The 54,074-nt window shown below is 54.2% G+C and carries 44 protein-coding genes and 2 tRNA genes; 21 read left to right on the top strand and 25 right to left on the bottom strand.

The annotated features are described in order from the left end of the window. The 7 genes from CLV44_RS15625 to rpsU all read right to left on the bottom strand — a co-directional run. On the bottom strand, positions 1-182 hold a 182-nt coding region (locus CLV44_RS15625; RefSeq protein WP_146140022.1), incomplete at its 3' end, for a transposase. Positions 183-280: 98 nt separating this feature from the next. Beyond that, positions 281-1,387 (bottom strand): site-specific integrase, encoded by a 1,107-nt coding sequence (locus tag CLV44_RS15620; protein ID WP_106593054.1) that lies wholly within the window; start codon positions 1,385-1,387, stop codon positions 281-283. A gap of 159 nt (positions 1,388-1,546) precedes the next feature. Next, positions 1,547-1,623, bottom strand: a tRNA-Ile gene (locus CLV44_RS15615). A gap of 60 nt (positions 1,624-1,683) precedes the next feature. Continuing rightward, the gene (rpoD, locus tag CLV44_RS15610) at positions 1,684-3,519 is read right to left on the bottom strand and encodes an RNA polymerase sigma factor RpoD (protein WP_106593053.1); all 1,836 of its coding nucleotides are present in this window, start codon (positions 3,517-3,519) and stop codon (positions 1,684-1,686) included. Positions 3,520-3,688: 169 nt separating this feature from the next. Continuing rightward, the gene (gene dnaG, locus CLV44_RS15605; RefSeq protein WP_106593052.1) at positions 3,689-5,530 is read right to left on the bottom strand and encodes a DNA primase; all 1,842 of its coding nucleotides are present in this window, start codon (positions 5,528-5,530) and stop codon (positions 3,689-3,691) included. 38 nt (positions 5,531-5,568) lie between these two features. Continuing rightward, positions 5,569-6,012, bottom strand: coding sequence for a GatB/YqeY domain-containing protein (locus tag CLV44_RS15600; protein WP_106593051.1), 444 nt, complete (start codon positions 6,010-6,012; stop codon positions 5,569-5,571). Positions 6,013-6,053: 41 nt separating this feature from the next. Continuing rightward, positions 6,054-6,269 carry a 30S ribosomal protein S21 gene (gene rpsU, locus CLV44_RS15595; RefSeq protein ID WP_106593050.1) on the bottom strand — a complete coding sequence of 72 codons (216 nt, stop codon included), beginning with the start codon at positions 6,267-6,269 and terminating at the stop codon, positions 6,054-6,056. Positions 6,270-6,451: 182 nt separating this feature from the next. Between rpsU and tsaD the strand changes: the two genes are divergently transcribed. Further along, the gene (gene tsaD / locus CLV44_RS15590) at positions 6,452-7,480 is read left to right on the top strand and encodes a tRNA (adenosine(37)-N6)-threonylcarbamoyltransferase complex transferase subunit TsaD (protein ID WP_106593049.1); all 1,029 of its coding nucleotides are present in this window, start codon (positions 6,452-6,454) and stop codon (positions 7,478-7,480) included. Here the strand turns inward: tsaD and plsY are convergent. Next, positions 7,477-8,049 carry a glycerol-3-phosphate 1-O-acyltransferase PlsY gene (gene plsY, locus CLV44_RS15585; RefSeq protein WP_106593048.1) on the bottom strand — a complete coding sequence of 191 codons (573 nt, stop codon included), beginning with the start codon at positions 8,047-8,049 and terminating at the stop codon, positions 7,477-7,479. The genes tsaD and plsY overlap by 4 nt on opposite strands. Positions 8,050-8,191: 142 nt before the next feature. Here plsY and folB point away from each other — a divergent pair, with 142 nt between their 5' ends. Continuing rightward, positions 8,192-8,548, top strand: coding sequence for a dihydroneopterin aldolase (folB, locus tag CLV44_RS15580; RefSeq protein WP_106593047.1), 357 nt, complete (start codon positions 8,192-8,194; stop codon positions 8,546-8,548). Continuing rightward, entirely contained in the window at positions 8,548-9,072 is a 525-nt protein-coding gene (gene folK, locus CLV44_RS15575; RefSeq protein WP_106593046.1) for a 2-amino-4-hydroxy-6-hydroxymethyldihydropteridine diphosphokinase, read from the top strand. Before folB ends, folK begins: the two co-directional genes overlap by 1 nt. Here folK and CLV44_RS15570 read toward each other — a convergent pair. The 5 genes from CLV44_RS15570 to CLV44_RS15550 form a co-directional block, all read right to left on the bottom strand. Next, the gene (locus CLV44_RS15570) at positions 9,058-9,795 is read right to left on the bottom strand and encodes a pteridine reductase (RefSeq protein ID WP_106593045.1); all 738 of its coding nucleotides are present in this window, start codon (positions 9,793-9,795) and stop codon (positions 9,058-9,060) included. The genes folK and CLV44_RS15570 overlap by 15 nt on opposite strands. Then, positions 9,792-10,931 carry a tRNA nucleotidyltransferase/poly(A) polymerase-related protein gene (locus CLV44_RS15565; RefSeq protein ID WP_106593057.1) on the bottom strand — a complete coding sequence of 380 codons (1,140 nt, stop codon included), beginning with the start codon at positions 10,929-10,931 and terminating at the stop codon, positions 9,792-9,794. Before CLV44_RS15565 ends, CLV44_RS15570 begins: the two co-directional genes overlap by 4 nt. Continuing rightward, positions 10,931-11,248: a thiosulfate sulfurtransferase GlpE gene (gene glpE, locus CLV44_RS15560; protein WP_106593044.1), complete on the bottom strand. Its 318-nt coding sequence runs from the start codon at positions 11,246-11,248 to the stop codon at positions 10,931-10,933. The genes CLV44_RS15565 and glpE overlap by 1 nt, the downstream gene beginning before the upstream one ends. A 3-nt stretch (positions 11,249-11,251) precedes the next feature. Further along, positions 11,252-12,073: a symmetrical bis(5'-nucleosyl)-tetraphosphatase gene (locus CLV44_RS15555; protein ID WP_106593043.1), complete on the bottom strand. Its 822-nt coding sequence runs from the start codon at positions 12,071-12,073 to the stop codon at positions 11,252-11,254. Between the two features lie 153 nt (positions 12,074-12,226). Further along, entirely contained in the window at positions 12,227-12,862 is a 636-nt protein-coding gene (locus CLV44_RS15550; protein WP_106593042.1) for a TorF family putative porin, read from the bottom strand. A 387-nt stretch (positions 12,863-13,249) separates the two neighbouring features. Between CLV44_RS15550 and CLV44_RS15545 the strand changes: the two genes are divergently transcribed. Further along, a complete protein-coding gene (locus CLV44_RS15545) occupies positions 13,250-15,301 on the top strand; it encodes a putative bifunctional diguanylate cyclase/phosphodiesterase (protein ID WP_106593041.1) in 2,052 nt (683 codons plus the stop codon). A gap of 89 nt (positions 15,302-15,390) precedes the next feature. Here the strand turns inward: CLV44_RS15545 and CLV44_RS15540 are convergent. The 5 genes from CLV44_RS15540 to CLV44_RS15520 form a co-directional block, all read right to left on the bottom strand. Then, positions 15,391-15,467: transfer RNA gene (locus CLV44_RS15540), tRNA-Met, on the bottom strand. Between the two features lie 151 nt (positions 15,468-15,618). After that, positions 15,619-16,932 (bottom strand): spinster family MFS transporter, encoded by a 1,314-nt coding sequence (locus CLV44_RS15535; RefSeq protein WP_106593040.1) that lies wholly within the window; start codon positions 16,930-16,932, stop codon positions 15,619-15,621. A gap of 175 nt (positions 16,933-17,107) precedes the next feature. Beyond that, complete coding sequence (locus tag CLV44_RS15530) at positions 17,108-18,625, bottom strand: DUF1302 domain-containing protein (RefSeq protein WP_106593039.1); 1,518 nt, start codon at positions 18,623-18,625, stop codon at positions 17,108-17,110. A 19-nt stretch (positions 18,626-18,644) separates the two neighbouring features. Continuing rightward, complete coding sequence (locus CLV44_RS15525) at positions 18,645-20,036, bottom strand: DUF1329 domain-containing protein (protein ID WP_106593038.1); 1,392 nt, start codon at positions 20,034-20,036, stop codon at positions 18,645-18,647. A gap of 311 nt (positions 20,037-20,347) precedes the next feature. Further along, positions 20,348-21,685, bottom strand: a complete 1,338-nt coding sequence (locus tag CLV44_RS15520; protein WP_106593037.1) for a spinster family MFS transporter — start codon at positions 21,683-21,685, stop codon at positions 20,348-20,350. A gap of 169 nt (positions 21,686-21,854) precedes the next feature. On the opposite strand from CLV44_RS15520, the gene CLV44_RS15515 reads away from it, so the two are divergent. The 6 genes from CLV44_RS15515 to CLV44_RS17575 all read left to right on the top strand — a co-directional run bounded on the left by CLV44_RS15515 (position 21,855) and on the right by CLV44_RS17575 (position 28,854). Beyond that, positions 21,855-22,946, top strand: coding sequence for an MBL fold metallo-hydrolase (locus tag CLV44_RS15515; RefSeq protein ID WP_106593036.1), 1,092 nt, complete (start codon positions 21,855-21,857; stop codon positions 22,944-22,946). A 15-nt stretch (positions 22,947-22,961) separates the two neighbouring features. Next, positions 22,962-24,653, top strand: coding sequence for a class I adenylate-forming enzyme family protein (locus CLV44_RS15510; RefSeq protein WP_106593035.1), 1,692 nt, complete (start codon positions 22,962-22,964; stop codon positions 24,651-24,653). 57 nt (positions 24,654-24,710) lie between these two features. Beyond that, a complete protein-coding gene (locus CLV44_RS15505) occupies positions 24,711-26,318 on the top strand; it encodes a FadD3 family acyl-CoA ligase (RefSeq protein ID WP_106593034.1) in 1,608 nt (535 codons plus the stop codon). A 111-nt stretch (positions 26,319-26,429) separates the two neighbouring features. Continuing rightward, entirely contained in the window at positions 26,430-26,876 is a 447-nt protein-coding gene (locus CLV44_RS15500) for a nuclear transport factor 2 family protein (protein ID WP_245912713.1), read from the top strand. A 452-nt stretch (positions 26,877-27,328) separates the two neighbouring features. Continuing rightward, entirely contained in the window at positions 27,329-28,480 is a 1,152-nt protein-coding gene (locus tag CLV44_RS15495) for a helix-turn-helix transcriptional regulator (protein ID WP_106593032.1), read from the top strand. A gap of 224 nt (positions 28,481-28,704) precedes the next feature. Next, on the top strand, positions 28,705-28,854 hold the full coding sequence (locus CLV44_RS17575; RefSeq protein ID WP_245912712.1) for a hypothetical protein: 150 nt from the start codon (positions 28,705-28,707) through the stop codon (positions 28,852-28,854). Positions 28,855-28,869: 15 nt separating this feature from the next. On the opposite strand, the gene CLV44_RS15485 is transcribed toward CLV44_RS17575, so the two are convergent. Further along, a complete protein-coding gene (locus tag CLV44_RS15485) occupies positions 28,870-29,856 on the bottom strand; it encodes a phosphotriesterase family protein (protein ID WP_106593031.1) in 987 nt (328 codons plus the stop codon). Between the two features lie 389 nt (positions 29,857-30,245). Between CLV44_RS15485 and CLV44_RS15480 the strand changes: the two genes are divergently transcribed. The 9 genes from CLV44_RS15480 (at position 30,246) to CLV44_RS15440 (ending at position 40,150) form a co-directional block, all read left to right on the top strand. Then, positions 30,246-31,028, top strand: a complete 783-nt coding sequence (locus CLV44_RS15480; protein WP_106593030.1) for an SDR family oxidoreductase — start codon at positions 30,246-30,248, stop codon at positions 31,026-31,028. 55 nt (positions 31,029-31,083) lie between these two features. Then, positions 31,084-32,076: a bifunctional MaoC family dehydratase N-terminal/OB-fold nucleic acid binding domain-containing protein gene (locus CLV44_RS15475; RefSeq protein ID WP_106593029.1), complete on the top strand. Its 993-nt coding sequence runs from the start codon at positions 31,084-31,086 to the stop codon at positions 32,074-32,076. A 9-nt stretch (positions 32,077-32,085) separates the two neighbouring features. Next, positions 32,086-33,219 carry an acyl-CoA dehydrogenase family protein gene (locus CLV44_RS15470; protein ID WP_106593028.1) on the top strand — a complete coding sequence of 378 codons (1,134 nt, stop codon included), beginning with the start codon at positions 32,086-32,088 and terminating at the stop codon, positions 33,217-33,219. Further along, entirely contained in the window at positions 33,200-33,610 is a 411-nt protein-coding gene (locus tag CLV44_RS15465) for a MaoC family dehydratase (protein WP_211298163.1), read from the top strand. The genes CLV44_RS15470 and CLV44_RS15465 overlap by 20 nt, the downstream gene beginning before the upstream one ends. A gap of 16 nt (positions 33,611-33,626) precedes the next feature. Then, positions 33,627-34,802, top strand: a complete 1,176-nt coding sequence (locus CLV44_RS15460; protein ID WP_106593026.1) for a lipid-transfer protein — start codon at positions 33,627-33,629, stop codon at positions 34,800-34,802. Positions 34,803-34,812: 10 nt separating this feature from the next. Next, positions 34,813-35,979 carry an acyl-CoA dehydrogenase family protein gene (locus CLV44_RS15455; RefSeq protein ID WP_106593025.1) on the top strand — a complete coding sequence of 389 codons (1,167 nt, stop codon included), beginning with the start codon at positions 34,813-34,815 and terminating at the stop codon, positions 35,977-35,979. A gap of 21 nt (positions 35,980-36,000) precedes the next feature. Then, on the top strand, positions 36,001-37,215 hold the full coding sequence (locus CLV44_RS15450) for an acyl-CoA dehydrogenase family protein (RefSeq protein ID WP_245912711.1): 1,215 nt from the start codon (positions 36,001-36,003) through the stop codon (positions 37,213-37,215). Further along, positions 37,212-38,345, top strand: coding sequence for an acyl-CoA dehydrogenase family protein (locus CLV44_RS15445; protein ID WP_106593024.1), 1,134 nt, complete (start codon positions 37,212-37,214; stop codon positions 38,343-38,345). The genes CLV44_RS15450 and CLV44_RS15445 overlap by 4 nt, the downstream gene beginning before the upstream one ends. A gap of 173 nt (positions 38,346-38,518) precedes the next feature. After that, a complete protein-coding gene (locus tag CLV44_RS15440) occupies positions 38,519-40,150 on the top strand; it encodes a methyl-accepting chemotaxis protein (protein ID WP_106593023.1) in 1,632 nt (543 codons plus the stop codon). Here the strand turns inward: CLV44_RS15440 and CLV44_RS15435 are convergent, their stop codons facing one another. From CLV44_RS15435 to CLV44_RS15410, 6 genes are all read right to left on the bottom strand, one after another. Then, complete coding sequence (locus tag CLV44_RS15435) at positions 40,151-41,485, bottom strand: restriction endonuclease subunit S (protein WP_106593022.1); 1,335 nt, start codon at positions 41,483-41,485, stop codon at positions 40,151-40,153. Then, on the bottom strand, positions 41,482-43,134 hold the full coding sequence (locus tag CLV44_RS15430; RefSeq protein WP_106593021.1) for a class I SAM-dependent DNA methyltransferase: 1,653 nt from the start codon (positions 43,132-43,134) through the stop codon (positions 41,482-41,484). The genes CLV44_RS15435 and CLV44_RS15430 overlap by 4 nt, the downstream gene beginning before the upstream one ends. Positions 43,135-43,158: 24 nt before the next feature. After that, positions 43,159-44,373 (bottom strand): protein adenylyltransferase Fic, encoded by a 1,215-nt coding sequence (gene fic / locus CLV44_RS15425; RefSeq protein ID WP_425436461.1) that lies wholly within the window; start codon positions 44,371-44,373, stop codon positions 43,159-43,161. Between the two features lie 15 nt (positions 44,374-44,388). After that, positions 44,389-47,922: a type I restriction-modification system endonuclease gene (gene hsdR / locus CLV44_RS15420; protein WP_106593019.1), complete on the bottom strand. Its 3,534-nt coding sequence runs from the start codon at positions 47,920-47,922 to the stop codon at positions 44,389-44,391. A 207-nt stretch (positions 47,923-48,129) separates the two neighbouring features. Beyond that, positions 48,130-50,265: an oxidoreductase gene (locus CLV44_RS15415; RefSeq protein ID WP_245912710.1), complete on the bottom strand. Its 2,136-nt coding sequence runs from the start codon at positions 50,263-50,265 to the stop codon at positions 48,130-48,132. 40 nt (positions 50,266-50,305) lie between these two features. After that, a complete protein-coding gene (locus tag CLV44_RS15410; protein WP_106593018.1) occupies positions 50,306-51,136 on the bottom strand; it encodes an alpha/beta fold hydrolase in 831 nt (276 codons plus the stop codon). A gap of 322 nt (positions 51,137-51,458) precedes the next feature. Between CLV44_RS15410 and CLV44_RS15405 the strand changes: the two genes are divergently transcribed. Both CLV44_RS15405 and CLV44_RS15400 read left to right on the top strand, forming a co-directional pair. Next, positions 51,459-53,282: a long-chain-acyl-CoA synthetase gene (locus CLV44_RS15405; protein ID WP_106593017.1), complete on the top strand. Its 1,824-nt coding sequence runs from the start codon at positions 51,459-51,461 to the stop codon at positions 53,280-53,282. Positions 53,283-53,292: 10 nt separating this feature from the next. After that, positions 53,293-54,074: thiolase family protein (locus CLV44_RS15400; RefSeq protein ID WP_146140021.1), on the top strand; the 782-nt coding region annotated here is incomplete at its 3' end.

Raw genomic sequence — 54,074 nt, 5'->3', positions numbered from 1 at the left:
GCCTTGGATGTGGGTGTTACACCGCCACGTTCGGCACGTAGCTGATTAACCCACCGCCTCAATGCGGACTCGCCCACATCAACGGCACGACTGGCTTCAGCCATACTGTAACCCTGATCGACCACCAGACTGGCGGCTTCCACTTTGAACTCGGTTGAAAACGAACGACGCTGTCTTGCCATTAAACACCTCTTCTTCGGCGGTGACTTTACCACCTTAAGTTGGTGTCCGGGATCATTAGGCCACTACATGTTCTGTTTCAGTAGAAATTTCATATTGTTCACAGTGATGTTTTTCGAGGGGCTTGTGAACGCTTCTGTTCAATGGCATCCAGCTGGTCTACTAAGTCTTCAGCTCGCAAATGTGTATAGCGCCGCAGCATTTGCATAGACTTGTGACCACTGATCGCGGCAACCTGTTGATCACTTAGCCCGCCTTCAACAAAGCGGCTGACGGCTTCATGGCGTAGGTCATGAAAGCGTAGGTCAGCGAGTCCGACACTTTTCTTGATGTGCATCCAGACCTTGTTGAAGCTGTAGGGCTTGCGCATACCATCCCGGCCGGGTTCGCCAAAAAAGACAAGATTTGTGTCTGGTGGGCGAACAGGGTTGTCGATGGCCTGCTGAAACTGTTCCACGGCTGCCAATGTAAGAGGGACCGTTCGAGGCATGGTGTTCTTCGTTTCCAGCAGCGTAACGATGCGCTTTTTCAGATTGACTTGGCCCAGTGTCAGGGATGTGATCTCTGAGGAGCGCATACCGGTCTCTATGGCGATTCGGACGATCCAGCCAAGCATCGGGTTGGAGTGAGCGTCAACGGCGCTGAGGAGGCGCTGCTCTTCCTCTGAGGAAATGCGACGGTTACGGCCTGCGCCTGGGGCAGGGCGGCGTACATTCGTCACCGGATTGTAGGTGAGGCCAATACCCCATTCCTTGATAGCGGTGGTGAAGAGGTGGCCCAGCAACGCCATTTCCAAACGTACTGTGCTCGCAGAGCGGGGTCGAGGGTTGCCGTCTTTGTCCAGGCGGTCTTCACCGGCCAAGCGCTTATCGCGGTACTCAGCGACCAATTCTGCACTAATTGTGGCAAGCGAGTATTTGCCGAAAAATGCTTTTAGCGGCGTGGCACGAGTGCGCTCGGCTTGTTGGGTTTTGGGGCGTTTAGTGGGTGTGACTTCGCTCAGATATCGATCCAGTGCAGCGCTGAAGGTCATCTTTTCAGCAGGTGCCCGCTGGATGTAGATGCCGCGCACCATTTCATCTTCTGTACGGCGTGCCCAGTCTTCGGCGTCACGTTTGGTTCTGAAGGTTTTGACAGTGGTGGGAAAGCCTTTCTTCCGAATCATGGCTTTCCAGGTTTTGGACTCTGTTCTGACAATCGTTGCCATACTGTTTCCTCACACTTTCCCTGTACCTGGCTGTACTGCTTGCGCTTTGCCAGTGTACCGAAATTGTACCGAATGAGAATCCAGAGGTGACGCGGAACAAAATCCCTTTGGGTATATCAGCATAACTTGCTGAATTTAGTAGGGTTTTGCGGGGTGTATTGGTGGGCCCACCAGGACTTGAACCTGGGACCAATGGATTATGAGTCCACTGCTCTGACCAACTGAGCTATAGGCCCGAAAAGCAGCGCCAATGATAGCATGTCCTATCATTGGCGCAATACGATGAAACTAAACGATTATTCGTCGATGAAGGTACGCAGGTGGTCGGAGCGGCTCGGGTGGCGCAGCTTGCGCAGTGCCTTGGCTTCGATCTGACGGATACGCTCACGGGTTACGTCGAACTGTTTGCCGACTTCTTCCAGTGTGTGATCGGTATTCATGTCGATACCGAAGCGCATGCGCAATACCTTGGCTTCACGTGCGGTCAAACCGGAGAGGATCTCCTTGGTAGCTTCGCGCAGGCCTTCACCGGTTGCCGTGTCCACCGGAGAGCACAGCGTCGTGTCTTCGATGAAATCGCCCAGGCTGGAGTCTTCGTCATCACCGATCGGCGTTTCCATGGAGATCGGCTCTTTGGCGATCTTCAGTACCTTGCGGATCTTGTCTTCCGGCATCTCCATGCGTTCAGCCAACTCTTCCGGTGTCGCTTCGCGACCCATCTCCTGCAGCATCTGGCGGGAGATACGGTTGAGTTTGTTGATCGTTTCGATCATGTGTACCGGAATACGAATGGTACGCGCCTGGTCGGCGATGGAGCGGGTGATCGCCTGACGAATCCACCAGGTGGCATAGGTGGAGAATTTGTAACCGCGACGGTATTCGAACTTATCCACCGCCTTCATCAGGCCGATGTTGCCTTCCTGGATCAGGTCGAGGAACTGCAGGCCACGGTTGGTGTATTTCTTGGCGATGGAGATAACCAGACGCAGGTTGGCCTCGACCATCTCTTTCTTGGCGCGACGGGCGCGTGCTTCGCCAATGGACAGGCTGCGGTTAATGTCCTTGATCTCGGCCAGTGTCATGCCGGTGTTGTCTTCAATCTGCTTCAGGCGGCGCTGTGCACGCTGCAGATCCGGCATGCTGCGGCCAATGGCGGCGGCGAAGGGCTTGTTGCTGCTCGCCAGAGCGTCCAGCCATTCCTGGCTGATCTCGTTGCCCGGGAAGCTCTTGATGAAGAGTGCGCGGGGCATTTTGGCACGCTGGGTGCAGATGCGCATCATGGTGCGCTCCTGCTTGCGAATGTTGTCGATGCAGGTGCGAACGCGCTCTACCAGCAGGTCATAGAAACGGGGAGACAGTTTGATCGGTGCAAATGCACCTGCCAGTGCCATGACCGCTTCAGAGATTTCGTCGGTGCTGGCGTTGCGATCGCGTGCTGCATTCAGGCTGTCCAGGCGTTCCTGGATCAGACCGAAGCGAAGGCGGGCTTCTTCCGGATCGGGGCCGCGTTCTTTCTCTTCGGTTTCTGTAGAGTCGTCGTCCTTCTCTTCGTCCTTTTCGTCGTCGTCTTCCTCTTCGGGTTCGACGGGTGCTTCAACCTTGTTTTCAACAATCGGCGCGTCAGCATCGATATAACCGCTGAAGATGTCGCTCAGGCGGCCTTCTTCCTGCAGCACGGTGTTGTAGGCTTCAAGGACGATCTCGACGCTACCGGGGAAGCGTGAAAGAGCCATCATGACTTCGCGGATGCCTTCTTCGATCCGTTTGGCGATGTCGATTTCGCCTTCACGGGTCAGCAGCTCCACGGTACCCATTTCACGCATGTACATGCGCACGGGGTCGGTGGTGCGGCCGGCATCGGACTCCACGGCAGCCAGAGCGGCTACGGCTTCTTCGTCGGCTTCTTCGGCAGAGTCGCCGCCGCTCAGCAGAAGGTCTTCGGCATCCGGTGCTACTTCAGCAACACGAATCCCCATGTCGTTGATCATGCGAATGATGTCTTCGACCTGATCCGGGTCGGCGATATCCTCCGGCAGGTGATCGTTAACCTCGGCGTAGGTAAGATAGCCCTGCTCTTTACCCCGGGCGATCAGTTCCTTGAGACGAGACTGCTGTTGGGATTTGTCTGACATAGAGCCCCTGCGACGAATGAATGCTGATGTGACTGATGGCGGAAAATGAGCGCAATATTATACCGGATCAGGGCGATTTCGGCTACAACCAGTATTTTTGCGCTGCCGGCATGCTTTGCTAAGAGGATAGACCAGAAATCAGGGGGTTGCCTGAAAACGGGTTTGCATCTTAGTGTTGCCGGTTTAGCAGTAGTTGTTGCAAATCGCGCTTCTCTTCATCTGTAAGTGGGGTCTGTCGCGACTTTTTCAAGAGCTGGTCCAGCAATGCGTCCTGTCGGCGGCCCAGTAGGTGGTTCAGCGTATCTTGCAGTAAAGAGCCAGCATCGACATCGCCGAGGACGGGGTCCAGGTGGGATATTTCATTGAGCAGCATCAGGTCGGAGCGGCGTTCGTCCAGGCTTTGCCAGTCGACCAGAAGTGTACCCAGCGAGCTGCCCGGCTCGTTCTGCAGGTAGTTCAGCAGATTGATCAGAACCTCGATATTGGGTTCCATCAAAACCTGGAAGCTGTTCGCTGCCGGGGCACTCTGTGCCAGTTCAGGATGGTGCAGTAAGATCGAAATTGCCTGGTTGACCAGGTTGTTTGGGCCGCGCTTGGGCTTGGCTGTAGGCGCTCTTGGGGCGTATTCGGCCGGACGTGCCGGTTCGTAGTAGTCGGACGTGGACGCGGGTGGGGCAGAGGGGGGCGCGCTGTCATGAGTGGCCTGATGCAAATCGATAACGCTGCCCAGCTGTTCCAGATTCAGGCCGGTAATCTCACAGATGCGGTCCAGCATCATCTGCTTGAGCAGGGTCGGTTGCATCGACTGGATCAGCGGCAGGGCGGTGTTGCTGAAGCGGGCGCGACCGTCCATGCTGCTCAGATCAGCGTCTTCCGACAGTTGGCGGAAGAAAAACTCGCTCAGCGGCAGTGCCTGGGTAACGCGCTCGGTAAAGGCGCTTTCGCCCTCGTGGCGGACCAGCGTATCCGGGTCCTCGCCATCGGGTAGAAACAGGAAGCGCGCTTCCTGACCGTCCTTGATGACCGGCAAGGTGGTGTGCATGGCGCGGCGGGCGGCATTGCGACCGGCTTCGTCGCCGTCGAAGCAGAAAATAACTTCGGGTACCAGCTTGAACAGGCGCTCCAGATGCTGGGCAGTGGTGGCGGTACCAAGTGTGGCAACCGACCAGTGAATGCCGTGCTGGGCCAGGCTGACCACATCCATGTAACCCTCGACGATCAGCAGTCGGTCGAGGTGGTTACTGTGCTGGCGTGCTTCATACAGGCCGTAGAGTTCTCGGCCCTTGTGAAAGGTCGGTGTTTCCGGCGAGTTCAGGTATTTGGGCTTGTCGTCACCCAGTACACGACCGCCAAAGCCGAGCACGCGGCCACGGACATCGCGGATCGGAAACATGATGCGATCCCGGAAGCGGTCATAGTGGCTTTGCTTGTCTTCGTTGTGGATAACCATGCCGGCCTGTTCCAGCAGAGCCGTTGCAGTTTCGGTCGCACCAAAGTGCTGCAGCAGGTTGTCCCAGCCGGGCGGGGCGTAGCCTATGCCGAAGGCGGCCGCTATCTGGCCACTCAGTCCGCGCTGCTTGAGGTAGCCTACGGCGCGTTGGCGCTCGGGTGACTGGCGCAGCTGTTGGCGAAAAAAGGTACTGGCCTGTTCCAGGGCATCGAATTGACGCTTGAGCTGTTGTTCGCGTTGGGGGTCGGTGTTGCGGTTCTCTTCACGCGGCACATCCACACCGGCCTGTTTGGCCAGTTCTTCAACGGCTTCGGGAAAACTGAGGCGGTCGTATTCCATCAGGAAGCCAAGGGCGTTGCCGCCGGCACCACAGCCAAAGCAGTAATAGAACTGTTTGTCGGGGCTGACCGAGAACGAGGGGCTTTTTTCCTTGTGGAACGGGCAGAGGCCTGAGTAATTCTTGCCTGCGCGCTTGAGTTTGACGCGGCCGTCGACGACATCAACGATGTTGATGCGGGCCAGAAGGTCGTCAATGAAATGTTGGGGTATTCGACCTGCCATGTTCGCTCCGCTGCGGACAGGTCAGCGTATGCGGACCTTTAGAGTTTCTGCTTCACCCGACCGGAGATGCTGCCCATGTCGGCGCGTCCCTGAACTCGGGGTTTGACGAGTGCCATCACTTTGCCCATATCCTGCATCGAGCTTGCGCCGGATGCGGCGATGGCGTCATCAATAATCTGAGTGATCTCAGTGTCACTGAGTGGCTGCGGCAGGAAAGTTTTAATCACCTCCAGCTCCTGCTGCTCCTTCTCTGCCAGCTCCGGGCGCTCAGCCGCCAGATACTGGGTAATGGAGTCTTTTCGTTGTTTCTGCATCTTGTCCATTACGACCAGAATGCGTTCATCGTCGAGTTTGATCCGCTCGTCGACTTCGACACGCTGGATCTCAGCCTGAATCATGCGGATAGTGCCAAGGCGAACCTTGTCCTTTGCGCGCATTGCGTCTTTCATCTGTTCTGTCAGTGTGCTTTTCAGATCAGACATAAAGAAGCTCCGTAGGCTGGGTCAGATGTTCAGAAAATTAATCAGTACAGACGTACACGACGTGAAGTTTCACGCTGCAGTTTCTTGGCGTGACGCTTTACGGCAGCAGCGGCTTTACGCTTGCGAACAGCAGTGGGCTTTTCGTAGCATTCACGACGACGTACTTCAGCCAGGACACCGGCTTTTTCGCAAGAACGCTTGAAGCGACGCAGGGCTACATCAAACGGCTCGTTATCTTTAACTTTTACCTGGGGCATTCAGACTCTCCTGAAATGGATTTGGGTTGTGACTTCTCCAACTGCTCGACGGAGCCGTTGCAAAGAAGGCGGCATATTTTATTAAGCATAGACGTTGCTGTAAAGCAAAGACCCGTGAATTTTGCCACAGAGTGAAGGATAATGACCATTAAGACTAAACCCGCGTGATCAAAGAGGCCGCTATGCGAGTGCTGGGAATAGAAACATCCTGTGACGAGACCGGTGTCGCGTTGTACGACAGTGAGCACGGATTGCTGTCGGATGCATTGTACAGCCAGGTCAAAATGCATGCCGAGTACGGTGGTGTGGTACCGGAATTGGCCTCACGCGATCATGTGCGCAAGTTGCTGCCGCTGATCCGTGAAGTGATGGCCAAGGCCGGACTGGCACTGGATGCCGTCGACGGTGTGGCTTATACGGCCGGCCCCGGTTTGATCGGTGCATTGATGGTGGGTGCGTCAACGGGGCGTGCGCTGGCGCTGGGGTTGGGCGTGCCGGCGATTGGTGTGCACCATATGGAAGGGCATCTGTTGGCACCGATGCTGGAAAATAATCCCCCGGCATTTCCGTTTGTGGCGTTGCTGGTATCCGGTGGTCATACCCAGCTGGTGCGGGTCGAGGGCATCGGCCAGTATGAGCTGTTGGGCGAATCACTGGATGACGCGGCAGGCGAAGCGTTCGACAAGGCGGCGAAAATGCTGGGTCTGGATTATCCCGGTGGTCCACTGATTGCCAAACTGGCGCTGCAGGGCGAGCGTGGGCGCTACCGCTTTCCACGGCCAATGACGGACCGTCCCGGGCTGGACTTCAGTTTCTCGGGTCTCAAGACATTTACTCTCAATACCGCCAATGCTGCCCGTGATGCTGATGGTGTCATCGATCCGCAGACCATGGCCGATATAGCCTGTGCCTTTGAGGATGCAGTGGTGGAGACGCTGGCGATCAAATGTCGTCGGGCGTTGCAGCAAACCGGTTTGAAGCAGCTGGTCATTGCCGGCGGTGTCAGTGCGAACCAGCGACTGCGTGAACGTCTGGATGAGGTGGTGAAAAAGGAGCGTGCAGGCTTGTTCTACGCACGTCATGAGTTCTGTACCGACAACGGTGCGATGATCGCCTATGCGGGCTGTCAGCGGCTGCTGGCCGGTCAGAACTCCGACTTGACCATTCTGGCCCGCCCGCGTTGGCCATTGGATACGCTGGATGCAATCTAAAAGCGTTGTTCGCGCCCGGCGATCAGCTTACGGATATTGCTGCAGTGTCTGAGAATCAGCAGCAATGAAGTGATTGAAAATGGCCAGAGCAGGCCGGGTGCAAGCAGGTAGCAGAACAGGGGAGTGATGGCGGCGGTGGCGATGGAGGCCAGCGACGAGATGCGTCCGAACAGGAATATCAGTCCCCAGAACAACAGCTGACACAGAGCCAGGGGCCAGGCCAACAGCAGCGAACAGCCCAGCGTAGTGGCAACGCCCTTGCCACCACGGTGCAGACTGAGCAGTGGGAATAGATGGCCGCAGACAGCTGCCAGCATGACCCAGCCCTGCAACAAGGCTGGGGCAGCGGCGTTCAGCGCCAGCAGGATGGCGGCACCGCCCTTGCTCAGGTCTGCGAGCAGGGTCAGGGCAGCGGCCTGGTGGCCTCCGAGACGCAGTACATTGGTAGCGCCGGGGTTGCCGGACCCGTTGTGTCGTGGGTCGTCTAGCCCCATGGCGCGACAGATCAGCACGGCACTGGGAATGGAGCCAAGCAGGTAGGCACACAGCAGTAACAGGTAATCGGGCATGAACACGTCCGTTACAATGCCTGCCGCGACGTTACCCTGTCGGTGGCTGGCGTGATAAATTGACCGGCACTTCAACAAGCATATACAAGCGCGCAGAGGGTCACAATCGGCCCACTTGCACAGAGTACAGACAGGAGACAGGATGGATATCGTCTACATACGTGAATTGCAGGTCGAAACCGTGATCGGCATTTACGACTGGGAGCGCAAAGTACGCCAGACCGTGAGCCTGGATCTGGAGATGGGGACCGATATCCGCGCCGCTGCGGCGACGGAAGATATCGAGAATACGCTCAATTACAAGACGGTGGCCAAGCGTTTGATCGCGTTCATCAGTGAAAGCGAATTCCTGCTGGTGGAGACCATGGCAGAAGAGATCGCCCAGATCGTGCAGAGCGAATTCCCGGTGCCCTGGTTACGCCTGCGTTTGAGCAAGCCGGGAGCGGTGAGAGGCGCGCGTGACGTCGGTGTGATCATTGAGCGCGGGACCCGTGACTGATGGTACGGGTCTATCTTAGTCTGGGCAGTAATTGTGAGCGTGAGCGTTACATTCGGGCCGCGCTCGATGCCCTGACCGCACGTTTCGGCAATCTGCTGATCTCCTCGGTATACGAGAGTGAGGCCGTGGGCTTCAGCGGTGACAACTTCTACAATCTGGTGGTTGGCATCGACACGGCGCTGGAAGTGGCAGAGTTGTCGGCGGTCCTCAAGCAGATCGAGGATGATAACGGGCGCGACCGCTCGGGTCCCCGGTTCAGCGGCCGAACGCTGGATATCGATATTCTGACCTATGCCGAGCTGGACCACCCGGTAGACGGTGTGCAGTTGCCGCGGGATGAAATCGTGCATAACGCCTTCGTGCTCCGGCCGCTGGCCGAGATTGCAGCAGATAGCTGTCACCCGCTGTCAGGGGAGACGTATGCGGACCTGTGGCAGGGATATGACCGGCCGCAGCAGCTGTGGCCGATCGACTTTGAGTGGCAGGGGCAGCGGATTTCGCGGGCTGACTCAGCTATAAAGTGAACGCCCGCCATCTACGGCCAGTATCTGGCCGGTGACGTAACCGGCGCGGGCCAGAAACAGAACCGCGTCGGCGATATCCTCGGGCCGTCCGGTGCGAGCCAGTAATGTTTTGTCGAGCACGGCCTTGCGGGCGTCATCGCTCAATGCCGCTTCGGCTTCCGGCCACAGGATCGGCCCCGGCGCAATACCATTGACCCGTATCCGGGGTGCCAGTTCGCGAGCCAATGTCCGCGTCATCATCTGCAAGCCGGCCTTGGCGATCGAATAGACCGGGAATCCGGCCAATCCCCTTTCGGCATGTACATCGACCAGGTTAACCACAGCTCCCTGTGATGCCTGCAGTAATGGCTGCAGTGCCTGGGTCAGAAAAAAAGGCGCGCGCAGGTTGCTGTTGATCAGCGTATCCCAGTCCTGCTGGGTGGCTGCGCCGATTGGTGTCGGGTAAAAGCTGGATGCGTTGTTGACCAGCAGGTGTAAGCCGCCTGATGCCGTGACGGTTGCCGCCATCTGTTCGACAGCCTCCATCTGCTCCAGATCCGCCTGCAGGCAGGTGCAGCTGTTGGCACGGCGGGTGTTCAGTTCAGCGCACAGTTGCTCGGCCTCGGCCACTGATTCGCGGTAATGCAGAATGATGTCATAACCGGCCGCATGCAGGTGCTGGCTGATGCAGGCGCCAATGCGCCGTGCGGCACCGGTAACGAGTGCGCGCGGGTGTTGGTTCATGCCGATAATCCCTCGGTGTAGTCAGCGCATAGCTGTTGTTGCCGCTGCGCCAGTGCCTCTCCCAGCGCCTTGCCGGTATAGCCTTCGGCCATCAGGGCGCGGTTGTCGATTGCCTTGATGGCATCCAGCAGCTGCTGCAACCCGCGTAGGCGCGTGTCCGGCAATGCCGGGTGCAGCGCATGGGTCACCGCGATCAGGTCATCCAGCTGTTCCGGGCGGCGCAGCAGATCCAGGGTCTTGATCAGATGCAGGCGTTCGGCGGCATCAAGCTGATCGAAACGACTCAGTGCGTCGGCGTGCAGGCGGACTTTAAGAGCCAGGTCGCGGAAGCGGTTGGGAATGCGCAGCTGGCCGCACAAGGCGGTGATGGCGGCATGCCCGCTGGCGCTGTCCTGTTGTGCGGTCAGGCTCCAGGTAAACAGGGCAAACACCTGCTCCGGCGGGTGGGGCGTATTGCCCGGCAGCTGATCGATTCGCTGTTGCAGTCGGGTGCAGTCCAATGCCTCGCTCTGGGGGATCAGCTTGGGCAGTGCTCCGACCTGTTGCAGCAGGCTGAAAAAGCGTGCAGGTGAGCATGTGCACAGGGCTCGCTGGCATTCCTGCCAGACTCGCTCAGCGGTCAGGTGGTCCAGCTCATCGCTGGCGCTGAGTGCCTGCATGAGTTGCAGGGTCTCGTCGGCAACCTGAAAACCGAGGTGGGCGAAGCGGGCGTAGAAGCGTGCCACGCGCAGCACCCGCAGCGGGTCTTCAACAAACGCAGGCGAAACGTGGCGCAGCAGGCGCTGCTCCAGGTCCTGCTGGCCGCCGCAGGGATCGTGCAGCTGGCCGTCTTCGCTTTGCGCGATGGCATTGATCGTCAGGTCGCGGCGCAGCAGGTCGTCCTCAAGGCTGACCTCCGGGCTGGCGTGGAAGGTAAAGCCGGTATAGCCCTTGCCGCTCTTGCGCTCGGTGCGGGCGAGTGCATATTCCTCGCCCGTATCGGGATGCAGGAATACCGGGAAGTCCTGTCCGACGGGCTTGAAGCCTTGCTTCGCCATGGCCTCGGGAGTGGCGCCCACCACCACCCAATCTCGGTCCTTGACCTCCAGCCCCAACAGCCGGTCACGGACGGCACCGCCAACCAGATAAATCTGCATCAGCGTGCGCAGCGGTCCGGGCACTGGGCACGCCAGGCCTCGAAACCGCCATCCAGGCTATAGACCTGTTCAAACCCCTGATGTACCAGATAGGCGGCAGCCGACTGGCTGCTGATGCCGTGGTAGCAACAGACGATCAGGGGCGCATCAAAGTCGGCCTGGGCCAGATAGTCCGGCATATTCTGATTGTTCAAATTGAAAGCCTGGTTGATATGCAGCTCGCCAAAGCTGCCTTCGTCGCGGATATCGACGACGTGTGCGCCCTGGTCGATCAGTTCGCAGGCTTGGTCGATGTTGATGCAGCGATAATCGGTCAAAGTCTATTCTCCTTGGGTCAGGTTGCCGAGGCAGGGCTGGCTGAACCAGTTGCCATCTTCGAGTCTAACGGCAGTCAGGGTATTTCCCCAAACACAGCCGCTGTCGAGAGCGGTAATGCCGGGCAGTTGACGGAAGCCCAATGCGGCCCAATGGCCGAACAGCTGGTGGCGTTTGAGAAGTTTACTGCGCGGCTGTTCGAACCAGGGTTGGAAACCCTTGGGTGCGGATTCAACGCCCCCGTTGGCCTTGAACTCCAGGCTGCCATCGCGCTTGATGAAGCGCATGCGGGTAAAGTAGTTGGTGATGGTGCGCAGGCGGTCGGTGCCGGTCAGATGGTCATGCCAACGGTCAGGGTGATTGCCGTACATGTGCGCGAAAAAAGAGCCAGCCTGTTCGCCCTGTAGCGCCTGTTCCACCTCATTAGCGTATTGGCGAGCCTGTTTCAGCGACCAGATGTGCGGAATGCCGGCATGGGTCATGACATGGCCCAGATCTTTGTCGTCGTGCAGCAGCGGGCGTGACTGTAGCCACTCCATCAACGCGTTGCGGTCAGGTGCATCGAGGATGGGTGCCAGTGTTGCACCTGGCTTGCGGGTGGCACCATGATGAAGTGCCAGCAGGTGCAGATCGTGGTTGCCAAGCACGGTGATCGCGGCATCGCCCAGCTCTTTTACAAAGCGCAGGGTATCCAGTGAGCGGGGGCCGCGGTTGACCAGATCACCGGTGAGCCAAAGCTGATCCCCGTGACCAAAGCCAATCTGTTCCAGCAGCTGCACCAGCTCATCGTAACAGCCTTGTAGATCACCGATCGCATAGGTCGCCATGAAAGTATCCGTGTCAAAAGGAGGCGATGATAGCCCAGCGGAGCATGGCTGTGAACTTTACTGCGCAGGCAAAAAAAGGGCCCTGCCGGGCCCGAATCAAAGGTGTATGTTGAGAAAGTGACCTGCTCCCCATGCGCGGGGATGTGTTTCGGATCAGAGATTGAAGGTTTTGCTCAGGGTAAAGACGAACGCCTTATCTTTTTTGCCATCACCGCTCAGGTCATCCAGCTGGTTGATATAGGCCAGACTGAGGTCGACACCCTGATAGTTGATACCGTAACCTGCTTCGACGTAGTCGCCGTCATAGTCCTTGCCGAATGAGCCATAGGTCAGGTAGGCACCTTCGTATTCACCGGTCAGACTGAAGAAGCTGTAATCGGCTTCATCGCCACTTTCCGCGTCTTCGGTACCGAGTACGTATTCGGCACTGATCGGGCCGTAACCGCCACTGAAGATGAGCTCATGGAAGTCAGTGGCACCGTCGGCGGTATAGAAGTAGCCGGCATAGCCAATACCGTAGCTGAAGCCTTCGTATTCGGAACCGTAGCCGCCGTAAAGATCGTATTCCTGTTCGGAGTCGTCGAGCTGGGCACCCCAGGTGCCGATGTAGAAGCCGTTTTCAAAATCGTAGTCGGCACCTGCCATCAGGCTGGCATTGTCGGCGGTCTGGTCGACGCCGCGGAAGTAGTAATCGCTCATTGCGCCGATATTGACCGAGAGTTCAGCACTGGCAGCAGCAGAGGCGGTCATCAGACCAGCGGCGATGAGGTGTTTGGTTAATGTGTTCATTATCGTGATCCCCTTCAGTCTTTAGGCAAAGCAAGCCGCATGGGTATGCGAATTGTTATCCTGCTAAAGCGAGGGTCGTGCCATGATTTATAAACTCTTTTATATACAGAGGGTTAAGATATTTTTGCGGTGTGTTATGTAGAGCGTGTGCACTATTCGAAGGCACTTGGCTCCAGATGAGGGCGATGTTCGTGTTTTCATCTTGTCATCACACACAGTTTTTTGCATATCCACGTAATTTGTTGTCTTACGTTAAAGACCTATTTTTTTGGTGGTTAAACAGAGTATTGGTCAATATGATGTTAATACTTTACTGGAACCCGGGCATGGACGCGGACGGCGGCAGCCCTCAAATGTGCTGAGAAGTGATGGCACTGTGGACGAAAAATGGAACGACAGAAGCAGTATCTGGATCTGGCCGGTGACTTTGTTGCCAGCATCGGTAAAGATTATCGTTTTGAGTTCATTAACCGCGCGGGGCGTGAGCTGTTGGGTGTTGGTCTTGAGCATGATTTACAGGCACACCCTTTGTATGTTCATCAATTCTACGATGCGACCACCTGGCAGGCACTGGCAGATGACATTTTTCCGGAGGTATTGGCGTCGGGTGACTGGAGTGGCCAGCTGAAACTGCAGAATACAAGCGGCCAGAGCATTCCTGTTCGGCTTAGATTGCTGCCGCATCTTGATGATCAGGGTGAGGTTCGGGGTCTGACAGCCATTGGCCAGGACCAGCGCTTGCGGCACGCACTGCAGGCGCAGGAAGCGATGGCAGATCGTATCCTCGACAGCACTATTGAAGGCATTATGTTAACGGATGCTGAGGCGCGTATTCAGCGTGTTAATACGGCGTTTACCCAGATTACCGGTTACACGGCGGATGAAATATTGGGCAGTACGCCTAAATTCTTGCGTTCGAGTCATCACGATCAACCTTTCTATGACGTGATGAACATGGCCTTGCGTCAGGCGGGGCGTTGGCAGGGTGAGGTATGGAATCGCCGTAAGTCCGGTGAGCTGTATCTGCAGTGGATGTCGGTCAGTGCATTGCGTAATGACAGTGGCGAGACCAGTCATTACATGTCCATTTTTCATGATCTGACCGAAATGCGGGCCAAGGAGGCCGAGATTCAACAGTTGGCGTTCAGTGACCCGCTGACGGGGCTGGGGAATCGCTACAAGTTGAGTCAGACATTGCTTCATCAGCTCAAGCCGGTGCGCGAGGGCGGATCGGGCAGCGCATTAGCGTTGCTCTGTATTGATCTTGGACAGTTGTCTCCGATCAATGATCGCTTCGGCATGAAAGGGGGCGACCAGCTGATTCAGCAGCAGGCGCGTCAACTGCAGCGGGAGTTGGCAGAATATCTGCACTTTTATCGCTTGGCAGGCGATGAGTTGGTGGCGTTGATGACTGATGCTACTGATCCAGCCAAAGCGGCTCGTTATGCCGATAAATGTATCCGGCTGTTGCAGGTGCCAGTGCAGCTTAATGGCGAATTGATCCACCTCAGTCCCTCGGTCGGCATCGCCTTGAGTCCCAAGGATGCTGAAGATGGCGACACACTGTTGGCCAATGCTCAAACCGCGATGATTGCAGCCAAGCAGGCCGGGCGTGATGGGTATCATTTTTATAATCAGGCGCTCAGCAGTGATCTGCGCCAGCGGCTGATGTTGGAACAGCAGTTGCGGCTGGCGGTTCAGCCGGATGCGGAGCTCGGGTTGGAGCTGTATCTGCAGCCCAAGGTGAGCCTGAGCAGCCGACACCTGCTGGGAGCTGAAGTCCTGTTGCGCTGGCATCACCCCGACAAGGGCATGATCTCACCGGCGGAGTTCATTCCGTTAGCGGAAGAGAGCCGGTTGATTATTGCGCTGGACCGGTGGGTGTTCGACCGGACGTGTCGGATGCTGAATGAATGGCTGCAGCAAGGCCGTGTATTGCCGTCTATCAGTATCAACCTGTCTGCGCGTCAGTTGCAGGAACCGGACCTGGTTGATTGGTGTGTGGCTACCGTGCAGCGTTATGGCCTACAGCCTTCCATGCTGGAGCTGGAAATTACGGAAACAGCATTTATTAACCTTGCCGATACCGTTATGGGTCAGCTTGGGCAGCTTAAGCTGGCAGGCTTTCCACTGGCGCTGGATGATTTCGGTACCGGTTATTCCAGCCTGACCTATCTGCGCCGATTACCCTTGGATATCGTCAAGATTGATCGCAGCTTTGTGGCGGACATTTGCGATGACCCGCGTGCGACAACTTTGCTGCGAGGTGTCATGCAGTTGTTGGATGATCTTGGTTTTGCGGTAGTGGCGGAAGGTATCGAAACATTAGAGCAGGCGGAACTACTGCAGCATATTGGCTGTTCATGTGGTCAGGGTTTTCTGTATCACAGACCCATGCCTGTTATGGATTTTGTCGTGCTGCTGGACGGCCCCATGTGAGGGCCGATCCATGCTGATTCAGCGTGCCGTATTCCAGACACCAGACGCGAAAAAGCCGGCACCTTTCGGTAACCGGCTTTCTCTAAATTTGGTAGCGGGGGCTGGATTTGAACCAACGACCTTCGGGTTATGAGCCCGACGAGCTACCAGACTGCTCCACCCCGCATCAACTTGGTGCACATATTAATGATTTATAATGTGTGAGTCAAGCACATATTGTTTGGATATTGAAAATACACGATATATGTCTGGCAGGCAGGTTCAACACCCAGATATCAGGCATTAAAAAGCCGGCACCCTTCGGTAACCGATGTTCGTTAAATCGGTCCCTTTGCAACGGCCTGCCGCTGTAGACGAGCAACATTATTGAGCAAAACCATGGCGATGGCGGTGCTTACACAGCCCAGTAGCAGGGAGTACCGTAGTGATTCATCGAGCAAGGTGGGTATAAATAGATCACTCAGTGCGCCAACGGCAAGGGGGCCGACACCAGCACCAAGCAGGGTCACCAGAACAGTCTGGCATGCCATGGCCACGGCACGACTATCCGGCGAGACCAGGCGAGTGATCATGCTGAAGCAGGGACCGACCCACCAGACGGCAAAAAAACCGTTCAGGGCACACCAGATCATGGCAGTAGGGATTCGCTGTCCAAACAGGATCCAGGAGTTTTCGGTTGGCCAGAGCAGGTAAGTCGCCATTGTGGCAATGCCAATGAGGTGCCCCCACTGTGGTATCAGTAATTGCCAGCGTGGGTGGGCACTGATCAGGCGGTCAGTAAACCAGCCACTGAACAGCATTCCGAGTGCTGCAGAACCACCGCCGACAACACCGGCCAGAATGCCAGCCTGCTGAAGCTCCAGGTGATGCGAGCGTACAAGAAAAGTGGCGTTCCACATTGCAAAGGCATTGGTGCCCAGCGTACTGACGGCAGCAGCCAGGATCAAATAACGATAGGGTTTAATGGCCCACAGCGATTGTAAAGTTGCCAGCAAGGACAGCGGCGCACGGGGTTCCGCAGGGGGATGATCCCAAGTCCCGCGAGCAGGCTCACGCATCAGGAACATCATAATGGCTATGATGCTTGCCGGAATACCCACAGCAATAAAGCCGGTACGCCAGCCATAGTGTTCCACCAGCCAGGCACCTACACTCATGGCAATGATGGCTGCGAGTGTGGGAGCGGTGCTATAGCAGCTTATGGCAAAGGCACGCCGGTTCACTGGATACAGGTCGGCAATCATTGAAATGGAGCATGGGGTGACGGCGGATTCGCCGATAGCCACCAACATGCGGGCCATAACCAGAACGATGAAGCCAGTGGTAAAGCCGCATAGAACAGTTGTCGCACTCCATAGCAAGACACAGGCGGCTAATATTCTTGTGCGTGGAAGTCGGTCAGCCATACGTCCTGCGCCCAAGCCAAAGAGCGCAAATACTGCTGCGAAAGCCAACCCGGATACCAGCCCCATGGCGGTGTCGCTGGCATTAAATTCATATTTTATGGGCTCGATCATCACTGCCATGATTTGACGGCCGATGAAGGTATTCGTATATAACAGCGTTAGCAGGAGTAGCAGGCCGTGGCGTCGCCAGGGGGGTGCAACATTGGTTAGGCTGGATGTCACCACGTTAGATCTCCTTGATCATTATAAAAGCGGCGAAGTCGTTAACAGGTTCCCTTTCCTTGTCCGGCCCACAGGCCTGTGCGTTCAGGTAACCAGCGACTGATCTAAAAAAACCGGCCTCAAAGAGGCCGGAAAATGAAGCAGGGAAATGCTATCGATCGCTGTACGCCGTCCGGGGTTAGAAGGCGTACTTCACAGACAGGGACAGGTTGTCGCGGTCAGAGAGTGTGCGCTGCTTATAGGCCTCATCGACATCCGGGTCACCCATGTAGGTCAGGTAGTTTACGCCTACCTGCACACCGGTGCGGTGGGTGAAGTTGGCACCTACGCTGAAACGATGATCACCCTCGCCGCCAACACCACCGGTAATGGTGCGCCCACTGATCTGATGCGAATATGCCAGTGGGATGCTCAGATCCCAGTTTTCGGTAGCGCCGGGATAGCTGAGCGTGAAGCTGCTTGAAAAGGCCAGGCCGTGACCGGTCCACATCAAATCGTCAGTGACCTGATCCATTGAACCAAATATGTTTATTCCGCGTGATTCCACATCCAGAATATCAACATAGGATAGCTCTGCTACAAGAGTGACAGTATCGGCAAGGCTGGAGCGACCAAAGTTAACAATTGTATTCAGGTTGGTTTGCAGGATATCCGAGCGTGTTGGCATCCCGTTGGCCAAGAGGGAAGGGGCTCCTTTTTTGTAGGTCATTTCACCTGCGATGGATGCCATTCCTGCTGTGGTTGTAAAGGTTGCACCGTAAAGCTCAACGTCATCGAAATAACGGATATTGTAGCTACCTGTTGCGCCATTGGCGCCAAAGCCTGTTATTGAGAATTCAGGCAACGGGATGCGATCGTGGTACTTGAGGTAGTAGAGGCCCCATTCGGTCTCAAGGCTGGTTCTGAAGCGCGTACCTATACCCCACTGACCGGTTTTGCCTGGCTCAATATCATCGCCTCGTGCATATGAGCAGTTGGAGCCTGGTGCCAATGCAAGGCAGGTAGCGCCTTCACCGGTTGCTTCACCGGTTGCAAGGAAACTGCCCGGTTCAGGTACCTGAACTTCATGCCAGTTGTACTGGGCATGGGCCAGAATTGACCAGTTAGGGTTTACTTCCAGCTGCATGGAAACCTGATCTTCCGGCAGCAGGATATCCTTTACCTCTACGCCGGGAATGCCGGCCTTGGTGCCATCAGACGGGCCCTGTGCCAATGACATGCTGGGGAGGAACAGCGCTTCACCCCATGCGACGACATGCTTACCGGCACGCAGGTCCAGATAGCTGCCATTGCCAAGCTCCAGGCTGGTATAGCCGTAGAGGTCCAGCAGGCGAGTGTATCCACCATGGTACTTCTCGGCATCATCAGTGAACTTGTCGTCCTGGTACACGTCGTCATAGAAGGTGCTGGCGGACATTACCAGGCCGCTATTGCCCTTGTGTAGACGGCCTTCCATCAACAGCGACAGGCGGTTGTTAATCATATCGCCCTGATCAAAGTTGCGGTCGCCGCTGCTTTTGGCAGCCAGAACTTCATCCTGATCTTCAAGGCGGACGCCGGCACCGTAGCTGACAGTGCCTTTCCAGTCCAGGGTTAGGCCGTCGCCCATGTCGATGCTTTGACCGGCCTGAGCCTGAGTGGTGATGCCAGCGGTCAATACTGCGAAGGCTAATAAGTTGGGTTTGAATACAGTCATGACATTATTCCTGACGAGATTAGTGGGCGCGGCGACGCAGGGCAGCAGGCGTATACATTTCAGGTTTCAAACCACCGGCGTTCAAAATCGGTCCCTTTTCCAGATCCTGGAACAGGTTGTAGGCCACATAACCACCGGTATTCAGATCGTGATAGAAGCTTGTTCCCGCATGCCATGCTTTCATATCGAAGGCATAGTAGTAGTTCAGCAGGGCGTGCATCATCAGCTCGCCACGGGTGTCGTAGTAATCACTCATTACGCTGTGCCAGGTATCCTCGTCGAGGAACATCACGCGCTTGCCGTATTTGTGTCGATGCGTTTCTTTCAGCGTACCTTCCAACACCCATACGCGGCGCAGTTCATAGCGCATCAGATCAGGGTTGGGATGGTTTGCCGTCAGAAGTTCATCATAAGAGACAGCTTCTTCGTGCAGGCTGTAGGCATTGGCAGGGATATAAATTTCGCGCTTACCCTGTACTTCCCAGTTATAACGCTCAGGGGATCCATTCATTAACCGGTCTTGGTCAATCGTGATTTTACCGGATGTCCCGGCTGCAGGCGTATCGAAACCAAATTCAGGCAGCTGGCGAACGCGACGCGTGCCAGGGTTATATGCCCAGGCCAAGCGCTGGCCCTTGGTAAAATTCATGGGCTCAACCGAAAGGCTACGTTTGCCTTTATCTCGTGTTGGTAGCAGCGTGCCGGTGAAGCTGTACGCCATAATATCGCCAACCGGTTTCCCGATCTGATCAGGTAATGTAATCACGTTAAGTGTATTGTTTTGTGTTTGGCCCCAGGTAATGTTTCCGCTTGAGTTAACATCAGCCAGATCACGGACTTCCATGACTTCGGTAAAGGCGCGATAGGGATAGTTATGGTTGGCCAGAACTTGCATGGCCTTGTATTCCCCATTTGGAATAGGGAATGGTATTGGTCCCATATACCCCTTGAAGCCCATGCCGCCATCAATCGATTCAGCTTCTAGTGCATTCTTTTTGGCCAGTTCACATATCTCATCCGGATATCTAAAGTCACGGCGACCTTCATAAACCGGAATTCGGTAAGTGTCAGGAAAGCGCTTGAGCAAAGAAATCTGACCTTCGGTCAGGTTGTCTTTATATTCTTCCCAGTTTTTCCCATTGATTTGAAATAGCGGTTTGTCGTCTGAATATGGGTTAACCGGATGTTGTCCAACATTGGGGGTGTATTCAATGTTCGGTGGTGTGCCTAGCCATTTTCCTGAAAAGGGAGGTATGGTCCCTGCCTCGTTAGCAGCTGCAACGCCTCCCATGCAGGTTAACTCGTTGCCCAGTTTGGCAGCTTCTTCAGGAGAGACCTTTGCGTAAGCGGTTGCTGATAGAGTGAGTGCGACTGAAGCTGCGATGGGCTTCCAGAGTTGTTGCTTTCTCATGTTGCCTCCGTATACCCATGGAAAATCATTGTCATAATTAACCAAGGGGTAGTTGGTTTTATTTTTGTTGTATGGGCATTGTTTTATATCAGCACAGCCTTCGAAACCCCTAAATGGACTAATTTTTGCGAAACCCTCATACGGACTATGACATGTAACCATTTGATTGATATTAAAAAACGGCCCGAAGCTTTCGCTTGGGCCGTTTATATCAGGAGCTATGGAAAAATTTTTGCTGGCAGGTTTGATACTTTCGCCTACGCAGGTGTCCTTGTGTATCCGGCATACAAGTGTCTTGTGAAGCAGTTTGATCAGGCAAGGCTGGCATCCAACTGTTCCAGGCGCTTGTTGTAGGGTTTGATTGCCAATAGATACAGTAACGAAGTGATAAGCAATAAGCTGAGAATAGTAACCAAGGCCCAGCGCAGCCCGTCAGCACCCATAGTGCTTGTATATGCGTCACTCAGCAGGCCGGAAAGGAAGGGGCCAAAGCCGGCACCGATCAACGTCATGAACAAGTTGAGGAATGCAGCGCCTAGTGCGCGTTGGGAGCTGGTTAGCAGATGGCTTACAGCTGTAAATGTGAGAGATGGCCACCAGCCTTGAAAGAAGCTGAACCCGGCGCAGAAGAGCATTGCGTAAGGAACCTCTAGATTACCGATGCTGAATGACGATGACTGTGGCCATAGCAGGAATCCGATGCCCATCGGTAAGCTGGCCATGATACCGATAAGAGGCAGACCCAATTGCCATGAAGTGCTGCGGCGAATCATGCGATCACAAAACCAGCCACTGAAAATGGCACCGACAGCGGCCGAAATACCGCTGGCAATACCAAAGAGTAGCCCCGCTTGTGCCAGAGGCATTTCATACGTGCGCAGCAGGAAAGTAGGTGCCCAGATCCCGTAACCATATCCAACCATGCCCGTTGTGCCGCAAGCAAAGCAGAGAAGTACGAAGGCGCGCACTTTGAAAATGATTTTGATCTGTGACATGAGGCTGACGTCTTTGGCAAGCTGTGCCTGGCGTCGCTCTTCAGTACTATCAAATACGCCTCTCCCCGGGTCTTTGGTGAAAAACCAGAGTGTAGCGGCGATGAAAATCCCCGGCAGACCGAAGACGATAAAGGTTGTTCTCCATCCATATGTCTGTGCAATGTAGCCGCCGGCAACCATCGCAACAAGAATACCAATGTGTGGCCCAAGCATGAAAATGCTCATGGCCAGTGATCTGCGTGATTTGGGATAGAGGTCTGCCACCATGGAGACGGAAGGTGCCATGCCGCCAGCTTCACCAACCGCAACAGTCATGCGCGCGATGATCAACTGCCAGAAGCTGGTTGCCATGCCGCAAGCCATGGTTGCTACGCTCCATAGGCCGCAGCAGATCGAAATCATCACGCGCCGGTCAGCGCCGCGATCAACCATCCGGCCAAGTGGTATACCCAGAACACCATACAAAACTGCAAATGCAAGGCCTGTAAGCAGCCCCATGAGAGTATCAGACGCACCAAACTCTTGTTTTATCGGTTCCAGCACGATTGCAATGGCGTGTCGGTCTATATATGAAAAGACATAAACCAGGGCGAGAAGCGCCAGCATAAAGTGGCTTTTTATACCCACTCGAGGTGGGGGGGGCATTACCGACATGTGGACGCTCCGTTAGAGGTTTTTTTATTTAATCCTTCCGTTTTTTTTTGGCACGCGCATCGTCCTTTTGGACGTAGATTTCGAGTTTACGGTAGGGTTTTACTAAAGGGGGTCCATAGATGGTAAGACACATTATATCTATGGTGGATACGGATGTGAAGGAGGCGGCATGCTTGGAAATGAAAGCGAAGATAAATCGAAAAAGCGTCGAGATGACGAGCGTGCAGCTCTAGAATATCCCTTTGAAAAGCCTACTGAAAGTTGTCAGCTTGTGGCGATATCAGCCGGAGTTTTTTGGGCGCGTATTCCTATGCCGATGGCGTTGGATCATATAAATGTCTATGTTCTTGAGGACAGCAAGGGCTGGTATTTGATCGATACGGGCCTCAATACGGAAGCTTCTAAAGCTGCATGGAAAGAACTGGCTGATCGATATTTTAAAGAAAAACCGTTAGTTGGTGTTATCTGTACCCATTTTCACTATGACCATGCAGGCTTGGCAAGCTGGTTAATGAAAGAATTTTCCGTACCACTTTATATGACGCATGGTGAATATTTCACTATGCGAGCACTGGCAAGTTCAGGTGCTGTGATTGACAGGCAGTGCCAGCGTGAATATCTTTATCTGGCGGGCACTCCAGATAAAGATATTGAAAAAATAATAGGCATTTATGGTAACGATCCATTCATGCCCGACTTTCCAAACAAGTACATACGCTTGAGGGAAGGTGATAATTTATCCATAGGTGGCCGTAAATGGCGGATAGTAATAGGAGAAGGACATTCACCCGAACATGCGTGCCTATATTGTGAAGAGGATGCTCTGCTAATATCCGGTGATCAAGTGCTGCCATCCATCAGTTCTAATGTGCTTGTCAGTGATGTTGAACCTGAAGCAAACCCGCTGAAACACTGGCTGGATTCTTTAGAGCGTTTGAAAGCCCTCTCTAGCGATAGCATTGTCATGCCCGCCCATGGGTTTGTATTTAAAGGGTTGCACACTCGCCTGGATCAACTTGTGGCTCACCATCATCGTCAATTCAAAGTATTGACCGAGTTCGCTAAGAATCATGGCCGCTTTACGGCATGGGATGCAATGAACGTGCTATTTCCGCGTGAGCTGAAGCCCATCGATATGATGCTGGCAATTGGTGAGACGTTATCTCATTTGAACTATCTGAACGCTGCGGAAGTGATCGTGCGTTTTAAAAGCAAAGATATTCCAGATAGTTACTGTATTAAATCTGATAGCTATATCTAAAAATAAGAGGTTTCCATGAATGCCATTGCGAAAAGAACTGTGACCATGCAGTCTCAACTGACCGCTAGCGGGGCCCCTTTTGAGTTGGAATCGATCGTAACAGAATCTGGAAGGTACGGGCTCTACAAAAATGCTCCAGTTAATTTGGCTGAAGTGGTTCGTCAGGCACGTCGCGAAGATGACGAATGTTTCATGGTATACCAAGATGAACGCTGGAGTTATGGCCGCTTCTATTCCCATCTGGATGCAGTGGCATCATGGATGCTTTCACAGGGTGTTCGCTCCGGTAGTCGTGTTGCCATTGCAATGCGTAATCGTCCTGAGTGGGTGGTTGCGTTCATGGCGGCCGTCAGCCTGGGCGCTGTACCGGCGTTATTGAACAGTTTCGGGCTGGCTGAAGAGCTTCATGCAGCACTGGATGACATAGATGCTGATGCTCTGGTTTGTGACGCTGATCGATTGGTGCGAATCGGTCCATCCTATTTGGGCGCAAAAATACCCGTTGTAGTTGTCGATAATATCCCGCTGGCGGTAACCGATAATATTGAAGCATATGCCGACGTGGCTGCCGGCCCCGTCCTTGAGCTACCCGAGGTTTCGCCAGAGCCTAGGGATACTGCGTTGATCCTGTTTACCTCTGGGGCCACCAGTCGTGCCAAACCTGTGGTATCGAATCATCGAGCCGTTTGTCAGGCACTGTTTAATATCGATTACATCAGTGCACTGTCGGCCATGACCTCTCCTGAGGCCGTTGAAAAAATTCAGCGGCTTGGGCGCGCGCCCGTCATTCTGACGGCGGTACCGCTGTTTCATGTCAGTGGGTTACATGCGCAGTTGTTGACGGCATTGCGTACGGGGCGTCGTTTGGTCTTTATGCACAAGTGGAACCCGAAAGTTGCTATTGAGCTGATGAAAAGTGAGCAGGTCACCCAGTTCAATGGTGCGCCTTCCATGGTGATGCAGCTCTTGCGAGAGTCGGAATTTCATACTGATGCAGTGAAGGGGGGCTTGGCTGGCCTGGGACTGGGTGGGGCAGGTTTGCCACAAGGGCTGATTGATGAGGTACTTGACTCCCTTGCCGATCAGTTTGTCGGTAACGGATACGGCATGACTGAAACAAACGGTGTTGGCGCTGCAGTGTCAGGTGACTTATTCAGGTTGTATCCAAATGCTACTGGCGTTATTTCCCCGCTTGCCGAGGTAAAGATTGTAGGCCCTGATGGCGATGAGCTTCCGGGTGGTGAAAACGGTGAAATATGCCTCCGCTCCATCACCCTCATGGAGGGTTACCTCAATCGTGAAGACGCGACATCAGACGCGCTCAGAAATGGCTGGTTGCACACGGGGGACTTGGGTCACGTAGGTTCCAATGGTTTGTTGTACGTTGTCGACAGGCTCAAGGATGTTATCAACAAGTCTGGCGAAAATATTGCGGCAGCAGAAGTGGAGTCATGCCTTTTGCGTCATCCCCTGGTGCGCGAAGCCGCTGTGTTGGGCGTTCCTGATGATGAAACGGGGGAGGCGGTTGTAGCTGTGGTGGCGATCCAGCCGGGAGAAGAACTGGATGAGGCTGAACTGAAGAGTTTTGTCGCGGGGCATCTTGCCGCTTATAAAGTGCCATCAATGATCGCTGTTCAGCAGGAAACATTACCCCGTAATCCTGCCGGTAAGCTACTGAAGCAACAGATAAAAAACCATCTGATTTAATGCATTAATTTTTATATGGCGCGTGTGTCAGTAGCACAATCATTATGAGTACTTGAGATGACTATAATAAAAAAACACCATGATACCCCTTTAAAAGCTCACACCATTCCCGAGCTTGTGTTTGAAGCTTCACGACAGTTTGCGGGCATTCCGGCCATTGAAGAAGGGCTGGAGGTGATTGACTATGCAGACTTGTCAGACCGAGTGCTGGATGTCGCGCGCGGGCTGATTCAACTGGGTGTTCAGCCTGGAGACCCGGTAGCCGTCTGGGCACCGAACTGTGCCCGCTGGATTCTGGCAGCATTGGGATTGCAAATGGCCGGTGCGGTGCTGGTACCGATCAATACTCGCATGAAGGCCAGTGAAGCGCGTGACATTATCACCCGCAGTGGCAGCCGTATGCTGTTCAGCACTGGTGACTTCCTTGGCAGCGACTACCCGGCACTGATTGCAGAAAGCTGTGCTGACTGGCTCGATATGACGGTGGTGATGAGCGACCGTCAAGGTGAGCCTCTGGCCAACAACCTGGAGTGGGACGCCTTTATTGAACAGGGTAAGGCGATAAGTGAGTCGACAGCGCGTGCGCGTGCCAGTCAGTTGAGCGCCGAAAGTCTTTCAGACCTTATGTTCACGTCGGGGACAACAGGGAAGCCCAAGGGTGTTATGGGGGCCCATGGCGCGGCGTTGGCTGCTTTTGCCGAATTTGTACAGGTACTGGGACTGCGTCCGGGTGACCGCTACCTGATCATAAACCCGTTTTTCCATGCCTTTGGCTATAAGGCCGGGTGGTTGAGCTGCCTGCTTTCCGGCTCAACCGTGCTGCCCCATCCCGTGTTTGATGCGGATGAGGTGTTGCAGCGGATCGAAAAGGATAACGTAACGGTGTTGCCAGGCCCACCGACGCTTTATCTTTCATTGTTGGCGCATCCTGAGCTCAATGACAAAGACCTCAGTAGCTTGCGTGTTGCCGTCACGGGGTCTTCAAGCGTGCCGCCGGTGCTGATTGAACGCATGCGCAATGAGTTGGGCTTTGATGTCGTGACGACGGCCTACGGCCTGACTGAATGTGGTGGTTTTGCCACGATTTGTGATCCTGATGACTCGGCTGAGACCATCGCAACGACCAGCGGGAAAGCGATCCCCGGGACTGAAGTTGCGATTCTTGATCCGGATGGAAAGCCGCTGGCAGCCAACGAAAATGGCGAAATTTGTCTCCGTGGTTTTCATGTGATGCAGGGGTATTTCCAGAATCCAGAAGCGACCGCCGAGGCCATTGATGAAGAGCGATGGTTGCATACCGGTGATATCGGCAGCCTGGATGATAACGGTTACCTGCGTATTACCGGTCGTCTCAAAGACATGTTTATTGTTGGTGGCTTCAACTGTTACCCGGCCGAGATCGAAGCGGCGTTGGTGGAGCATCCTGAAGTGGCTCAGGCTGCGGTTATTGGTGTGCCGGATGAGCGCATGGGTGAAGTGGGCTGTGCCTTCATCGTCAAGCGCCATGGCAGTAGCCTGGATGAAAAGGAGCTGATCAAGTGGTCTCGTGAGCAGATGGCCAACTACAAGGTACCACGGCAGGTGCGCATGGTATCGATGCTGCCGGTGAATGCCTCCAACAAGGTGGATAAGCTGGCGCTCAAGCGTGACTTCGAGCCGGCTTGAAATCAATCAGCGCCACCCGAGTTCAGCAACGGCATTCAGTCGCTGCTGAAAGATTTAAGGTTATTTAGGATGGCAAAGTCCACTGGACACGTTATCTGCCAGGAGTTGAATGTGTCATTACCTGCCCATGTACAGATTGGTAACTTGCTGTATCGCTATGCTGAATTAATCGATGATGGACAGTTGGCTGAAGCGGCCGCATTGTTCAGGCATGCCCGTATTCAAACGGGGGCATCCGGCAGCGTGGTGGATGCTGAAGGGCTGTTACAGCTGTGGCAGAGCATTATTCGAATCTACCCCTGTGGTACACCGCGAACCCGGCATATGGTCACCAACCCGATTATGCAAATCGATGAAATGGCTGGCGTCGCCAGTTGCCGTTCCTGCTACACCGTTTTGCAAGCCACTGAAGACAGCCCGCTGCAACCAATCATGACTGGACGTTATCGGGACGAGTTTGCCTGTGTGGATGGGGTGTGGCGCTTTACGTACCGTGATTACACCCAGGTTGGACTGATTGGAGACCTGTCCCGACACCTGCAGAACTTTACACTTTGAGCGGCCGTCTTTGATCAGGTTCATGTTTTCAAACGGTTAACCTTTCCCTTCACTCTCTTTGGTTAGTCTTATTGGACGATGTTGTAGGCTGTTTCCAGTCGTAATGTTAAATAGGCTGGACAGCTCTAGATCGACCTGTCTGTCGAACGCATGCAGTGGCAAGCAAGTTCTCTGGATAACGACAACTCAGGAGAGACCACATGCATGGCTGTCTACATGGCACGTTCTCTGGTATGTATCACTCAATTGATACTAGAGGCTTATGCCCAAATGAGCGGTGACCAGCATTGCTTGGCGACTGATCACGTTTCAAAAGCGGATCCGTTTAATGCCATTTTAGAGTCTACTAAGGAAATTGGATAATTTTTCAAGCACCGGGTGCTGGATATTTGTGCATCATTAACCCTCCAGCAGTCATATTTACTCATCAATATAACTATAAAGGCAATACTATGAGCATGATTGGTGCAGACAGTCTCGATACGATTCTTTCAGAACTGTATGAGGCGACAATCAACAATGAGCGATGGGGAGTTGCGCTGGAGCACATTCAGCATCTCTTTGACGCAAACTATGTTACCTTGATATTGAAAATGCCTTATGCACAGGATGAGGATAACATTGGTCTTATGGTTTCGGTAGGTGATATGCCGAATTCTGGTGAAATAATTTCTTTCCCATATCAACATAACCTTACTCCTTTTCATAATCAGATTCCAGATAAGGTATTTACGGTATTTGATATCATGAAAGAAACAAGTTGGATTGATAACTCGTTTCGTTCGCATTGGCTTATCCCTTCAAATATTTATCATGTTATGGGTGTTGATATATCCACTCAGGATTCAGGCATTCTTCGTCTTCGAATCACAAGAGGTGAAGAGAGTAAACCATTTTCAAATAATGATAAAAAGTTATGTGAAAAACTGCTTCCACATATACGTCGCGCACTTAAAATAAACAAGCAAATTGACCAAATCCAGAAAATTGAATCATTGTATTCCCGTGCGATTAGTAAATTATCCATTGCAACACTATTGATTGATGAAGATGGAACTGTACTGGATAAAAATATATACGCGAGGAATATAATTGATTCATGTGATGGTTTGAAAATCATAGGTGGCCGCTTAGAAGCAAGCTATCCTTCCGATAATAAAGAGCTGAAAAAGCTTATAAAAAGTGCGTTTGATGCTGCTACGAATGGAGAAGAGCAGGTTCTTCCCGGTGCCATGTCAATTACACGACCTTCTGGTGAGGTGAATCTGGGTTTGGTTGTTGAACCTATTCCAATTAATAACTGGGCTGAAGGGAAAAGCAGTCCAGTGGCAATGATCTATATTCGAGATGCTATTGGCAAACTTAATGCGAATGTTGATGTTGCCAGAAAGCTATTTGGCCTTACGACTGCCGAGAATGCTCTTGCTCTTAAATTGGCAGATGGTTTGTCGCTTGAAGATGCTGCTGAAGATTTGAATATAAAACGGAATACTGCCAGAGCACACTTGAGATCAATTTTCTCAAAAACGGGCATCAGACGTCAGACAGAACTGGTTCGTGCGTTTATCAATAGCGTGGCTGCACTTGGCAGTAACGAGCTATAGACACTGCAGGTGTACGGTGAAGGTACGTTCACTTTGATGGAGGCAATTTCTCATGAAGCTGGGTGCAAGTGTTGCTGATGAGACATTTCGTTCGGAAGTGGCCGACTGGTTGGCTACCCACCTGGGCAACAGGCCAAGTACTTGCCGGGCATTCTTGCAGGCACTGGCCTCTGGTGTCAGGGCTACTCTGAGCCGGTAGCCGGTAGCCGGTAGCCGGTTCGGACTTGGCCAGTGTCAAAACCAGGGCGCGCTTCAATATCGAATATAACCAGTGGGTCATTACCGGACAAAAGGTATGGACTTCGCCGGCGCATGAAGCGGACTTGGCATGTATCACGCGGGGATTAACTAGCATTGTTTACCCATTTATATAGCTCCATTACAGGCTATTACATGGAAAAATATTTTTTCGGATTATCTGAAAGTAATGTCTTTATTTGATCTTCTGTGACACCCATATCCATGAGTCTTGGAATTATTTCCTGTTGGATGTAAGTGGGTTCTACATGAAATGTTCCCGGCGGTGCATTTTTTATGCCCTGCGTGAAGGGCTCACCTTTAGCGCAGAAAATACAGTCATGAGAAATGATTAGTTTTTCAATAAAACCTGATTTTATCATCGAAACCAGATTTTCTATTCGCACATCGTCTGAAACAATAATACCGTAACCAAACCGATCAAATCCAACATAGGCACCCTGATGAGCCAAATGGGTGTGATAATCTGTATTACTATTACCACACGAATGGCCAATGATGACTTTTTCAGCAGGTACGCCACATTCAATAAGTGCCTGGAGTTGCAAGTGACCGATGGTCGCATCTGTGTGTGTAGTAATAGGTGTGCCAGTCTTCAGGTGGGCTTGTGCCGCTGCTTTGATGACATCCATTTCGTATTGAGTTATTTCACCATTATCAGAGCCAATTTTTATTACACCGGCTTTGGCAGTAGTGGCTCCAATACCCTCTGTGATTTCCTTAATGAAAAGCTTTGATGCTCGGTCAATGAACTCTTCAGGGTCGCATTTTTGAATAAGTTTCCAGTAAGAATTACCGCCCTCATTTTCTGTATACAGGCCAGTAGCACAAATAATATTGAAACCTGTTCTTGTCGATACCTCAATCGCTAAATCAATGTCTCTTCCCAAATCCATGGGGCATGGGTCTAACAATGTATTGAAACCGGCATTTTTAAGAGATTCAATTTTTGCGCATACGCGTTCAATGAGTGAAGATCTGTCTATATAGGGTGCATGTGAATCGTTTTCCCAGCCGGGCAAACCTAGCGTCAGGTGTTCATGCATTAGAACGTTGCCTAATGATTCAATGTCAATGGGTCCACAGACAGTATTGACTGTCAGGTTGTTTTTTTTCATGAACGTGCTCTCTTTATTATTAGAATAACCATTTTTATATATTTAAATGGTATTTTATTATATAGGTTAAATATAAAGGATTTTATACACCCGTTTGTCATGGGCTGGTGGGAAGGTTTCTAGACTGATTTTTAACTCTACCTGCTGCCAAGTATTTATTAGGTTAATTTACATAGACCATCATCGCCTTGGAGCAGTGAGTTCGAACCCAGTCAAAACTGTTGGCATGTCGATAGTATGACTTTGTCTTCATCTCAATTTTCGGCGAATCATGTCGAGAATTTTTATTATATTCAGTCGTGAAATTAAAAAAATCATCGTCCATTTAGACGTAGATTGTTGGGGGGAGAGATGAATAGACTAGTTAAATGAGTTTTGAGGAGGCGTATATGACTGGCTCGGTGAGTTTTGATTTTACAGGTAAAGTTGTCTTAATCACAGGCGGTACAAAAGGAATTGGAGCCGGTATCGCAAACTCCTTCCTGTCTGCCGGAGCGGACGTAATTATATGCGGACGTACGGCACCGGAGCAAATGCCGTCTGCAGGCGGTCGAGATGCCGTTTTCGTGCAGCTGGATGTACGAGACTATGAGGCGGCGGAGGCTGTGCTGCAACGCATCATCGATGATTACGGTCGACTGGATGTTCTTGTCAACAATGCAGGGGGCGCACCACATGCGTTGGCGGGAGAGGTTTCGCCCCGCTTTCATGAGGGAATATTGCGCCTTAATCTTATTGCGCCTCTTCATCTTGCCCAACTCGCCAACCGACATATGCAGGCCCAGGATGTGGGGGGCTGCATCATCTTTATTGGCAGCATCAGTGCGTTTCGTGCTTCTCCGGGCTCAGCTGCCTATGGCGCAGCCAAGGCCGGAGTCGTGTCGTTAGCCGCTTCACTTGCCGTTGAGTGGGCACCAAAAGTACGCGTTGTTGCCGTGAGCCCAGGGCTCATCGAAACAGAACAGTCTCACCTTCATTATGGTGATAGCGCTGGTATTCAGGCCGTCGCTGACACCATCCCCGCTGGTCGTTTGGGACGGCCGGAAGATATCGGTAATGCTTGCCTGTACATGGCTTCACCGCTGGCGTCCTATGCCAGTGGCAGCAATCTTTTGCTCAATGGCGGTGGCGAGCGTCCAGCATTTCTGCAGGCAAGTACGGTTACAAACTGAAATTACTCGGTGCCGCCTGAGCTGAGGTGGCCTCATCGTTCTGAGGAGAAGAGTTTTGTCTGAATACGATTGGTTGTCAGAGGTTCGTGCTTTGGTCGGTCGGGAATATGGCCGTGTATACGCGTGGGATGAGGTCAATCCCATGATGGTCCGTCAGTGGTGTGAGGTGATGGGCATTGAAAACCCGCTCTACACCGATCCCGAATATGCGAAACAGAGCGAGTTTGGTGAGCTGGTTGCACCCCCTGCCATGTTGCAGCCCTGGTGTCTTGAAGGGCTGCACATGAACAATTACCCGCCGGGCTCGACAGATGAAAACCCATACGAAGTGCTGGGCTTGCTGGAACAGCAAGGGTATCCGTCAGTCGTGGCCGTCAACTCGGAGCTCAACTTCGAACGCTACCTGCGCATGGGCGAAAAGCTGTACTACACCACCATCATTAAAGAGGTGAGTGAAGAGAAAACGACGGCACTGGGCACGGGCTTCTTTGTGACCCAGATAATGCCTTTCTACTCCGTCAAAGAGGCGGGTGATGAAAAAGTCGGTGAGCTTCTTTTTCGTGTGTTCAAGTTTCGTCCCGCGCACTCGAAAGCCTCGTTTGAAAACAAGAGCGCTGCAGAAAAACCTGATGCTACAAAAACAGATGCTATTCCGCGGCCTTATCCCGGGATCAGCGATGATACGCGATTTTTCTGGGATGGCTGTGCCAAGCATGAGCTTCGGATTCAGCACTGCAAAAGCTGTGACGCACTGCAGCATCCTCCTGCGCCGGTGTGCAGTCATTGCCAGAGCTTTGATCTGGACTACAAAGTCAGTGCGGGCACGGGCGAGATCTATTCATTCGTGGTGATGCATTACCCGGAAGTGCCTCCTTTTGATTACCCCAATCCAATTGGTCTGATTGAACTGGATGATGGCGTGAGAATGATTGCGGGGCTGGTTGGCGTGAATATCTCGGAACTCGAGATTGGCCAGCGCGTGGAGGTGGAATTCACATCATTTGATGATGATTTGGTGCTTCCTTTATTCCGATCTAAATCTGGCTGAGGATTTGTTATGGATTTTACGTTAACTGAAGATCAACGTGCGATTTCTGATATGGCCCAGGGGCTTTTTGAAGACTTCTGCACTGATGAGCGCATGCGTGAATTTGACCAGTCCGGTGAAACCATCATGCAGGATTTGTGGCAAACCTGTGTTCAGACCGGATTGCACTCCCTGTATATACCAGAAGATTTCGGCGGTAGCGGTTTGGGCATGACCGAATTGATGCTGGTGCTGGAAGCACAGGGCCGAGGGTTGGGGATGGTTCCCCTGTGGCGTCATCAGGTCGCGGCAACAGCACTGGCAACGTTTGCGGGCGACCATTTCTCTACGCTGGTTCAAGCGGCAGCAACCGCCGACACGGTATTGACGCTGGGCCTCTCGGAATCAGTCAAGGTGACAGGGCTGGGTCTTGCCGCTGTTCCTGAGGGCAGTGGCTGGCGTGTGGACGGCACGGCTTACGCCGTCCCCTGTGCGCTGGAAGCCTCTCTTGCGCTTGTGCTGGTCAATACCGAGGAAGGCGTGCGTCCTGCGTGTATCAACCTCGACAGTGAAAACGTGCAGGTGAGAGGCGGGGTTTCAACGCACGGTGAAAGTGTTGCTGACCTGGTGTGTGAGGGGCTTAGCCTGCCGGCAGATGCCTTGCTTCCGCTGGATGCCGTCGAGTGGCTGGAATCACGTGCCATTGCCTGTATGGCGTCATTGCAGATGGGTGTCAGTGCCGAGCAAATCCGCCGCACGGCCGAGTACGTGAGTGAACGGGTCCAGTTCGACCGCAAAATCGCCCAGTTTCAGGCTGTGCAGATGACCATGGCTGACTGCCAGATTGCGACTGAAGCCCTCAGGACGTGTCTGTGGCAGTTATGTTACCGCATTGACCATGGAATGCCCGCTGCTGCAGAGGCGTTGTCTACCGCCTGGCATGCAGTGGAAGCAGGTCACTTTGTCGGTCACAAGGCGCAGCACGTTCACGGCGGTATAGGGGTGGATCTGACGTACCCAATCCACCGTTTCCTCTATTGGAGCCGCGCGTTAAGTGTTGGCCTGGGCGGTAACCGGGCAACGCTTGAACGTCTGGGTGACTGGTTGGCAACTCACGATACTCTGGGGTGGAAATATGACCTTGATGAAAACAAAGCAGTTTGAAGATGTTTGCATGGGTGATCAGCTGCCTGCGCTGGAAATTCCGATCACGGTTGCATTGATTGCAGGTGGTGCCGTGGCGACCCGCGATTACTTCCCCGGTCATCATGACAAGGATGCGGCGCAAGAGTTGGGCTCACCGCATATTTTCATGAATATCCTCACGACGAGCGGCCTGGTTCAGCGTTTTGTCGAGCAATGGTGTGGCCCTGAAGGTCGCTTTGCAGACCTGCGGATTCGTTTGGGAGCCCCGAACTACCCGGGGGATACCATGATGTTCCAGGGCGAAGTGACGGCGCTGGACGCAAGCTCACGTACCGCTGAAGTCACCCTGAAGGGCAAGAATTCCATGGGTAACCATGTCACCGGTACGGTGGCGGTGACGCTGCCCTGAGCTGGAGGAAACGATAATGAATGAACTGATCAGCAACAAGGCTGCGATTGTAGGCGTGGGTGCCACCGAATTTTCCAAAAACTCAGGCCGTACCGAACTGCGTCTGGCGATGGAAGCTACCCTGGCGGCGCTTGAAGATGCCGGTATTGATCCTTCTGAAGTGGATGGCTTCAGCAGTTATTCCGTCGACAAGGTGCCCGATTACGAAATTGCACGTTTGCTGGGGTCCAAGGAAGTTAAGTTCTTCTCTCAAGTACCTCATGGCGGTGGTGGTGCCTGTGGTCCTCTGATGCATGCTGCCATGGCGGTGGCGACGGGTGTGGCCAAGACCGTTGTCGTGTATCGGGCGATGAATGAACGCTCCTGGTACCGTTTTGGCAGTGGCAATTATGGTTTTGGTGACAGCCCAACGTTCGATAACGTGAACTACGGCTGGTACATGCCGCACGGGTTTCATACGCCTGCGGCATGGGTGGGCATGTTTGCCAAGCGTTACATGCATACCTACGGTGCCACCTGTGAAGACTTTGGCCGCGTAGCAGTTGCCGTGCGTGACTTTGCCGCGACCAACCCCAACGCCTTCTTTTACGACAAGCCGATTACCCTGGAAGATCACCAGAACTCCCGCTGGATATGTGAGCCCCTGCGCTTGCTTGATTGCTGTCAGGAGTCCGATGGTGCCGTCGCGATGGTGATTACCAGCGCGGATCGTGCCAAAGATCTGAAGCAGAAACCCGTTTTGATCAAGGCCGGTTCACAGGGCATGGCCGAGGGTCAGCAAGTGATGACTTCCTACTACCGTGAAGACATCACCGGCTTGCCCGAGATGGGGGTAGTGGCTCGCGAGCTGTATCACCAGTCGGGGCTTGGGCCGGATGATATCCAGACGGCTGTCATCTATGACCATTTCACCCCGTTCGTGCTGCCGCAGCTTGAAGAGTTCGGTTTTGCCAAGCGTGGCGAAGCAAAAGACTTCATCCGCGCCGGCGAACATGCACGCGGCGGCAGGCTTCCCATTAACACCAACGGTGGTCAGCTGGGCGAAGCCTATATCCATGGCATGAATGGCATAGCGGAAGCGGTTCGTCAGGTACGCGGTACATCGGTTAACCAGGTCGATGACGTGGAAAACGTGCTGGTCACGGCCGGTACCGGCGTCCCCACCAGTGGTCTAATTCTGAGCGGTAGCTAAGGAGGTCAATATGTTCGTCGATCTGACACCTGAGCAGCATGCGCTGCGCATGGAAATACGTGATTATTTCAATAACTTGATGACCCCTGAGCTACGCCTTTCTCTGCGTGGCAAAGAGGGCGGGGATGAGTTTCGGGATACCATCCGTCAGATGGGTAAGGATGGCTGGCTGGCCGTTGGCTGGCCAAAAGAGTTTGGCGGCCAGGGCTATGCTGCGACCGAACAGCTGATCTTCTTCGAAGAGGCCAACATTGCAGGGGCTCCCCTGCCGTTTGTAACCATCAGTACGGTTGGCCCGGCATTGATGGAGTTTGGTACCGATTATCAGAAGGAGAAGTTTCTACAGGGTATTGCCTGTGGTGATATCAACTTCTCCGTCGGCTATTCCGAACCGGACGCCGGTTCCGATCTGGCCAATCTTAAAACGGCCGCCAGGTTGGACGGCGATCATTTCAGGGTCAACGGCAGCAAGCTGTGGACCTCCGGAGCTGAGTCTGCCGATTATATCTGGCTGGCTGCGCGTACCGATCCTGACCTGCCGCGCCATAAAGGGGTTTCCATCCTGATTGTGGATACCCAGGAAGAGGGCTTTGAACACACGGTGATTCCGACCTGTGCCAACCCCACGGCAGCGACGTACTACGATAACGTCAAAGTGCCGAAAGAGATGCTGGTCGGCGAGCTGAACAAGGGCTGGAAGCTGATTACCTCTCAGCTTAACCACGAACGCCTGGGGCTGGGGTCATGGTCCGATAAAATCGTTGGTCTCTTCCGTAAAATTTATCTGTGGGCCAAAACCCGGGATGAGAGCGGACGTACACCGATGGACAGTGCATGGGTGCGTTCAGCCATGGCCGAATGTTATGCACGGATCGAAGCCATGCGCTTGATTAACTTCCGTATCGCTTCTGATCTGGAACAGGGACATATGGATGTTGCGCTCGCGTCCATCACCAAGGTGTACGGTGCCGAGTCCTCAATCGAAATTCTGCGTCGTTTGCTTGATGTTGTGGGTGCCAGTGGCCTGGTGCGTGACGGGTCTTCGGCAGCCTTTTTGCTAGGCGAACTGGAGTATGAACTGCGGGCTGCTCCCTTGCTGACCTTTGGTGGCGGTACCAACGAAATTCAGCGTGAACTGATTGCTCAGTTTGGGCTTGGGATGCCGCGTGGGCGTTGATTTGAGCACAAGGAGGCTTGAATGATAAACACCATAGAAGAGTTTCGCGCAGACACGCGAGCGTGGCTTGAGTCCAACTGCCCGGAATCAATTCGTGGGCCTGCCAAAGACGGTGAACTGGTCTGGGGCGGCTCACGGATTGAGTTCCTGAATGAAGCCCAACGGCTTTGGTTTGAGCGTATGCGTGATCGCGGCTGGTTCTGCCCGGACTGGCCGACGGCATATGGTGGTGGTGGTCTGACGCCGGAGCAGGACTCTGTTTTGCAGCAAGAGCTGAAGCGCCTCAAGTGTCGACCCCCACAGATCAATCTGGGCATCTGGATGTTGGGGCCGGTGTTGTTGGAATTCGGCACTGAAGAGCAGAAACAGCGCCTGCTGCCGCCCATGACCCGTGGAGAAGTGCGCTGGTGTCAGGGTTTCAGTGAGCCCAATGCAGGTTCAGACCTTGCCAATCTGCGTACCTCTGCAGTTGATGCGGGTGACCATTACGTAGTCAATGGCAGCAAGATCTGGACCTCTTACGGCGACAAGTCCGACTGGATGTATTGTCTGGTGCGCACTGACCCGCATGCGGCCAAGAAGCAGGAAGGGATCAGTCTGGTGGTGCTGGACATGCATGCCGACGGGGTGGAGGTGCGCCCGATTGACCTGATCAGCGGCAAGTCAGCGTTCTGCGAAGTGTTTTTTGACAACGTCAAAGTACCCAAGGACAACCTGATCGGGCCACTTAATGGCGGCTGGACCCTGGCCAAGCGCCTGCTGCAGCATGAACGCAGTGCCATGTCGAAGTTTGGTGACTTCTGTTTGCCCAACCATTTCGATTTGATGGCCATCGTGTCGCGGTACATACCGGAGGACAGCCAGTCGGCTGCCGACATCATGCTGCGCGCCAAGGCAACAGAGCTGGCGCTGAACGAGCAGGCGTTCAACCTCAGCGTACGCCGGATGGGCGAAGAAGCGCGTGCCGGGCAGGATGTCAGTGCTACTGCTGCCATTATGAAACTGGTGCACACCGAACAGGAAAAGCAGAAGTTCGAGTTGCTGGTCGATGTAATGGGCCATAGAGCCTTGGGTTGGGATGGTGATGAGTTCAGCGAACAGGAACTGGCGATCAGCAAGGCCTGGCTGCTCAGCTACACACAAACGATTTCGGGTGGTTCCTCCGAAGTGCAGCTGAACGTGATTGCCAAGCGCGTACTTGAGCTGCCTGATGCCCCCAAAGGAGGCGCAAAATGAGCCTGGTGTATAACGAAGAGCAGCGCATGCTGCTGGATACGGCGCAGGAGTTTTTTGCCGAGCGCAGTCCGGTCTCCGCTCTGCGTGCCTTGCGTGACAGCGGCGATGAACTGGGCTTTGAGCCGTCTGTTTGGCGAGAAATGACCGAGCTGGGCTGGACGGCGATTCCCTTTCCGGAGCGCCTGGGCGGTCTGGCATTCGGTTATACCGGCATGGGCGCGGTGTTCGAGTCCGCTGGCCGTCAGCTGAGCGCATCACCGTTGTTGTCTTCCATTGTGTTGTGCGGCTCGGTGCTGGAGCTGGGGGGCAGTGAAGCCCAGCAAGCGCAATGGCTGGCCGAGATGATCAGCGGCAGCAAGCGTCTGGCACTGGCGGTGGACGAGGGGGCGCGGCACAACCCCGAACGGATCGAGCTGGTGGCCAAGCGCAATGACCGTGGGTTTGAACTGAGCGGCAGCAAGGTGATGGTGGTCGATGGCATGGGTGCTGACGGCTGGATTGTGGCGGCCCGTACCGGTGCAGCAGATGATGCCATCAGCCTGTTTATCGTGCCTGCCGAGGCTGCAGGTGTCAGCGTCAGCCGCCAGAAGCTGATCGATTCGCGCAATACGGCACGTCTGGTTTTCAATCAGGTTGAGGTGGCAGCGGACGCCTTGATCGGCGAACTGGATCAGGGAGCCGAGGTACTGAGCCTTGCGCTGGACCGCGGTCGGGCCTGTATCGCTGCCGAGCTGCTGGGCGCGTGTGAGAGCCTGTTCCAGACCACGCTGGATTACCTGCGTACCCGCGTGCAGTTTGATGTGCCCATCGGTTCCTTTCAGGCGCTGCAACACCGTGCCGCCTGGATGCATGTCGATATCGAACTGGCCCGTTCCAGTCTGATGGCCGCACTGGAAGCATTGGATGCCGATGATGTCCAAGCCGGTCAGTTGGTCAGCCTGGCCAAGTGGAAGGTGGGCCAAATGGCCGATAAGGTCAGCAACGAAGCGGTACAGATGCACGGTGGCATCGGCGTGACCGATGAGCTGGATGTAGGCCTCTACTTCAAGCGCATTCGTGTTCTTCAGGCACTCCTGGGCGATGCGGATTACCACCTGAACCGGGCGGCACCTTTACTGGACGCCGCCTGATTCAGGCAGCAGAGAACATGTGCTTCTCTGCTGCCGTTTCCTGCACAACATTGACACCTGAAGGACAACGGCCTTGATGGCTGGGCCTGTCTGCGCGCGCATCCTTTAGGTGTCTCTCATGAGAGACGAAGATGAAAATAAAAACAAAGTTCCTCACCCTCTCTATAGTCCCCATGATCTTGGTTGTACTGGCCGTGATGCTGGTGGTGCAGTGGCAGCTGCATCAGCTTGAGCAGGACGAGATCAACGTTATCCGCACTGAAATGCTGGAGGCGCGGCAACAGGAGTTGCAGAACTATATCGATATGGCGATGGGGGCCATTCGTCCGTTGCAGCACCGTCTCGATATGCGTTATCAGGAGAAGATTGCTCAGGCCACAGAAGTACTCAATGGCATGACCTTTGGCGAGAACGGCTTTATTTATGGCTATGATCTGGACGGCAAAATTGTCTTCCATTCGGGTGACAGTGACGCCATAGGGAAAACCGTGATTGATATTACCGACCCGGACGGCAAACCCTTCGTCAGGGACGTGATCGACAAGGCGCTGGAAGGCGGGGGCTTCGTTGAGTATCGCTGGCCCCGTGAAGCCGGAGCCGAACCGTCACCACGACTGACCTTTGCCCGCGAGATTGAGGTGTGGGGATGGGTGATCGCCACCGGCTTCTATATCGATGATATCGATGCCGAAGTCGCCCGCCGGGAAGCCAGCATTGCCCATATCATCACCCAGACCATGATCTGGATTCTGGTGTCAGGGCTGACGTTGGCGTTGCTGGTCAGTGCGGTCAACCTGCTGCTGTCGCGACGCATGCTGGCTCCGCTGCAGCAGACGGCCCAGGCGCTGCTGGATATTGCCGAAGGCGAGGGCGATCTGACCCGACGCCTGGACGTAAACAGCCGCGATGAAGTGGGTGACGTGGCACGAGGATTCAACGGCTTTGTGGATAAGATCCACCAGCTGGTGAAGGAAGTGCAGATCGCGGTGGGCTCGCTTAGCGAGTCGACCGAAGCCATGACGCAAGTGGTTGAAAAGACCCAGGCCGATACCCGTCAGCAGCGGGAAGATACCGGCCGCACCGCCGTCTCCATTCAGGAGATGGTTGCCGCCGTGCAGGAGGTGGCGTCCAGCGCGACCATGGCCGCCGAGGCCGCGCAGCAGGCCGATACCAATGCCCGCAGTGGTGATCGCGTGGTGGAAGAAACCATCCGCTCGATCAACCAGCTGGCGGATGATGTCCACCGTTCTGCCGAGGTGATCACGCGTGTGGGTGCGGATGCGGATAATATTGGCAGCGTGGTTTCGGTGATCAGCGATATTGCCGAGCAGACCAATCTGCTGGCGCTCAATGCCGCGATTGAGGCCGCCCGTGCCGGTGATCAGGGGCGCGGCTTTTCGGTCGTGGCTGATGAAGTGCGTACGCTGGCCAGCCGCACCCAGCAGAGTACCGAAGAGATCCAGCGCATGATCGAGCGCCTGCAAAGTGGTGCGCGTGAGGCGGTGACGGTGATGAGCCGCAGCCGCGAGCAAAGCGCCGCGACCACCGAAAGGGCCGAAGATGCTACCCGTTCACTGCAACAGATCACGGCTTCAGTGGCGACCATCAACGAGATGAATACCCAGATTGCCGGAGCTGCCGAGCAGCAAACTGCAGTGGCCAACGAGATCGAAGGCAGCGTGCAGCAGGTTGCGGTCATCGCTGACAAGGCGGATCAAAACGCCGCGATTCTGGCCGATACCACCGCCGGTATGGCGGCATTGGAACAGCGCCTGAGCCAGCTGGTGATGACGTTCAGGGTGTAATCAGACACCGGCCTTCTTGCGACTGCGCTTGGCCGGTTTCAGCGCGGCGCGCTCGGCCTTGATCCGCTCCAGCAGCGCTTCGGCGCTGTTGTCACCGCTGATCAGCGCCGGGTTGTCCTTGCGCCACTGTTCGGTCAGCTCGCCGCGAAACGCCTTGGCCAGAATGGACTGGGTCAGATTATTGACCTGCTTCTGAGCGTTATTGACCTGTTGTTCGATGCGATCGGCATAGGCGAAGAGCTGGTCGACACGGCGGACGATTTCAGCTTGTTCTTTGATTGGCGGGATTCTGATTGGGTATTCTTTAAGCGCTTTCCCTGTCAGGTGCTTAATTGTGGTGCCGGTGAAAAGTTGTGCCAAGGACAGGTTATCTGCATCATTTTTCAGATTCAGAGCAAGCCACTCGGGGAATAAACGATCGGACACGCGGGCTCTATGAAGTGCTTTTTGGAAGACAACTGGTTCTTGGCCGTTGTCATCCCAAATAGCGCACCTGCCAGGCTCTCCCCCCTCACAAATCAAGACATCTCCTTGTCTAAGGGAAAATTCCTGTTGCTCCGATTCCGATACGAGAATCTTTTGCATTTCGGATAAGTTAAATCTGAACCATCTGACATTGATGTTGCCAACGTACTTGGTTGGAATACCTGAATTTTTTGTTTTGTCGAGCATTTTACCAAGGCGACTTTCGGCTACTTCAGAGTAGAGCTTTACATCCCAGTTTTGAGGAATAGTTGCCCATTTCCAATCATCAGCAAGCTCATGCGTGCAATAAGAACTGGTATCTCGCCACTCCTCCGTCAACCGCCCACTCACCGCTGCAGCCAGTACGGACTGGCGGAAGCGTTTTAGGATCTGCGGAATACGGTCAAGGCGCGCCTTGGTGCTTTCCACCTGTGCCAGCAGCACATCGAGCTTGTCGGCGATGACTTTTTGTTCAGCGAGGGGAGGGAGTGCAATACTCTGTGAATAGGCATCATCCCTGTTCAACCCTGGAATTGCAGTTGCTCGGTTCAGCTGGTTAAGAGGCAATAGCTTCAGTTGGTAAAACCAGTATCTGATTGGCTGCCCGTAGAACTTGTTAACATAGTACGTGGTGTCTATTGGGGAAAATGGCTGTTCAGAAATGTGAACTTCACCAAACGAACCTTTTCGTCCAATGATTAGTCCTGGAGTATTCACAAGCGGAACACTGTGCTGACCAACAACACCGTTTGAGCCGAAAACAGCATAATTATCGCCGTCTCGTTTTTTTGCAGGAAGTGATTTTCCATAAACAAGTTCAAGGATTGTCCCTAGCTGGCTTGTTCCCCATTCGAGTGGCGTCATGCTCATTGTAATGACTCCTTACTCCATGCATTTGTCAGTGTATCCGCCGCCTCACCCGCGCCCAGCTCGCGCATCAGACCATCCAGCTCACCCAGTGCCTGTACTAGTTCGCTCATCGCTTCGCCGGCCAGTACGCTCGGTTCCGGCAGGTTGGCGGCGTCGACGCTGTCCTTGTCCTTCAGCCAGCTGATATACAGAGAGTCGCCCTTGGTGTCGGCGATCCATTGACGCGAGAAACAGCGCCAGCGCGAGTGCACCAGGCGTTCGTCGACATCCTGATTCTCTTCGCTGGCGGTGGTGTCCACGTCGATCTGTTCAGCACCGAAGGACCATTCACCTTCGCTGCGTTGGGACAGGAATTCGCCCACGGAGTGGGCGCCCACATCAGAAGCAGCCGGAGCGGCAGGGTTGAAGACCTGCTCGAACGGCTGCAGGTGTTGCTCGGTGAAGGGGGTGCGCTTGCCGAAGTTGGGCATGTTGGTACGCAGGTCGTATACCCAGACATTTTCGGTACAGTTTTCGTCCTGGTGCTTGTCGGTGGCGCTGCCTTTGGTGAAGAACAGCACGTTGGTCTTCACGCCCTGGGCGTAGAAGATGCCGGTGGGCAGGCGCAGGATGGTGTGCAGGTTGCACTTGTGCATCAGGTCGCGGCGGATATCGGTGCCTTTGCCGGCGTCGAACAGCACGTTGTCCGGCAGTACCACGGCGGCGCGGCCACCGGGCTTGAGGTTGCGGTAGATGTGCTGCAAAAAGGCCAGCTGTTTGTTGCTGGTCTCGAAGGTGAGGTCGTCGCGGGTAATGCTGGCTTCGCCGCCCTTGGAAGTGCCAAACGGCGGGTTGGCCAGGATGATATCGGCACGCGCCAGGCTGGCACCGGCCTGGCCCAGCGCGTTGCCCAGATGCACCACGCCTTCGTCGTCGCCCTCCATGCCGTGCAGCAGGCAGTTCATCAGCGCCAATCGACGGGTGCCGGGCACCAGCTCGATGCCGACATAGGCGTGGTGGGTCTGGAACACTTTTTCGGTGGCGCTCAGGTCGTATAGATCATCGGTCTGCTGTTTGATGTGTTCATGGGCGGCGATCAAAAAGCCCGCCGTACCGGCTGACGGGTCCTGAATCCGCTCGCCCGGTTGCGGCTGCAGGCAGCGCACCATGGAGTTGATCAGGGCGCGGGGCGTGAAGTACTGACCGGCCCCGGACTTGGTCTCGTTGGCGTTCTTTTCCAGCAGGCCTTCATACAGATCGCCCAAACCATCCTTCTGTGCGCTGAACCAGTCGATCTGGTCCAGTGTCTTGATCATTTGTTCCAGATGGCGCGGCTCGCGCAGCCGTGTCTGGGCATCGGCGTAGATGGCACTGATCAGCGGGTCGTCATGCACCAGGTTGCCATCGCCATCACTGCCGGTGGAGAGGCTGAGCAGGATGCGCTTGTAATCGTTCAGCAGGTTGATGCCGGACTTGCCGTTCAGGTCTTGCCAGCGGCAGCCTTCCGGCAGCGGGTGTTCCTTGAGCGTGCCCGCTTCGGTGTTTTCATGCACCATCTTGATGAACAGCAGCAGCACCAGCTCGGTGACGTAGTCGGAATAGTTGATGCCGTCGTCGCGCAGTACGTCGCAGAGGTTCCAGAGTTTCTGAACGATATCGTTGTGGGTCATGGTGGTCTCAGTGGGTGTCTGAATTCAGTTATACGGTTGCAGATCGTTGCTGTCGCTGGTCATCAGCCGCAACAGGCGCGGGTTGAGGAAGAGCTTTTCGTTGCCGGCGGTTTTTTCCTGTAGCACACCAATCTCAACGAGCTGTTTCAGGTAAGTGGAGGCGGTTTGCCGTTTGGCGATCCCTTTCTCAACCAGGTTGCTGATGCGGCAATAGGGCTGTTCAAAAATGGTTTGCACCAGTTCGTGGCTGTATATCTTGGGCAATTGTTGCCGAACGTGTGCTTCGGTCTGCGTGATGAGCGTGCGCATGGCGGCAATCTTGGCGCAGGTCCAGGCCGATACCTGTTCAACCCCTTTGAGCATAAAGATAATCCAATCCTGCCACTCACCCGTGCGGGTCACGTGGGTCAGCAGGCGGTAGTAATCGCTTTTGTGCTGAACGATGTAACGGCTCAGGTAGAGGATGGGGAGTGTCAGCAGCTGCTGTTCAATCAGGTAAAGGACGTTAACGATCCTGCCGGTACGGCCATTGCCATCATGGAAGGGGTGAATGGCTTCAAACTGATAATGGCTGATGGCCATTTTAATCAGCGGATCGGTGCCGTCTTCCGCGTGCAGATAATTCTCCCAGTTGGTGAGCAGGTTGCGAATAACCTCTTCGCCGTTGGGCGGCGTGTAGATGGTTTCACCGGTCGCGTGATTGCCAATAATGGTTCCGGGCACTTTGCGCACGTCCATTTCCATGCCTTTCAGGGTGCCGCACACTTCAATGGCGGTGCTGGCGCACAACGGCCTTTGTTGCAGGTGTACGAAGCCTTCATACAGGGCGGTGCGGTAGCGAAGGGCTTCTTTTGTTGCGGGGTCGGCACCCTGATCTTCCTGTGAATACTGAAACAGCTTGTCGGTGGTGGTGACAATGTTCTCGATTTCGGAACTGTCTCTGGCTTCCAGCAGCGGCAGCAGGTTGATGAGCAACGACTGGTTGGGAATCAACTCACCGGCCTGCTTCAGCTCGGCCAGGGCGGCGCGGGCAGGGATGCAGGCTTTGAGGATGGCGAGTGTTTCTGTCGCTTCCGTGGGTGGCGCAAGCGGAGGTAGTGCGTTGTAAGGCTGATCCGGCCGCCAGGGCATGTTTAAATTCCTTGAAAATTTCGACACAGCAGGGTGTTTCCGGCAGTCTATGTCGATGCGGTCAACATAGCAAATATCTGTGTCGAAAAAATGCCAAAAAATCGACATGTCTGCCCGAGGCGATCAGGCACTTTGCTGTGGCCAGATCGCGTCGTTGAGTTCATCCAGCACGACATCCAGCTGATCATTCAGCAGTTTGTCCAGCCGCTTGGCACCACCGTCGTCGGTAAAACGCTTGTTGACGAATTCATGGTCAATAATGACTTCGTGTACCAGCTGTTTGGCGAGGCGTTCAAGCCATTTGCGTTGCACGGGTGTCCAGTCGTGTTGGGTATAGATACGATCCATGGCGTGGGCCACACGCTGGCCGAAGGGGATCAGTGGTTCACCAAAGGCAGCACGTCGGATATGGCCGATAATGCTGGCGGCGATGTCCTTGTTGGTTTGGTTGCGCACCGCGCTTTGCAGGTGGGCTTCAGAGTAGCCGTGGTTGTCCAGCAGCAGTTTGACGTCACGTAGCTGCTCGCGGGTAAGATCACGCGGTTTGTTAACGACGACAGCCAGTGCCGCCGACTGGTTGACTTGATCTTTGATGAACCGGTTGAAACTGTCCAGATAGTCTTCCGGTCGCTGATGTACGCCGTAGCTTTGGCTGCGTTCTTCAATGCGGTCTTCATGCTCTGAAATCACCGGCATGTATTCGCTGCCGACCAATGCTTTTACTTCTTCCAGCTGGTTCAGGAGCCCGTTGTGTTGGCGGATGAAGTCAGCGGCCTGGCGCGGGCCAAGCTGGCGCAAATGGGTATGCAGTGATTTGGGCTCAACCCCCCAGATGTCGTGAAGTTCGCCCAGTTTCTGCTGCAGGGCTGGCGCGTTTTCGGCTTTCTTGTCGGCCTTGCGCATCACGCGCATCAGCTTTTGACTGAGTTGGCTCAGCACAACATCGGCTTGAGTCTCGCCCGTCTGTTCGCCAGGGGTGTTCAGTGCGTTTTCCAGGTGCTGCTCGTCAGTCAGTTCACCGATTAACTGCTCAAGCGTGATATTGGGGTCTTTCACCAGCGGCTTCATGGTGTTGACGTCTTCCAGGGCCGCATAGATGTCGACCGGGTCATAGATACGGAAGACGGTTTTACCAATATCGTCGCAGCGACGCGTGGCACGGCCGATCATCTGTTCATACAGAATGCGTGAACGGACTCGGCGCAAGAACACCAGATGACAGATGGGCTTTACATCGATACCGGTGGTGAGCAGGTCTACCGTGATGGCGATATTCGGGTAACGCTCGTTTTTATAGCGCTTGATCAGGCTTTCTACCTTGTCGCTCTTGCCGGTGATCTTGGCGACGGCAGCTTCACTGTAACTGCCGTTATAGAGGTCTTTAAAGGCTTGATCCAGTAGACGTTTTACCATGTCGGCATGCAGGTCGGTGGCGCAGAATATCAGGGTTTTCTCTTCGCCGAAGGGGTCCAGCTCCTGTGCCAGCTGTTCGCAGATGACGCGGTTGAAGTCTTCGTTGATCACACGACGGTTGAAGGCGTCGACTTCGAAATGGAGTTCGTCTTCCAGGTCAGTGGTATCCACTTCGCCCGTTTGGGTGTTGATCACTTCAACGGCTTCACCCTTGTCAAAGTGGATGCCGTGCTTGGACAGCAGCGTTTTGTATCGGATCGGAGGTTCATGGTCGATGAGCCAATCATCGGCGACCGCTTCCGGGTAGGAGTAGGTGTAGACCGGTTTGCCGAAAATTTCGGAGGTGTGCCGGGCCGGGGTGGCGGTCAGCCCGATCTTCACGGCATCGAAGTAATCCAGTACACGGCGGTAGCTGGAAAGGTATTGGCTGGCGTCCCGCGTGGCCAGCTCGCCTTCAGTCATTTCCTGGTCCAGAGTGTAGCCACGGTGGGCTTCGTCGATGATGATGCAGTCGAACTGGTCGATGGATGGCGGCTGGTCGCTCATAAATATACGTTTGGCCATGGCCTGTACGGTCGCGACCTGTACCCGAGTTTCGACTTCTGCCTTGGCGTCACCCATTGCTGCAAGGTTGTAGATCTGGTTCAGGGTCTGGTTTTGTTCGAGGGTTGTTTCCTCAAAGGCGTCGAAGGCCTGATCACCCAGTGCGGTTCGGTCTACCAAAAACAGAATGCGGTGAAAGCGTTCGCTTTTCAGAAAACGATACATCAGGCCGATGATGGTGTGGGTCTTGCCTGTGCCTGTGGCCATTGCCAACAGAGCTGTGCGCACACCTTTGGCCAGCGCGCATTCAGTCGCCGTTATCGCTTTTTGCTGATAGTCACGCAGTTTCAAATAACCAAAAGGTTCTGCTTTCAGTTTTTGCTCGGCGTGCTCTCGGTCACGTTCCAATAGATCGAGCAGGCCTGCAGGGGTATGAAACGCAGGCAGGGCTCTGCGAGTGTTGCTCGGTTCACGTACGTCCCTGAACCAGGTGCCGGACTGCTCGGCCAGTTGAGGGATATAGGGACGGCCATTGCAGGAGTAAACGAAGGGCACTTTGTAATGGCCCTCTTCATCAGGCACTGGCCAAGCAACTGTGTGGCCAGTGAGCTCCCAGGCTCCCGACAATGAGGGTATTACCTTGAAGCCCTTGCTGTAACGCTCTGCCTGCGGCACTTTGCCTGCTACGTTGGTATTTTCTTTCTTTGCCTCTACGACTGCGATTGGGGTGAGGCCCGCAAAAAGGACATAATCCGCCCAGCCTTTTTCGCCCAGATACTCGGTGGGCCATTCGGCTATGGCGCAATTAGTGCCTTCTTGTGGCTGTGCACCTTTTTTCCAGGTGATCTCTTGGCTGTCTGTTTCCCAACCGGCTTCATTGAGCTGCTGGTCAATCAGGATGCGGGTAAGTTCTTCGCTCAGGACCATTGCGTTACCGGCAGCCTGAGTCTTTTGGCTGACCTGTTGACGCTGAACACTCAGCGCCTTTTCACCCTGATCTGCAAGCTGTTGTTGCAGCTCTTTGATCTTGTGTTCGTAGGTCTGCCTTTGTTGAGTCAGCGTTTGTTCATGCTGACGGGCCTGTTCGGACAGTTGACGAGACTCTTCATCCATAGCCAAGGCCAACGCTTCAAATTCGGCCTTTTCCCGCTCAACCAGTTGGCTTAGCTGTTGGCTGTTGTCCAACTCGACGTTTGCCTGTTGCAGTTCATGGCGCAGCTTTTCAATGTCGGATTGCAGCTGGCGCAACTGAGTACTGGGGTCGGCAGGAGGAATAAAGGGTCCAGACTTGAAGTCTGCTCCAGTTTTGCCAAAAGAGCGGTGAAACCAGATGGCCAGCTCACGTGCCAGCTTCAACCCGTCCATGGCTTCCTTGTGACGGGTACGGAACTGGTGGGTGGCCTTGTTACCTTCAATGCGCAGGGTGTGGAATAACTCTTTGACCTGTGGCTCCAGTCGCAGGTCGCGGCTCAAGCGATAGAGCAGGTCGGACTGGCTGGTCTGTTCATCGAACTCGATACCGGACAATGCCGCGATGTGTTGTGCCAGTGCTTCACCAAGCTGACGCAGTTTGATCAGCGTGGTGTTCGGGTCACTGGCGAAGGTGTGCTCGGCGGCGGAAGCCAGCTGGACAAAAAGCGGGTCATGCTCAGCCAGAAAATGGAAGTTGGTGGTCTTGGTTGCGGTTCCTGTTGAGTGCATAGCCTGCAAAATCCCTTTTTCCGTAACGTGCAATAAACGGAACCCTGCTGAAACCAAGGGTCGAGCCAAAATATGGCATTTCATTGTGTACGCAATAGCTTACGAAAACAAAAGCGGGCTGGCTATTGGCAGAAGGGCGGTCGAGGAGAAGTATGCACAGCAGGGGAGCCAATTGGGCTCCCCTGGGATTTGGCGTAAACGCTGTACTCAGATTGCGGCGGCTGCTTTCATACCGGTTCTGAGCGCGCCTTCAATGTAGGCAACGTCATCGCCGTCACCGATATTGATCACGTCGATACCGTGCTTTTCCAGGCACCGGCTCAGACAGTGGTTGGTTTCGGCCCCGAGCGCCAGTACCACGGAGTCGGCAGCAATCTCATGACAGTTATCCTCACCATCCGAATAGCTGACACTCTTCTTGCTGATGGTTTGAACCTGTGCGTTTCTGGTCAGGGTGACGCCATGGCTTTCCAGGTTGTGCAGCACCTTCCAGCGGCGCACGATGGCCAATTCGGCACCCAGGTCCGGGCCGGGCTCCAGTACCTGTACCTGGCGGCCACGTTCGACCAGAAACTCGGCCAGTTCCAGACCGACCAGACCGCCGCCGATGATGGCGACCTTTTTGCCCAGCGGCATCCACAGCTTGGACAGACTCTGCATCGCTTCGGTGCTGTTGGTCACGCCGACCAGTGAGCCGGACTTCATCATCATGCGTTGCGTGATGCTGAGCTTGCGTTTGGCAATGTCATCGCCTTCACCCGTCATCAGCTTGCGCAGTTCATCGCCGGACCAGACATGTTTTTGGTCGGCACCGGGAATATCCGGAGCGTTGCGGCGTGCACCGGCGGCGACGATCACCTGATCCGGCTGCAGCGTCTTGACCAGCGCTTCGTCGGCGTTGGTATTCAGGCGTACATCGATCGGCAGGTCACGGACCTGTTTGATCAGGTAATCCAGCAACGCGCCGTTTTCCGGGTAGGCGAGGGCAGCAAAAAACAGGGTGCCGCCCAGGCGACCGCTGCGTTCCACCAGAGTCACCTGGTGGCCACGCAGAGCACTGACGCGAGCGGCTTCCAGACCGGCAGGGCCTCCGCCCACCACCAGTACCTGTTTCGGACTGTCGCTGGCGATCATTTTGAGCTCGGATTCATGGCCAACCTGTGGGTTAACGGCACATTTGACTCGCTCGTTGACAAATATCTGGCTGACGCAGACGTAGCAATAGATACAGGGGCGCACGTCAGCGGCACGGTTTTCCTTGAGCTTGTTGGGCAGGTCGGGATCGGCCAGCAGCTTGCGGCCCATGGCAACGAAATCACAGTGTCCATCCGCAATCGCTTGATTGGCCGCCTCAGGGTCCAGTCGGCCTGCGGCGGTTACCGGAATATCCAGATGTTTTCTGAAGTGCGCCGCCCATTCCAGAAAACGTGCTCGACCATGCGGAATCGGGGCTTGGGTGAAGGCGTTGCCGGTGCTGAGATTGGCATAGGCTGAAACACTCACCAGGTCGACACCGGCGTGCTGTGCCATCTGCGCCGTGCGAGTGGCATCGTCCAGATTAATCCCGCCGGGCAGATCCATTTCCACGGCGTCCATCCGCATCCATACCGGGAAGTCCGGGCCGACGCGTTCCCTTATGGCATGAATCACGTCCAGCAGCAGGCGTGCGCGGTTTTCAAGAGAGCCACCATACTCGTCGTCCCGCTGGTTGTAATAGCCCGACAGGAAGCCGGCCAGTATGTAGTTGTGACCGGCGTGAATTTCAACACCATCAAAACCTGCCTTTTGTGCGCGTTCTGCGGCATCGGTGAACCAGGCAATCATCTGTTGAATGTCATCCCGGTCCATGACCCGAATACGGACACCGGGTTTTTCACGGCCTTTTGAGGAACTGATAAAACGCCCAAGCTCTGATTTTGTCAGTGCGTTGAACATGTCGGTCTTGACGGCAGGTGGGACTGACGGCACCCAAAGTTCACGGCCTTCGGCAAGATCCCGTGTGGATGATTTGCCGGCATGCTGCAGCTGAATGGCAATTTTGGCCCCATGTTGATGCACACGATCAGTTAACTGCCGCAGTCCGGGGATAAATTCATCAGCGGAAATACCCACTTGATAAGGCTCTGCGGTACCGCCCGGATATGCAATTGAACCGACACCCATGGTCAGCAGTCCAGCGCCACCCTTGGCGCGGGCTTCATAGAAGGCTTGTATGCGCTCTCCGCAATGGCCGTCTGCTTCAGCAAAGTTTGAGCCCATCGGGGCAAGCAAAATACGATTGGGCAGCTCAAGTTTGCCAATCTTCCCAGGCTTGAGAAGGTGTTGAAATACGCTCACGGCCATACCTCCGAATGAGACAGTTTTAATCGTGTGCGAATATCAATCAGCCGTTTTTAAGGAAGTCGATACACGTACGGTTGAAGAGATCTGTATGTTCAACCTGAACCCAGTGTCCACAACGGTTGAGCATGAGGAAGCGGGCATTGGGTGCATGATCAAGAAACTTGAACGTGCCCTCAACCGGGTTGAAGTTGTCATTGTTGCCCCAGAAACCAAGCATGGGAATTTTAATCTCATGCAGGCGCTCGGTCATATTGGGCACCATCATGGTGGAAAACAGGCAGGCTGGTTGAGTCACTGCGACGGCAGCGCGCTCGGCCAGCAGTTCGTCTTCAAGCTGGGAGGTGTCGAACAGTTGGAGTTGCATGACAAAACGCATCTCCTCAACGCCCATCGGTCCCTGGTTAAAGACATCAACCATGCGTTTAATGCCTTCCATTTTGAAGTAGGTTTCACGCTCTTCAACCCCGCCGGGTGCCATCAGAATCAGACGCTCAACCGTTTCGGGGTATGCAAGTGTCTGGCCCAGCGCAATAGCGCCGCCCAAGGAATTACCGAGCAAAATACACGGTTTTAGAGCAACGGCGTTGATGAACTGATTCAAACATTCAACAAAGAAATCAAGATCATAGTTCACATCATCAGGCTTGTCAGAGCGACCAAAACCTGGCAGGTCGAGAATGATATTTCTGTAACCCTGATCAGCAAATACGGGGTAGTTGGTTTTGAAATTGCTATGCCCGCTGGCACCGGGGCCACTGCCGTGAAGCCAGATAACGGTTGGACCTTGGCCGACGTCAAGGTAATGAAGTGTTAGGCCATTGTCGATTTCAACAAAATTACCAACGGGGAGTGGAAAGTCCTGATGCTGCATGGTGATTCCTCATTATTTTTAGAAAACAGGCTCACCGTAAATTAATAACCAAAAGTCCGTTTTTTTACATCGTCCATTTGCAGCAAACATTTTCGTTAGTCTTATTGAGGGATGCAAACCTTCTTAAACTCAATCAACTTATAAATTATGGATATGACTGCTAACTGGACTCGCCATCTTTCATAGTGGTAGTGGTGTTAGAGCACGCAACATGTCGGCCTCGGTATGAGTCAGCTATTAAAAACATCATATGGACGTCACTCGTTTGCTCGAAAAGTTCAAACTTACTGAGCCGTTATTATAAAAATGTAAGGTAACTTCTATGAGTATTGCCCACAGAGAACAGTCGGTGCCCTCGCGCGAGGAGACCCAGTATAAGTTGGACCTGCGTGCTGCTGCTGCCGCCCTGATCAAACCGTCAGATAAATACACAATAGCAGACAGGCTGGAAGCGCAGGTTGATCGCCTGGGAGGTCATGACTTTCTAGTCTACGGTGACCTTAAGCTCAGTTATTATGAATTTGACCAGCGTGCCAACAGGGTTGCCCATGCAGCCTTGGCCTGTGGTCTTCGTCCGGGTGATGTATGTGCATTCGCGCTGGAAAATCGGCCGGAGTTCTTTTCTATCTGGTTTGGTTTGATGAAAGCTGGCGTAGTCGTCGCTTTCATCAATAATCAAATCAATGGCAAGCCCCTGCTTCATGCGCTTGACTGTACCAATGCCAAGGCTGTAATTGTGGGCGAAGAGTGTGCGGCAAACTTCGCTGAAACCCCGGGTATTGATATTCCCCTGTGGCTGCTTTCTGACCCGGAGAAGCCCGCACCGGAAAGTGTGTTGAATTCTCTGGATCGGCAGTTCATTGAGGCGGTTGAAAATGCTCCCTCAACCCGAATTGATCGGTCTTACAGGGAAAATATTACCGCTGAAACCCCTGCATTAATGATATTCACATCGGGTACAACAGGCTTGCCCAAGGCCGCGATTTACAGCCATATGCGTTGGTTGTGCTCGGGTGACGTGATGGAAGTGACCATCAACGCAACCAAGGATGACGTGTTTTACTGCTGCCTGCCGCTGTACCACGGTGCTGCTGCCACGTCAGTCACATCTACGGCGCTGAAAGTGGGCGCGTCAATTGTGTTGAGACGCAAGTTCAGCGTCAGCCGGTTCTGGGATGATATCTGCCGCAACGAGGTAACCGTTTGTCAGTATATCGGTGAAATCTGCCGTTATCTTCTGAACCAAAACACGCAATGCACCGATCACAAGATTCGTAGCATGATGGGAGCGGGTCTTTCTGAAAAGCTGTGGCGGCGCTGGATTGAACGGTTTGGTGAAATGGATGTGTATGAAGGTTGGGGATCAACCGAGTCGAATACCAATATTATTAATGTTGATAATTATATTGGTGCCTGTGGCCGGATACCCGACTGGACAAAAACCAATCTGCGTATTGTTCGATATGATGTGCAGGCTGACGACTATATCTATGACGAAAATGGGTATTTGGTTCAGTGTGAGCCGGGTGAAGTTGGTGAAGGTATTGGCATGATCATCAATCATCCGGATATTGGTGGTGGCCGTTTCGAAGGTTATACGTCCAAGGAAGCCTCAGAGCAGAAAATCCTGCGTAACGTCTTCACTGAAGGCGATAGCTGGTGGCGATCTGGGGATCTGCTTCGTTACGATGCTAATGGGTTTATCTATTTCATGGATCGTATCGGCGATACATTTCGATGGAAAAGTGAAAACGTTTCGACTCAAGAAGTGGCTGGCGCACTGTCTGATTTTAAAGGTGCCGAGCTTATTAATATATATGGCGTTAAGGTGCCTGATCATGAAGGTCGTGCCGGCATGGCAGCCATCCTCATGCAGCAAGGTTCTGATTTTGATCCGCAGGCTTTTTATGATCTCACTGCCGAGCGTTTGCCCGGTTATGCTGCGCCTCTGTTTTTGCGTATTGGAAAAGAAGCCGACCTGACAACAACGTTCAAGTTGCGAAAGGTGGATATTCAGCGCCAAGGTTATAGTCCAGAGCATTGCCCGGATCAAATCTATGTACGTAGTGAAAAGGTGGGTACTTATCTGCCGTATTCTCTTGACGTGCTTCGAGACGCTGGCCTGCCTCCCTTTGAGTATGAATGAGGATTGATATATGACACATGGTCTTAAAGGTGAGGCGGCTATTGTAGGCGCAGCGCAGTATAAACCGGAAAAATATGCCACGGCACCACAGATGTTCCACCTGGAGCAGGTGGCCGATCTGGCCTCACGGGCTTTGGAAGATGCGGGCCTCAAGGCCAGCGACTTGGATGGTTTGGTCATTAATGGTGCCCAGTTTCACGAAGCGTCTGTTTTCGTACCGGCGATGGCGGCCGAGTATCTCGGTATCGAGGTCAACTTCGCTGAAGTGGTCGATCTGGGTGGCTGTACCTCGGTTGGCATGATTTGGCGTGCCGCCGCCGCCATCGAGTTGGGCTTGTGCGAAGCGGTGTTGTGTGTGATTCCGATGCGGATGGCTCCATTGGCACCGTCAGAAGATGCCGCTTGGATGGCACGTGCCATGCGCTTTGGTGGCCACAGTACAGCGTTTGGCGCACCCGAAGCGGAATTTGATCTGCCCTATGGGCACATGGGCCAGAACACCGGCTACGCCATGATTGCCCAGCGTTACGCTGCGCAGTACGGCTACGACCAGACCGCCATGGCCAAGCTGGCGGTGGATCAGCGTACCAACGCCCAGTACAACCCCAATGCGATGTTCCATGGCAAGCCGATGACCATCGACGATGTACTCGGCAGCAAGATGGTCGCAGACCCGCTGCACGTGCTGGAGATTGTCATGCCGGTGGCCGGTGGTGCCGCCGTGATCGTCACCTCCAAGGAAGTGGCGGCGCGGACCAAGAAGCGTCCGGCGTTCGTGAAAGGCTTCGGTGA

This window comes from Marinobacterium halophilum, assembly GCF_003014615.1.
Taxonomy (GTDB): Bacteria; Pseudomonadota; Gammaproteobacteria; order Pseudomonadales; family Balneatricaceae; genus Marinobacterium; species Marinobacterium halophilum.
Note: the sequence above shows the minus strand (reverse complement) of the source record. Positions and strands in the feature narration are given on the sequence as shown.

Bases quoted from the DNA above. Each gene is read 5' to 3' on its own strand.
- CLV44_RS15620 (WP_106593054.1), bottom strand. From the start codon at position 1,387: ATGGCAACGATTGTCAGAACAGAGTCCAAAACCTGGAAAGCCATGATT.
- rpoD (WP_106593053.1), bottom strand. From the start codon at position 3,519: ATGTCAGACAAATCCCAACAGCAGTCTCGTCTCAAGGAACTGATCGCC.
- dnaG (WP_106593052.1), bottom strand. From the start codon at position 5,530: ATGGCAGGTCGAATACCCCAACATTTCATTGACGACCTTCTGGCCCGC.
- CLV44_RS15600 (WP_106593051.1), bottom strand. From the start codon at position 6,012: ATGTCTGATCTGAAAAGCACACTGACAGAACAGATGAAAGACGCAATG.
- rpsU (WP_106593050.1), bottom strand. From the start codon at position 6,269: ATGCCCCAGGTAAAAGTTAAAGATAACGAGCCGTTTGATGTAGCCCTG.
- tsaD (WP_106593049.1), top strand. From the start codon at position 6,452: ATGCGAGTGCTGGGAATAGAAACATCCTGTGACGAGACCGGTGTCGCG.
- plsY (WP_106593048.1), bottom strand. From the start codon at position 8,049: ATGCCCGATTACCTGTTACTGCTGTGTGCCTACCTGCTTGGCTCCATT.
- folB (WP_106593047.1), top strand. From the start codon at position 8,192: ATGGATATCGTCTACATACGTGAATTGCAGGTCGAAACCGTGATCGGC.
- folK (WP_106593046.1), top strand. From the start codon at position 8,548: ATGGTACGGGTCTATCTTAGTCTGGGCAGTAATTGTGAGCGTGAGCGT.
- CLV44_RS15570 (WP_106593045.1), bottom strand. From the start codon at position 9,795: ATGAACCAACACCCGCGCGCACTCGTTACCGGTGCCGCACGGCGCATT.
- CLV44_RS15565 (WP_106593057.1), bottom strand. From the start codon at position 10,931: ATGCAGATTTATCTGGTTGGCGGTGCCGTCCGTGACCGGCTGTTGGGG.
- CLV44_RS15555 (WP_106593043.1), bottom strand. From the start codon at position 12,073: ATGGCGACCTATGCGATCGGTGATCTACAAGGCTGTTACGATGAGCTG.
- CLV44_RS15550 (WP_106593042.1), bottom strand. From the start codon at position 12,862: ATGAACACATTAACCAAACACCTCATCGCCGCTGGTCTGATGACCGCC.
- CLV44_RS15545 (WP_106593041.1), top strand. From the start codon at position 13,250: ATGGAACGACAGAAGCAGTATCTGGATCTGGCCGGTGACTTTGTTGCC.
- CLV44_RS15530 (WP_106593039.1), bottom strand. From the start codon at position 18,625: ATGACTGTATTCAAACCCAACTTATTAGCCTTCGCAGTATTGACCGCT.
- CLV44_RS15525 (WP_106593038.1), bottom strand. From the start codon at position 20,036: ATGAGAAAGCAACAACTCTGGAAGCCCATCGCAGCTTCAGTCGCACTC.
- CLV44_RS15520 (WP_106593037.1), bottom strand. From the start codon at position 21,685: ATGTCGGTAATGCCCCCCCCACCTCGAGTGGGTATAAAAAGCCACTTT.
- CLV44_RS15515 (WP_106593036.1), top strand. From the start codon at position 21,855: ATGCTTGGAAATGAAAGCGAAGATAAATCGAAAAAGCGTCGAGATGAC.
- CLV44_RS15510 (WP_106593035.1), top strand. From the start codon at position 22,962: ATGAATGCCATTGCGAAAAGAACTGTGACCATGCAGTCTCAACTGACC.
- CLV44_RS15505 (WP_106593034.1), top strand. From the start codon at position 24,711: ATGACTATAATAAAAAAACACCATGATACCCCTTTAAAAGCTCACACC.
- CLV44_RS15495 (WP_106593032.1), top strand. From the start codon at position 27,329: ATGAGCATGATTGGTGCAGACAGTCTCGATACGATTCTTTCAGAACTG.
- CLV44_RS15485 (WP_106593031.1), bottom strand. From the start codon at position 29,856: ATGAAAAAAAACAACCTGACAGTCAATACTGTCTGTGGACCCATTGAC.
- CLV44_RS15480 (WP_106593030.1), top strand. From the start codon at position 30,246: ATGACTGGCTCGGTGAGTTTTGATTTTACAGGTAAAGTTGTCTTAATC.
- CLV44_RS15470 (WP_106593028.1), top strand. From the start codon at position 32,086: ATGGATTTTACGTTAACTGAAGATCAACGTGCGATTTCTGATATGGCC.
- CLV44_RS15465 (WP_211298163.1), top strand. From the start codon at position 33,200: ATGAAAACAAAGCAGTTTGAAGATGTTTGCATGGGTGATCAGCTGCCT.
- CLV44_RS15460 (WP_106593026.1), top strand. From the start codon at position 33,627: ATGAATGAACTGATCAGCAACAAGGCTGCGATTGTAGGCGTGGGTGCC.
- CLV44_RS15455 (WP_106593025.1), top strand. From the start codon at position 34,813: ATGTTCGTCGATCTGACACCTGAGCAGCATGCGCTGCGCATGGAAATA.
- CLV44_RS15450 (WP_245912711.1), top strand. From the start codon at position 36,001: ATGATAAACACCATAGAAGAGTTTCGCGCAGACACGCGAGCGTGGCTT.
- CLV44_RS15445 (WP_106593024.1), top strand. From the start codon at position 37,212: ATGAGCCTGGTGTATAACGAAGAGCAGCGCATGCTGCTGGATACGGCG.
- CLV44_RS15440 (WP_106593023.1), top strand. From the start codon at position 38,519: ATGATCTTGGTTGTACTGGCCGTGATGCTGGTGGTGCAGTGGCAGCTG.
- CLV44_RS15435 (WP_106593022.1), bottom strand. From the start codon at position 41,485: ATGAGCATGACGCCACTCGAATGGGGAACAAGCCAGCTAGGGACAATC.
- CLV44_RS15430 (WP_106593021.1), bottom strand. From the start codon at position 43,134: ATGACCCACAACGATATCGTTCAGAAACTCTGGAACCTCTGCGACGTA.
- fic (WP_425436461.1), bottom strand. From the start codon at position 44,373: ATGTCGATTTTTTGGCATTTTTTCGACACAGATATTTGCTATGTTGAC.
- hsdR (WP_106593019.1), bottom strand. From the start codon at position 47,922: ATGCACTCAACAGGAACCGCAACCAAGACCACCAACTTCCATTTTCTG.
- CLV44_RS15415 (WP_245912710.1), bottom strand. From the start codon at position 50,265: ATGGCCGTGAGCGTATTTCAACACCTTCTCAAGCCTGGGAAGATTGGC.
- CLV44_RS15410 (WP_106593018.1), bottom strand. From the start codon at position 51,136: ATGCAGCATCAGGACTTTCCACTCCCCGTTGGTAATTTTGTTGAAATC.
- CLV44_RS15405 (WP_106593017.1), top strand. From the start codon at position 51,459: ATGAGTATTGCCCACAGAGAACAGTCGGTGCCCTCGCGCGAGGAGACC.